This is a genomic window from Marinobacter sp. PE14 (assembly GCF_053566155.1).
The window spans coordinates 230687-287945 of sequence record NZ_JBQXNY010000001.1 but is presented as its reverse complement, the minus strand read 5'-3'; the positions used below and the strand labels follow the sequence as shown (position 1 = coordinate 287945).

50 protein-coding genes (1 of these 50 only partly in view) are annotated in these 57259 nt (G+C 57.8%); 29 read left to right on the top strand and 21 right to left on the bottom strand.

Translation table 11 applies throughout. The annotated features are described in order from the left end of the window. Nucleotides 1-8: 8 nt before the first annotated feature. The 4 genes from ACWJ62_RS01315 to ACWJ62_RS01300 are packed head-to-tail and all read left to right on the top strand — an operon-like array spanning nt 9 to nt 3824. On the top strand, nt 9-788 hold the full coding sequence (locus tag ACWJ62_RS01315) for a (Fe-S)-binding protein (RefSeq protein ID WP_449284570.1): 780 nt from the start codon (nt 9-11) through the stop codon (nt 786-788). Next, a complete protein-coding gene (locus ACWJ62_RS01310) occupies nt 785-2224 on the top strand; it encodes a LutB/LldF family L-lactate oxidation iron-sulfur protein (protein WP_449284569.1) in 1440 nt (479 codons plus the stop codon). The genes ACWJ62_RS01315 and ACWJ62_RS01310 overlap by 4 nt, the downstream gene beginning before the upstream one ends. Continuing rightward, nucleotides 2221-2874, top strand: a complete 654-nt coding sequence (locus ACWJ62_RS01305; RefSeq protein ID WP_449284568.1) for a LutC/YkgG family protein — start codon at nt 2221-2223, stop codon at nt 2872-2874. Before ACWJ62_RS01310 ends, ACWJ62_RS01305 begins: the two co-directional genes overlap by 4 nt. Further along, nucleotides 2871-3824, top strand: coding sequence for a DMT family transporter (locus tag ACWJ62_RS01300; RefSeq protein WP_449284567.1), 954 nt, complete (start codon nt 2871-2873; stop codon nt 3822-3824). The genes ACWJ62_RS01305 and ACWJ62_RS01300 overlap by 4 nt, the downstream gene beginning before the upstream one ends. Before the next feature lie 6 nt (nt 3825-3830). Here ACWJ62_RS01300 and gloA read toward each other — a convergent pair whose 3' ends face one another. Together gloA and ACWJ62_RS01290 are read right to left on the bottom strand one after the other, a co-directional pair. After that, nucleotides 3831-4379, bottom strand: a complete 549-nt coding sequence (gloA, locus tag ACWJ62_RS01295; RefSeq protein ID WP_449284566.1) for a lactoylglutathione lyase — start codon at nt 4377-4379, stop codon at nt 3831-3833. A 331-nt stretch (nt 4380-4710) separates the two neighbouring features. Further along, nucleotides 4711-5847: an alkane 1-monooxygenase gene (locus tag ACWJ62_RS01290; protein ID WP_449284565.1), complete on the bottom strand. Its 1137-nt coding sequence runs from the start codon at nt 5845-5847 to the stop codon at nt 4711-4713. Between the two features lie 251 nt (nt 5848-6098). On the opposite strand from ACWJ62_RS01290, the gene ACWJ62_RS01285 reads away from it, so the two are divergent. From ACWJ62_RS01285 to ACWJ62_RS01265, 5 genes are all read left to right on the top strand, one after another. Continuing rightward, a complete protein-coding gene (locus ACWJ62_RS01285; protein WP_449284564.1) occupies nt 6099-6758 on the top strand; it encodes a GntR family transcriptional regulator in 660 nt (219 codons plus the stop codon). 173 nt (nt 6759-6931) lie between these two features. Continuing rightward, nucleotides 6932-7954 carry a DUF6160 family protein gene (locus ACWJ62_RS01280; RefSeq protein ID WP_449284563.1) on the top strand — a complete coding sequence of 341 codons (1023 nt, stop codon included), beginning with the start codon at nt 6932-6934 and terminating at the stop codon, nt 7952-7954. A 65-nt stretch (nt 7955-8019) separates the two neighbouring features. Beyond that, nucleotides 8020-9078 (top strand): lysylphosphatidylglycerol synthase transmembrane domain-containing protein, encoded by a 1059-nt coding sequence (locus ACWJ62_RS01275; protein ID WP_449284562.1) that lies wholly within the window; start codon nt 8020-8022, stop codon nt 9076-9078. Then, on the top strand, nt 9075-11318 hold the full coding sequence (locus ACWJ62_RS01270; RefSeq protein ID WP_449284561.1) for a glycosyltransferase: 2244 nt from the start codon (nt 9075-9077) through the stop codon (nt 11316-11318). The genes ACWJ62_RS01275 and ACWJ62_RS01270 overlap by 4 nt, the downstream gene beginning before the upstream one ends. Before the next feature lie 103 nt (nt 11319-11421). After that, nucleotides 11422-12369: a YbgA family protein gene (locus ACWJ62_RS01265; RefSeq protein ID WP_449284560.1), complete on the top strand. Its 948-nt coding sequence runs from the start codon at nt 11422-11424 to the stop codon at nt 12367-12369. Nucleotides 12370-12418: 49 nt separating this feature from the next. On the opposite strand, the gene ACWJ62_RS01260 is transcribed toward ACWJ62_RS01265, so the two are convergent. The 3 genes from ACWJ62_RS01260 to ACWJ62_RS01250 all read right to left on the bottom strand — a co-directional run bounded on the left by ACWJ62_RS01260 (nt 12419) and on the right by ACWJ62_RS01250 (nt 15058). Further along, nucleotides 12419-13150: a DUF481 domain-containing protein gene (locus tag ACWJ62_RS01260; RefSeq protein ID WP_449284559.1), complete on the bottom strand. Its 732-nt coding sequence runs from the start codon at nt 13148-13150 to the stop codon at nt 12419-12421. 21 nt (nt 13151-13171) lie between these two features. Next, complete coding sequence (trhO, locus tag ACWJ62_RS01255; RefSeq protein ID WP_449284558.1) at nt 13172-14191, bottom strand: oxygen-dependent tRNA uridine(34) hydroxylase TrhO; 1020 nt, start codon at nt 14189-14191, stop codon at nt 13172-13174. 135 nt (nt 14192-14326) lie between these two features. Continuing rightward, nucleotides 14327-15058 (bottom strand): DsbA family protein, encoded by a 732-nt coding sequence (locus ACWJ62_RS01250; protein ID WP_449284557.1) that lies wholly within the window; start codon nt 15056-15058, stop codon nt 14327-14329. A gap of 126 nt (nt 15059-15184) precedes the next feature. Here ACWJ62_RS01250 and ACWJ62_RS01245 point away from each other — a divergent pair, with 126 nt between their 5' ends. Beyond that, nucleotides 15185-16159 (top strand): NAD(P)H-dependent flavin oxidoreductase, encoded by a 975-nt coding sequence (locus ACWJ62_RS01245; RefSeq protein ID WP_449284556.1) that lies wholly within the window; start codon nt 15185-15187, stop codon nt 16157-16159. Here the strand turns inward: ACWJ62_RS01245 and ACWJ62_RS01240 are convergent. The 5 genes from ACWJ62_RS01240 to ACWJ62_RS01220 all read right to left on the bottom strand — a co-directional run bounded on the left by ACWJ62_RS01240 (nt 16156) and on the right by ACWJ62_RS01220 (nt 22595). Then, nucleotides 16156-18096, bottom strand: coding sequence for a methyl-accepting chemotaxis protein (locus ACWJ62_RS01240; protein ID WP_449284555.1), 1941 nt, complete (start codon nt 18094-18096; stop codon nt 16156-16158). The genes ACWJ62_RS01245 and ACWJ62_RS01240 overlap by 4 nt on opposite strands. Nucleotides 18097-18223: 127 nt before the next feature. Then, the gene (locus tag ACWJ62_RS01235) at nt 18224-19747 is read right to left on the bottom strand and encodes a DUF5666 domain-containing protein (protein WP_449284554.1); all 1524 of its coding nucleotides are present in this window, start codon (nt 19745-19747) and stop codon (nt 18224-18226) included. Between the two features lie 40 nt (nt 19748-19787). Then, nucleotides 19788-20189 (bottom strand): hypothetical protein, encoded by a 402-nt coding sequence (locus ACWJ62_RS01230; protein WP_449284553.1) that lies wholly within the window; start codon nt 20187-20189, stop codon nt 19788-19790. Nucleotides 20190-20194: 5 nt separating this feature from the next. After that, nucleotides 20195-21043, bottom strand: a complete 849-nt coding sequence (locus ACWJ62_RS01225; protein WP_449284552.1) for a DUF6502 family protein — start codon at nt 21041-21043, stop codon at nt 20195-20197. An 82-nt stretch (nt 21044-21125) separates the two neighbouring features. After that, entirely contained in the window at nt 21126-22595 is a 1470-nt protein-coding gene (locus ACWJ62_RS01220; protein WP_449284551.1) for a DUF5666 domain-containing protein, read from the bottom strand. 205 nt (nt 22596-22800) lie between these two features. Between ACWJ62_RS01220 and ACWJ62_RS01215 the strand changes: the two genes are divergently transcribed. Next, entirely contained in the window at nt 22801-22977 is a 177-nt protein-coding gene (locus tag ACWJ62_RS01215) for a DUF6435 family protein (RefSeq protein ID WP_108017796.1), read from the top strand. A gap of 69 nt (nt 22978-23046) precedes the next feature. Further along, on the top strand, nt 23047-23829 hold the full coding sequence (locus tag ACWJ62_RS01210; RefSeq protein WP_449284550.1) for a substrate-binding periplasmic protein: 783 nt from the start codon (nt 23047-23049) through the stop codon (nt 23827-23829). On the opposite strand, the gene ACWJ62_RS01205 is transcribed toward ACWJ62_RS01210, so the two are convergent. The 6 genes from ACWJ62_RS01205 to tkt all read right to left on the bottom strand — a co-directional run bounded on the left by ACWJ62_RS01205 (nt 23814) and on the right by tkt (nt 30739). After that, nucleotides 23814-24170: a chaperone modulator CbpM gene (locus tag ACWJ62_RS01205; protein ID WP_449284549.1), complete on the bottom strand. Its 357-nt coding sequence runs from the start codon at nt 24168-24170 to the stop codon at nt 23814-23816. The two genes, ACWJ62_RS01210 and ACWJ62_RS01205, sit on opposite strands and share 16 nt — an antisense overlap. A gap of 13 nt (nt 24171-24183) precedes the next feature. Then, nucleotides 24184-25155 (bottom strand): DnaJ C-terminal domain-containing protein, encoded by a 972-nt coding sequence (locus tag ACWJ62_RS01200; RefSeq protein ID WP_088556415.1) that lies wholly within the window; start codon nt 25153-25155, stop codon nt 24184-24186. 154 nt (nt 25156-25309) lie between these two features. Next, complete coding sequence (gene fba, locus ACWJ62_RS01195; RefSeq protein ID WP_449284548.1) at nt 25310-26374, bottom strand: class II fructose-bisphosphate aldolase; 1065 nt, start codon at nt 26372-26374, stop codon at nt 25310-25312. Between the two features lie 54 nt (nt 26375-26428). Continuing rightward, complete coding sequence (locus ACWJ62_RS01190; protein WP_449284547.1) at nt 26429-27589, bottom strand: phosphoglycerate kinase; 1161 nt, start codon at nt 27587-27589, stop codon at nt 26429-26431. A gap of 115 nt (nt 27590-27704) precedes the next feature. Then, nucleotides 27705-28739, bottom strand: coding sequence for a type I glyceraldehyde-3-phosphate dehydrogenase (gene gap, locus ACWJ62_RS01185; RefSeq protein WP_449284546.1), 1035 nt, complete (start codon nt 28737-28739; stop codon nt 27705-27707). Beyond that, complete coding sequence (tkt, locus tag ACWJ62_RS01180) at nt 28739-30739, bottom strand: transketolase (protein ID WP_449284545.1); 2001 nt, start codon at nt 30737-30739, stop codon at nt 28739-28741. The genes gap and tkt overlap by 1 nt, the downstream gene beginning before the upstream one ends. A gap of 235 nt (nt 30740-30974) precedes the next feature. On the opposite strand from tkt, the gene ACWJ62_RS01175 reads away from it, so the two are divergent. From ACWJ62_RS01175 to ACWJ62_RS01145, 7 genes are all read left to right on the top strand, one after another. Next, nucleotides 30975-31976: an ArsR/SmtB family transcription factor gene (locus tag ACWJ62_RS01175; RefSeq protein WP_449284544.1), complete on the top strand. Its 1002-nt coding sequence runs from the start codon at nt 30975-30977 to the stop codon at nt 31974-31976. 149 nt (nt 31977-32125) lie between these two features. Continuing rightward, nucleotides 32126-33316, top strand: coding sequence for a methionine adenosyltransferase (gene metK, locus ACWJ62_RS01170; protein WP_349517682.1), 1191 nt, complete (start codon nt 32126-32128; stop codon nt 33314-33316). A 63-nt stretch (nt 33317-33379) separates the two neighbouring features. Next, nucleotides 33380-34774, top strand: coding sequence for an adenosylhomocysteinase (gene ahcY / locus ACWJ62_RS01165; RefSeq protein WP_449284543.1), 1395 nt, complete (start codon nt 33380-33382; stop codon nt 34772-34774). Nucleotides 34775-34786: 12 nt separating this feature from the next. Continuing rightward, the gene (metF, locus tag ACWJ62_RS01160) at nt 34787-35656 is read left to right on the top strand and encodes a methylenetetrahydrofolate reductase [NAD(P)H] (protein WP_449284542.1); all 870 of its coding nucleotides are present in this window, start codon (nt 34787-34789) and stop codon (nt 35654-35656) included. 250 nt (nt 35657-35906) lie between these two features. Next, entirely contained in the window at nt 35907-36665 is a 759-nt protein-coding gene (locus ACWJ62_RS01155) for a transporter substrate-binding domain-containing protein (RefSeq protein WP_008175305.1), read from the top strand. A gap of 91 nt (nt 36666-36756) precedes the next feature. Continuing rightward, nucleotides 36757-37428 (top strand): amino acid ABC transporter permease, encoded by a 672-nt coding sequence (locus tag ACWJ62_RS01150; RefSeq protein ID WP_014578168.1) that lies wholly within the window; start codon nt 36757-36759, stop codon nt 37426-37428. Nucleotides 37429-37441: 13 nt separating this feature from the next. Next, on the top strand, nt 37442-38188 hold the full coding sequence (locus tag ACWJ62_RS01145; protein ID WP_148609100.1) for an amino acid ABC transporter ATP-binding protein: 747 nt from the start codon (nt 37442-37444) through the stop codon (nt 38186-38188). Between the two features lie 39 nt (nt 38189-38227). Here the strand turns inward: ACWJ62_RS01145 and ACWJ62_RS01140 are convergent, their stop codons facing one another. Continuing rightward, a complete protein-coding gene (locus ACWJ62_RS01140) occupies nt 38228-38521 on the bottom strand; it encodes a type VI secretion system PAAR protein (RefSeq protein ID WP_449284541.1) in 294 nt (97 codons plus the stop codon). A 251-nt stretch (nt 38522-38772) separates the two neighbouring features. Between ACWJ62_RS01140 and ACWJ62_RS01135 the strand changes: the two genes are divergently transcribed. The 4 genes from ACWJ62_RS01135 to ACWJ62_RS01120 all read left to right on the top strand — a co-directional run bounded on the left by ACWJ62_RS01135 (nt 38773) and on the right by ACWJ62_RS01120 (nt 43398). After that, a complete protein-coding gene (locus ACWJ62_RS01135) occupies nt 38773-40125 on the top strand; it encodes an adenosylmethionine--8-amino-7-oxononanoate transaminase (protein WP_449284540.1) in 1353 nt (450 codons plus the stop codon). 29 nt (nt 40126-40154) lie between these two features. Further along, nucleotides 40155-40889 (top strand): 16S rRNA (uracil(1498)-N(3))-methyltransferase, encoded by a 735-nt coding sequence (locus ACWJ62_RS01130; RefSeq protein WP_449284539.1) that lies wholly within the window; start codon nt 40155-40157, stop codon nt 40887-40889. A 119-nt stretch (nt 40890-41008) separates the two neighbouring features. Further along, nucleotides 41009-42238: a DUF445 domain-containing protein gene (locus ACWJ62_RS01125; protein ID WP_014578176.1), complete on the top strand. Its 1230-nt coding sequence runs from the start codon at nt 41009-41011 to the stop codon at nt 42236-42238. A gap of 110 nt (nt 42239-42348) precedes the next feature. After that, a complete protein-coding gene (locus tag ACWJ62_RS01120; protein WP_449284538.1) occupies nt 42349-43398 on the top strand; it encodes an HDOD domain-containing protein in 1050 nt (349 codons plus the stop codon). Here the strand turns inward: ACWJ62_RS01120 and ACWJ62_RS01115 are convergent. Further along, nucleotides 43381-44742 (bottom strand): YihY/virulence factor BrkB family protein, encoded by a 1362-nt coding sequence (locus ACWJ62_RS01115; RefSeq protein WP_449284537.1) that lies wholly within the window; start codon nt 44740-44742, stop codon nt 43381-43383. The two genes, ACWJ62_RS01120 and ACWJ62_RS01115, sit on opposite strands and share 18 nt — an antisense overlap. 201 nt (nt 44743-44943) lie before the next feature. On the opposite strand from ACWJ62_RS01115, the gene ACWJ62_RS01110 reads away from it, so the two are divergent. Further along, nucleotides 44944-46197 carry an OmpP1/FadL family transporter gene (locus ACWJ62_RS01110; RefSeq protein WP_449284536.1) on the top strand — a complete coding sequence of 418 codons (1254 nt, stop codon included), beginning with the start codon at nt 44944-44946 and terminating at the stop codon, nt 46195-46197. A 48-nt stretch (nt 46198-46245) separates the two neighbouring features. On the opposite strand, the gene ACWJ62_RS01105 is transcribed toward ACWJ62_RS01110, so the two are convergent. After that, nucleotides 46246-47181 carry a D-2-hydroxyacid dehydrogenase gene (locus ACWJ62_RS01105; protein WP_449284535.1) on the bottom strand — a complete coding sequence of 312 codons (936 nt, stop codon included), beginning with the start codon at nt 47179-47181 and terminating at the stop codon, nt 46246-46248. Nucleotides 47182-47274: 93 nt separating this feature from the next. Here ACWJ62_RS01105 and tmpT point away from each other — a divergent pair, with 93 nt between their 5' ends. From tmpT to ACWJ62_RS01080, 5 genes are all read left to right on the top strand, one after another. Beyond that, complete coding sequence (gene tmpT / locus ACWJ62_RS01100) at nt 47275-47928, top strand: thiopurine S-methyltransferase (protein ID WP_449284534.1); 654 nt, start codon at nt 47275-47277, stop codon at nt 47926-47928. A gap of 405 nt (nt 47929-48333) precedes the next feature. Next, nucleotides 48334-50256 (top strand): PrkA family serine protein kinase, encoded by a 1923-nt coding sequence (locus ACWJ62_RS01095; RefSeq protein WP_449284533.1) that lies wholly within the window; start codon nt 48334-48336, stop codon nt 50254-50256. A 39-nt stretch (nt 50257-50295) separates the two neighbouring features. Further along, on the top strand, nt 50296-51585 hold the full coding sequence (locus ACWJ62_RS01090; protein WP_449285335.1) for a YeaH/YhbH family protein: 1290 nt from the start codon (nt 50296-50298) through the stop codon (nt 51583-51585). Further along, nucleotides 51582-53141, top strand: a complete 1560-nt coding sequence (locus ACWJ62_RS01085; RefSeq protein ID WP_449284532.1) for a SpoVR family protein — start codon at nt 51582-51584, stop codon at nt 53139-53141. The genes ACWJ62_RS01090 and ACWJ62_RS01085 overlap by 4 nt, the downstream gene beginning before the upstream one ends. A 170-nt stretch (nt 53142-53311) precedes the next feature. Continuing rightward, nucleotides 53312-55069 carry an alkaline phosphatase D family protein gene (locus ACWJ62_RS01080; RefSeq protein WP_449284531.1) on the top strand — a complete coding sequence of 586 codons (1758 nt, stop codon included), beginning with the start codon at nt 53312-53314 and terminating at the stop codon, nt 55067-55069. On the opposite strand, the gene ACWJ62_RS01075 is transcribed toward ACWJ62_RS01080, so the two are convergent. Together ACWJ62_RS01075 and ACWJ62_RS01070 are read right to left on the bottom strand one after the other, a co-directional pair. Next, complete coding sequence (locus ACWJ62_RS01075; RefSeq protein ID WP_449284530.1) at nt 55070-56428, bottom strand: TrpB-like pyridoxal phosphate-dependent enzyme; 1359 nt, start codon at nt 56426-56428, stop codon at nt 55070-55072. 38 nt (nt 56429-56466) lie between these two features. After that, nucleotides 56467-57259, bottom strand: the 3' end of a protein-coding gene (locus tag ACWJ62_RS01070) for a TonB-dependent receptor family protein (protein ID WP_449284529.1). The gene runs 1283 nt beyond the window's last position; the window shows 793 of its 2076 coding nt (coding positions 1284-2076); its start codon lies beyond the right edge, outside the window — the gene reads right to left on this strand; its stop codon occupies nt 56467-56469.

Genomic DNA, 57259 nt, shown 5'->3' with positions numbered 1-57259 from the left:
ATCCGCACATGGTTGATCCGATCAAGGTTTATCCTGCAAAACCTGCGAAAGTCTATTTCTACGGCACCTGCCTGGTGGACATGTTCTACCCTGATGCGGGCATTGCCGGCGTGGAACTCCTGGAGCGTGAAGGCATTGAGGTGCTGTTTCCGCAGAACCAGACCTGCTGTGGACAGCCAGCCTACACTTCCGGTTATCACGACCAGGCCCGATCAGTAGCCAGAGCCCAGCTCGACCTGTTTCCCGGCGACTGGCCCATTGTGGTGCCGTCCGGCTCCTGTGGCGGCATGATGCGCAAGCACTACCCGGACCTGTTCAAGGACACCACGGAAGAGGTGAAAGCCGCCGAGGTTGCGGGCCGGATCTGGGAGCTGACGGATTTTCTGCTCAACGTCTGCCACATCAAGCTGGAAGATCTGGGCGAGCCCACCACCGTGGCCATGCACACCTCCTGCTCCGCCCGCCGGGAAATGGGCGTGGCCGAAGTGGGGCCCAAGCTGCTTGGCCAGTTGAAAAACGTGAACCTGGTGGAGCAAGTGCGGCCCGAGGAGTGTTGCGGTTTCGGCGGCACCTTTGCAGTCCGCCACCCGGAGATTTCCGGAGCCATGGTGAGCGAGAAAGTGGACGCCCTGGTGGATACCGGCACCAGGCAGTTTGTGACCACCGATTGCGGCTGCCTGATGAACATTGCCGGCTACGCCGAGAAGAATCAAAAGCCTGTTGAGGGCCAGCATATTCTCAGTTTCCTCTGGGCGCGAACCCAGGGCAAAGGGGGGCAGCAGTCATGAGCGAAACAGCCGAGCACACTGGCCATCACATCGACGTAAAAGAGTTTCACCCGCGCGCTCAGGCGGCCATTCACGACCCCAAGATCCGCAAGAACTTCCGCAGCGCGATGGACGGGCTGATGTCCAAGCGCAAGACGGCGTTCGAGGGCTGGGATCTGGAAACCCTCCGGGATTTGGGCGCCAATGTTCGCCTGCGGGCCCTGGCCAATCTGCCTGACTTGCTGGAGCAGCTTGAGAAAAAGCTGACAGAGAACGGCATCAAGGTGCACTGGGCAGTGGATGGCGATGAGGCCTGCCGGATTGTGCGGGATATCTGCAAGGCGCGGGATGCCAAGACGGTGATCAAGGGCAAGTCCATGGTCTCCGAGGAAATTGAGCTGAACCATTACCTGGAGGAACAGGGGATCGAAGCCCTGGAATCAGACCTAGGCGAGTACATTGTGCAGTTGGCGGATGAAACGCCATCGCACATCATCATGCCGGCGATTCACAAGAACACCGGTGAGATCTCCCAGTTATTGCACGACAAAACCGGCACCGATCTCTCCAACGACGTGGAATACCTCACCGCCAGTGCCCGCCTGCAATTGCGGGAAAAGTTCATGAACGCCGATGTGGGCGTGTCCGGGGTTAACTTTGCGGTGGCGGAGACCGGCACCCTGTGCCTGGTGGAAAACGAAGGCAACGGCCGAATGACCACCACGGTGCCAAAGTGCCACATTGCTGTTACCGGCATAGAAAAGGTGGTGCCGAGCATGGAGGACGTCTCTGCCCTGCTCGCCCTGCTGACCCGCTCTGCCACCGGCCAGCACATCACCACTTACTTCAACATGATTTCCGGCCCCCGCAAGGCGGAGGAGCTGGACGGCCCCGAGGAAGTGCATCTGGTGCTGGTGGACAACGGCCGCTCGTCGATTTACCAGGACGACGAACTGCTGGACACCCTGCGCTGCATCCGCTGCGGCGCCTGTATGAACCACTGCCCGGTGTACACCCGCGTGGGCGGCCATGCCTATGGCACGACCTATCCGGGCCCAATCGGCAAGATCCTGATGCCGCATCTGATTGGCCTGGACGAAGGCCGGCATTTGCCCAGCGCCTCCAGCCTGTGTGGTGCCTGTGGCGAGGTCTGTCCGGTGAAGATTCCCATACCCGATCTGTTGGTGCGCCTGCGCCAGGAATCCGTGGATGGTGACAAACTCCATCCGGCCAAGGTCCGTGGCCACGGCGCCAAACGCAGCTCCATGGAAGCGATGATCTGGAAGGGCTGGGCCTGGATGCATGCCAGCCCAGGCATCTACCGTTTCGGCACCGGTGCCGCCAGCAAATTCAGGGCCTTGCAACCGTCGAAAGCCGGCGCCTGGACTGATTACCGCACGGCGCCCAAACTGGCGGCCAAAACTCTGCACCAGCGGATGAAGGAGCGTGGCCAATGAGTTCCCGGGAAACGATTCTCCAGCGTCTGCGCAACAGAACCGGCGGTGAACTGACGGTGCCGGAGTGCGACTTTTCTGTTCTGGTACGGGATGACTGGTCGACAAAGGAGCGTATTGAGCGGTTCGAGAAGATGATCGAGTCGGTTCACGGTGAAGTGCACCACTGCACCGAAGACATGTGGATGGACCGCCTGGCCGAATTGCTGAACACCCGCGGTGCCAGGAATCTTCTGATTCCAAAGCAGCACGAAATCGGCCAGGCCCTACGCGATGCCGGCCGTGACGATCTGCCGGAACTTCTGATTTACGACGAGCCGATCGAAAGCTGGCAGGCCCACCTCTTCAACGAAGTGGACGCCAGCATTACGTCCACACGTGGCGGTATTGCCGAGACTGGCTCTCTGATCCTGTGGCCAAACAATGATGAGCCAAGGCTCATGAGCCTGGTGCCGCCAGTGCACATTGCCGTTCTCAAGGCCTCGGAACTCTTCACAACCTTCCATGAAGCCATGAACGCCCAGAACTGGGCCGCTGGCATGCCGACCAATGCCCTGCTAATCTCAGGCCCTTCCAAAACCGCCGACATCGAGCAAACCCTTGCCTACGGTGTTCACGGCCCTAAAGAGCTGATTGTGTTGATTATTGAATGATCCAAGGCGCCCTGTTGATCGCCCTGGCAGCCCTGCTATGGGCGACCACGGGTATTGTTGCGAAGTTTCTGTTTACCGGTACCGACCTTCAGGCCATTACGCTGGGTTTTCTGAGGCTGGCGGTGGCCTTGCCGTTTTTCTGGTTGCTGATGCGGCGGGAGCAGGTTCGCCTTGAGCGCGCCAATCCGGGCGCCGAAGTCCCCGGTAGTTCGCTTCGAAGCCTCACCCGAAAGACCCTGATACCGCTGGCAGCGCTTGGCCTGTTTCAGGCGTTTTACCAGGGTAGCTACCTTCTCGCTGTAGACCTTACCGGGGCCGGCATTGCCACCCTGATCGCGCTCTGTCTGCCCCCGGTGCTGGTGGCGATTCTCGCAGCGCCCTTGCTGGGAGAGAAACCTGGCCTGCTCACGGTATTGTCTTTGATCGCCGCCATTGTGGGCACGGCGATGCTGGTCCTGAGCGATATGGACACCAGCGGCACCCTTCGGCTCGCTGGCATCCTGGTGGCGTTACTGGCTGCCTGTGTGTACACCGGCTTCACGCTCACCAGTCGCTACAGTTCCGCCGGCACACCGGTGTTTACCACGGCGTTTATCTGTTTCTTTACGGCGGCGTTGATTCTGTTGCCGGTAGTGGCTTTGAGCGGCGGATTCGAGGGGCTGGAAAGCCTGGAGTTCGGGCACTGGCTGATGGTGGTTTATGTTGGCGTGGTGCCGACCTGCATCGGTTATGTGTGTTTCTTCAGCGGCATGAAGACCACACCGGCGACGCTCTCCAGCATCATCGTAACGCTGGAGCCGCTGTTTGTAGCTCTACTGGCCTGGGTGTTTCTGGAGGAGATTCTGGGGCCGATTGGTATTGCCGGGGCCTTGATACTGACCGCAGCGGTGGTCGTGGCTTCCCGCTACGGTCGTAAACCGGCAGCCGGCCAGGAGGCCGGCGCGGAATAACGCACCTCAGTCGTCTTTGCGGTTCTTCTCAAGCATGTCCGGCTGCAGGATTTCGATCCAGTAGCCGTCCGGGTCCTTGATAAAGGCCAGGCCTTTCATCTTGCCGTCGTCCGGCTTTTTCACGAAATCCACACCAAGCTTTTCAAAGCGGTCGCAGGCGGCGTAGACGTCCGGCACGGCAACACCGATGTGGCCGAAGCCCTGGGGTTCGTCGTTACCGTTGTGGTAGCCGAAGTCGTTGTCGTCTTCGGTGCCCCAGTTGTGGGTCAGCTCAAGCATGGCTTCACGGCCGAATGTAAAGGTGGTGCGGTGGGCGTCGTCCTGCGGCACCAGGCCTGCCTGACGGTCATCGAGGTAACCCAGGAAGTACAGGGTGAACTTCATTTCGGGGAAGTCCAGCTTGCGAACCAGGCGCATGCCCATCACTCGGGTGTAGAAGTCCATGGAGCGCTCGGGTTCCTTGATGCGCATCATGGTCTGGTTGAACACATAACCTTCGGTTTCGGGAACGGATTCTTCGTGGAGGCCAGGGGCCTGTTCGAAATGCTTGGGCATGTTGGTTTTCCCTTTTTTTCGCAGGATTTAACCATTATACCTGTGTGCGTTTCAGGGGGATTTCAAGGGCGTGAAAAAAGACCCCGGGGCCAGAGACGAACCGCCGGGGTCTTGAGGGCCGGTTTTTTAGGCCGGCGTTTCTTCAGAGACGCTCTGAAGTCTGGGGGCCTTTGGAGTTAGGCCGATCTGAACTTTGGGGGCTGGCGGGGGTGTGAGGGGTCTATTTCTTTCGGGAAGCCGAACTCGCTTTGCTCAGACAGTCGTTTCCCTGCAGAAATAGCCCCCTCACACCCCTGCCGACCGGACTTTTGAGTCAGCTTGCCTTTTCGAGCTAGACCAACTGGTGTTCCTCTCCTTGGTAATAGTCTTCCACTCTTGGGTTCATTACCCGCCGCCAGAGTGGGGGGAACATCGCCAGAACGATCATTGCGGAGTAGCCGGCTGGTAGCTGGGGGGCTACGTCGTGGTGGCGGAGGATCTGGTAGCGGCGCTTGGCCCAGGCGTGGTGGTCGCTGTGGCGTTGGAGGTGGAACAGGAAGACGTTGGTGAGGAAGTAGTTGCTGTTCCAGCTGTGTTCCGGACCGGTGCGCTCATAGCGGCCGTTTTCGAGTTTGCGGCGGTGGAGGCCGTAGTGTTCGAGGTAGTTGACGATTTCCAGCAAGGTTAAGGCGATGAAGCTCTGACCCAGGAAGAAGATGGCGCCAAGCCAGCCGAAGGCTATGGTGAAGGCCGTGAGTACCAGGGCGCTGATGCTGTACCACCAGATCAGTTCGTTGCGCCAGTTGAGGGCTTTATGGCCTTTGCGCTGCAGGCGTTCGGCTTCCAGTTTCCAGGCGTTCAGGAAGTTGCGTACGTAGGCCTGGGGCAGGAAGTTGTAGAGGGACTGGTTGTAGCGTGATGAGGAGGCGTCTTCGGGGGTGGAGACGTGAACGTGGTGGCCGCGCAGGTGTTCGACTTTGAAGCCGGCGTAGCAAACCAGTGACAACAGGAAGCCGCCAGCCCGGGTTTCGAGTTTTTCGTCTTTGTGGATGAGTTCGTGGGCGACGTTGATGCCAAGGCCGCCCACGATGCCGATGGAGACGATCCAGCCAATACTCCCCACCAGACTGAATGTGCCGGAAGCCAGTTCCAGCATGCCCCATACCAGCAAGGACGCAAAACCGGCGACCCAGCCAAGCGTGATGGCTTTATAAAAACGCTCGCCGACCATTCGTGGCACGTCGGCTTCTTCGTCCGGGTTCAATGAATCCTTGCCCAGCAACATGTCCAGCACCGGAATGATCCCGAAGACAAAGACCGGGACGCCCCAGGAAAACAGGTTTACCAGATCGGTCGCGTGGCCGGCGGCCAGCAGCAGAGGCGGGAGTACCAGGGGAACCATGGCTATCAGGTAGCTGTACTTCTTCAGAGTCAGCAATATCCGCCGGCGGGTGGCTTCGCGATCTACCGATAACTGCGTTGTGCTCATTGGGCTCTCTCCATCGAATGCGTGTTGGTGAAACTCTGATCACCTGTTGTTTTCTGCATTATTGTCCTACAATACATCAGTCGTCAACCGCTTGAAGGGAGTTTTTTGACCATTGTCAGGAATCCTCGGCGGATCAAGGCGTTGTGACTGTCAGACTCAGAGGCTGTGATAAACTCATGCGCACTCATTCCCAAGCCGGCCGGATTACCGCAGCTGCCGACCGGTTTTTACGACCTGTTCAGAGAGCCTTTATGGATTTTCAGGTGCCTAACACTCTGGCCGAGCAGATTGCCAACTACCTGGCAGAGCGGATCATGACCGGGCAGATTCGCCCGGGTGAGCGGATTCAGGAGGCTACACTGGCCGGCGAACTGAAGGTGAGCCGGGCGTCGGTGAAGGAAGCCCTGTATACCCTGGAGCGCTGGCATCTGGTGGAGATCACGCCCCGAAAAGGCGCCTCTGCAACCCGCCTGGACGCGGCCCATGCTTCCGAGCTTTATGATGTGTATATGCATTTGTTGATGATGATGGCCGCTCGCCTGTGTGAGCGCTGGCAGGAACGCGACAAGCCTCTGGTGCTTGGGGCGGTGAGCAAAGTTGTTGAAAAGATTAACGACGGCTCTGCCGACATCTCCGGGGTGGTTGAGGCGAGTTTTAATGTGATGGATGCCTGCTGTGAGGTTGTGGGTAATCCTTATCTCACGGAGGCGCTTTCGAATTTCAAGCCGGCGGTCAGTCGGGCCTATTACCTGAGCGCTGATCGGTATCGGCGGGGTCTGGCGCAGACCAGTGAGTTTTTTGCCAATCTGCCGCAGGCGGTGCTGGCGAGGGATTCGGTCAAGGCGCAGGCGCTGATCCGGGAGTTTGCGGAGCACCAGAAATCCCTTATCCAGCAAGCGCTGGCTTCATAGCTTTTCGATACCTCGATTGTGACAGAGAGCACGGATCTGGATGCTTTCGCCCTCTATCGTAACAGTCTGTAACAAACCAAAGTTTTTGCTGCATAGGTTGTGCTGTCCCCCTGCGGCCCGGGGAGTGTTTAACGCTCCCCGCTAAAACAATAAACCAGACTTTTGGGGCCACCATGACTCAGTCACTTGCCTGTCGTCGAAACACCACATCTTCCGCTCTCTCGCTCTGGGTGCTCGCCCTCTCGCTCCCATTGCCAGCGATGGCGGAGTTCAGGCCGTTGGATGATGGCACGTTGTCCGGTGTTACCGGTCAGGCGGGGGTAACGATTGAGCTGGAGACCAAGCTCGGCATTGATCGGTTCAGCTGGATTGATGAGGGTTCTTTGAATGTGAACGGGCTGAGGTTATCCGGGCAGAACGATACGGTGCTGGATAACATGAAGCTGACGATCGATATTGCCGGCGATGGGGAGGTGCTGGAGCACGGGTTTTCGGAGATTGCCCGGCGGGCCGATGCGCGGTTGTTGGACCCAACCAATCCGGATGTGGCCGATGCTCTGGCGAAGTATTCCGTCGCGGGCTCTTTTGGCAAGCAGTTCAATAGCGGTGACCTGGTGATGCATCTGGGGGCGACGGATTATGGTGATCCGACCAGCCTGGATGATTATCTGCAAGCGGTGGATTTTGAGCTGGCGGTAGACAGTGTGACCACTTCCGGCAGCGAGGGTTCGGCGACGCTGTTCTCGGATATTTTGCTGCAAGGTCACATCGGGCCGACGGATCTGGTGATTCGTAACGGGGGCAGTTCCACTCGCACTCTGGCGAACGGCAACGAGGTGTCCGGCTCTGAGCTGCAGGTGGACACCCATTTCGAGATCACCAACGGCAGTCTGAACTGGGATGCGGCGGATGTGATTCTACTGTTCAACTTTGCCGCGGTCGGTATTGAAGGACTTCAGATTCATAATCGGCGCGGCGATGACACGCTGGGCCATTTCGGTATGGCCAGTGCCACTGCAAAGCTGTCCAGGGGCACCAGTGCCGCTTCGGGCAACGAAGGGCTTTCGGTGCACGATGTTGAGTTCCGGGCGGATATTGATATGCCGGTCTTCAAGATGGGCGGCACCAGTATCGGCAGTGTTCAGTTCACGGACTTCGCCATTACCAACACCACCATGATGGTGTATGGCCACTAGCCCGACACTGGACACCGACCACACCCTACCCTGTAAACTGCCCGTCTCACTCTGACGGGCAGCCCATGACTGACTCCACTGAAATCAGCTACTCAAAGCGCGCTTCGGGAAAAAGACTGGCGATGTTCAGTCTGTTGTTTCTGGCGCTTACCGCTGCCGGGCTGTATACCGTTTACCATCTGTTCGCCGAACGCACCCTTACCTTCGATGCCAGGCTGATCGCGCCGGGAACCCTGTTATCGGTGGCTGGCCTGTTGCTGGTCTATTTCCTCTCGGATGGCCTTCGGCTCTATTTTACCCTGAGGGCGCTGGGTCACCGGCTACCACTACCGGCGATGTTCAGGCTGGTATTTATCAATCTGTTTTTCTCCAACATCACGCCCATGGCTACGGGAGGCGGTTTCGCTCAGATCTGGTTCCTGAGCCAGCAAGGCGTCCCGGTTGGCAGGGCCACAGCAGCAACAACGATTCGAACGGTACTCGCGGTGCTGTTCATTTTCTCGCTGACGCCGGTGTTCCTGCTCACGCTCAAGCCCCTGGACGGCAATTCGATTGTCGGTGATATCGGTACCGCGCTGGCACTGCTGATTGTGCTTTACCTTGGTTTTTTCCTGGTGCTGCTGTTCCGGACCCGCTGGCTGATCGGCCCGTTGACCCGATTGCTGAGCGCCGCACGCCGGCTTCACCTGATTAGCGAACGCCGCCATCAACGCTGGCAGTTCAAGGCGCGCAGGGAGATGCTGCGGCTTTCCCGGAGTTTTGGCGATTACCTGCGCGGCGCCCCGGTATTCGTGTGGCTGTCGATTCTGTTCACTGCGGTATTTCTGCTCAGTTTGTTCAGCTTCCCGGCGCTGCTGATGCACAGTCTGGACTACAGTGTTGACTATGTGATGTCGGTGGGGCTGCTCGTCGTTACCACCTTCGTTATGTATTTCTCGCCCACCCCAGGTGCTTCCGGTATTTCCGAGGGTGTTTTCGGGAGTTTCTTCCGGGATATCCTCTCGGGTAACCACCTGATACTGGTCATTGTCTGCTGGCGGCTGTTGACCATTTACCTGGGCATGATTATCGGGCTGGTTGTGCTCCAGAGGGAGCTTGTGGCCAATCGCAGGAGAACAGGATGATTTTCCGCAACCCACTCAAGCTTCTGTTCTATCTGTGCTTGTTGGTCGTGCTTCTGCTGGTCGGCTACAAAACCTATTTGAATCTGTTCACTGAGGATTTCGAAGGCGTTCATACCGAGCAGGTAGAACAGCTTCATCGTCAGCTTGAACCCGGCGAGCCGTTCAGCTTTGCGGTGGTGGGTAACATCAACAACTCGGTGGGCATCTTCGAGGACCGCATCATTCCGGAACTGAATCGCTCCGGGCTCGATTTTCTGGTTTCAGCCGGGAATGCGGTCAGCGGCGGCGGAGAAGACAAATATCGGGCGCTGTACGGCACACTGAGCCATCTGGACATTCCCTATCTGCTTACCTTTGGCGCCCACGAGTACGAGGATTTTGGCAGTTTCCGTTTCTACGATCACTTCGGCCCGCACTTCTTCAGTATCGAAGCGGGCAATAGCCGGCTGATCTTCCTGGACAGCACCGGAAAAACGCCCTGGCGCTGGCAGATCCGCTGGCTGAAAGATCTGTTGGCCCAGGACACCTCGAAGGTCCGAATCCTGTTCATTGGCCACCCGCCCCTGCACCCGGACGAGAATGCCCCGTTCGACCAGCAGGATGATTACCTGGCACCGCCCGAGTTCCGGGACGCCCTGCTCCAGGCAATCGAAGAGCATGACGTTGACCGGGTATTTTCCGCCAATCTTTCACTCTATTCAGAAGAGCAGGTAGGAGACACTACCTTTGTCACCACAGGCGGCGCCGGTGGCCTGGTGATGAACAATGACACCAGCTTCTACCACTACGTGCAGGTGAATGTGGATGCCGACGGCAAGGTAAGCCATAACCTTCAGCGCCTGGAGGTAGGACAGCACCCGGTTCTGAAGCGCCTGGAAAGCCTCTGGTTCTTTATCTACTCCCTGTTCTACACCGGTTACCTCAACTTTATTCTGATCGTTGCTGTGTTTGCGGCCATTGCCATCAAACTGTACGGCGCCATTTTCATCGGCAAGGATTATTACCCGGACTACGATCTGGACCCGGCCCCCTGGCTTGAAAAACCGATGCGGGTGGCCATGTTCACCAATAACTACCTGCCCTTTATTGGTGGGGTACCAATTTCGATTGAACGCCTGCGGCTCGGTCTGGAAGCGCTCGGCGACAACTTGCTTGTGGTGGCGCCTCGTTACAAGGGCCAGCCGGAAACTGAACCCCACGTGCTGCGAGTGCCCTCATTGCTGGCCATGGGCGAGAAGCGGGAATTCCGGCTGGCCAACATCTTCCTCGGCCGGATTCGCAAGCGGGTCCGGGCTTTCAAGCCGGATATCATCCATCTGCATCACCCGTTCTGGCTGGGTTCGCTGGGGTTGTTCGTTGCGCGTACCCTCAGGGTACCGGCCATCTACACCTACCATACGCGCCTTGAGCACTACGCCCACTTTGTGCCCCTGCCGGGCATGCTGTTCCGGAACCTGATTTCTCACGCCCTCATCAAGCGCTTTGCCAACAAGTGCGACGGGGTGATCGTGCCCACCTACTCCACCGAGGAATATCTGCGCATAATCGGGGTAAAAACACCGACATTTGTGCAGCCCACGGGGATCGAATACCAGAAGTTCCAGCAGGTCCAGCCAGAAGACATCAAGGAACTACGGGACCAGTTGGAACTGAAGGACGAAAAAGTGTTCGTCAGCGTTTCCCGGCTATCGAACGAGAAAAACATCGACTTCATGATCGAAGCGATTGATGCCCTGAAGCGGGAAACCGATGTGCCGTTCCGGTTCCTGATGATCGGCGATGGCCACCAGAAAGACCGTATGCAGAAGAAGATTGAAGACCTCGGGCTTCAGCAACACTTCACCCTGGTCGGCGCCGTGCCACCGGACGAGATGGCAACCTGGTACCGGCTCGGCGATGCTTTCCTTTTCGCGTCCAAGTCAGAGACCCAGGGCATGGTGATTCTCGAAGCCATGGCCGCCGGTCTGCCGGTCGTAGCGGTTCGCTCCAGTGGCATTGAAGACGTGGTCCGACACGGGTTCAACGGCTTCAAGACGCCGGAAAAACAGGACCAGTGGCGGGCGCAGGTCAAAAAGCTGCTGGAAGACGATGAGCTACGCGAGACACTTTCCGAACAGGCTCTGGAGTTCGCCAAAGACTACTCGGTTGAGCAGTTCGCCACTGACGTTCGCACCATTTACGCCACCACACTCGCCATGGCCGCGAAGAAACGAAAAGGCTCGATAATCCACCCTGAATAGGCAGGATTACAGTTTTCCGAGGCGGCCTGATCGGGCTAGACTGAATTCACGTATTACAAAGACAGTTTTAGCTATCAGACTTGGTTAATTATCGGAGACTAACGTGAGCGGCATCCCCGTCGGAATCAGCACCTGCCTGCTGGGCAAGGAAGTTCGCCATGATGGCGGCCATAAACATTCCCGTCACTGCACGCAGGTGCTCTCGAAACACTTTGATTTCCGCTCCATCTGCCCGGAGCTGGAAGCTGGTCTGGGCGTTCCGCGCCCGGCGATCCACCTGCGCGAATACAGTGATGGCCTGCGCCTGATAGAGACCAGGGGCGCGGCGGATCACACCGACGCCATGCAGGGCTTTATCGAACAGGTGATGCCGACCCTGGCAGACCTTCGTGGTTACATCCTGATGGCCAAGTCCCCCAGCTGCGGCATGGAGCGGATCAAAGTACACAACGAGGATGGCAATGTAACTCGCCGCGATGGCCGGGGCATGTTTGCCGAGGCGCTGCTGAAGGCCTACCCGCTGATGCCAGTGGAGGAGGAAGGCCGACTGAACGACAACATGATTCGGGAGAATTTCGTTGAGAGGGTTTTCGCCTACGACGACTGGATGCAGAACGTGGCCGGAGACAAGCTCTCCGCCAAGGCGCTGATTGAATTCCATACCCGCCACAAATTCCAGCTCCTGGCTCACTCCGAAAAGATCTATCGCCAGCTTGGTCCGATGCTGGGGGATCTGAAGTCAGAACCATTGGAAGACATTGCCGAACGCTATATCAACCTGTTCATGGAGGCCATGAGCAAGAAGGTGAGCCGGGGCTCACACATGAACGCTATGCAGCACCTTATGGGCTATCTCAGGGATTCCATGGGTGATGAAGACCGCAAGGTGTTGATGGAGCAGATGGAGGCTTACCATCGGGGCGAGGTACCACTGGTGGTTCCCATGACGCTGCTGCGCATGGCCCAGCGAAGGGAGCCGGTGGACTACCTGCATGCTCAGCAATACCTCACCCCTTACCCGGATGAGCTGGGACTCAGAAACAACGTCTAAAATCGGGGTCAGATGAAAATCTCATCTGACCCCAAGTTCATGCGTTCAATCAGAAACCGTAGATAAGCGAGAGTGAGGTTTCCGTGTCGGTGTCTTCGGATCCTGCGGGTGGATCCGATAGATGCTTGACCCGAAACGCCGCCTTCATGGAGAGGTTCCCCACCACGTTCGCATGCAGCGACGTTTCCGACTCGGTCACCGTGTTGTTCTCATCCAGGCCGATTTCCGTGCTCAACTTCTGGCGGAACAGGGAATTTTCCGAAAGAGCATAATCAAACTGGCCAGCAAAGCGGGCGATTGCCTCTTCCTCGGTGTCCTCGCCTTCGGCATTCACCATATCCAGCTTGTTATACCGATAACCGACACCGGCTGACAGGTCGAGGAAGGACCGCTCACCAGAGTTCCAGACCCGGTTGCCATAACCCGTGGTTACCGACGATTCAAAATCGTAACCGGAGAAGCGGTCGTCCTCATAGGAGCCCCGGAGAAACCAGTACTGGTTCTCGGCGAACTTGTAGTCGGTCTCCAGGGAGGCCTGATATTTCTCGGCGGTGGTTTGGTCTTCGGTCTCGGAATAATTGGTCCGGAATTCACCGGTGTTGCGCCAGGTTTCGACTTCATGGATCAGACCCAGGCGCCCCTTGATGTTGGTCTCTTCGGTATTGCCCGAGGTGATCAACACACCCAGCTCGGTTTCGCCCTTCCAGTTATCTGCCTCTTGCGCACTGGCAAAGGGCGCGATAACAACTGCGGTAATGGCTACAGCCTGTCGTAAATCCATGAAGTCTCCTTTCTGGGTTGGTCAGGCTCCGTCGGTGCTTCTCGCCCTCTCGCCATCCAGGCTTTTCCGGGCCTGACGTTCTCTTTCAGCCTTTTTCCGGGCCTTGCGCTCGGCAATGATGCGCGCGGCTTCTCCGCCCACATGGGCTTCGCCCCGCTCTTCCGCCAGACGCATCTGGCGTTCCCGCTCGGCAAACCGGGCTTTCTGCTCTTCGGTCAGCGAATCGATGCACTGATGGCAGCTCACACCCTGCTCATACTCGGGGCGCTGTTTGTCTTCTTCGGTAATCGGCCTGCGGCAGGCATGGCACTGGTCGTAATCGCCACGCTCCAGCCGGTGGTTAACCGTTACCCGGTCATCAAAAACAAAGCACTCTCCGTGCCACAGGCTCTGCTCTGCCGGTACCTCTTCCAGGTATTTCAGGATGCCGCCCTTGAGGTGATAGACCTCCTCGAAACCCTGCTCCTTGAGATACGCGGTGGATTTCTCGCAGCGGATACCGCCAGTACAGAACATAGCCACCTTTTTGTGCCTGGAAGGATCCAGGTTCTGCTTCACGTATTCCGGGAATTCCCGGAAGGTATCCGTGGCCGGATTGACAGCATTCCTGAAGGTGCCGATTTCCACTTCGTACTGGTTGCGGGTATCCACCAGCACCACGTCCGGATCGGAAATCAGATCGTTCCACTCTTTGGGATCCACATACGTGCCGACAATACGCTTCGGATCGATACCGTCCACGCCCATGGTGACGATCTCTTTCTTGAGCTTCACTTTGGTGCGTTTGAACGGCTGGATGTCCACAAAGGACTCTTTGTAATCAATGCCGTCGAACCGCTCGTCGCTGGCGATCCAGGCTTTCACGGCATCAATGCCTTCGCGACTGCCGGCAATGGTGCCGTTGATGCCCTCGCGCGCCAGCAGCAAAGTGCCATGCACATCTTTCTCATGCATCAGATCCAGCAGCGGCTGGCGGAGGGATTTGTAATCATTCAGGACTGCGAACTTGTACAGTGCGCAGACAACAACGTTGTTGCTCATCATGTTCTCCTGCGGGCCGGACCGTAAATCCGGAGCATGGTTTCGAGGTTTATCTAAGGCGGGAGCCTGAGAGGGCGCAAATTTTAACCAACTCAGGCTCACGATCAAGTGCGGGGTTACCCGGGGTTCAACAGGTCACTCCGCGCCGTTGGCCAGTTCACGTTCAACCACGGCAGAGAGCTGCCCCCAGCCGGGACGAGTCAGGCGGATGTTATCCACCAGAACCGTCGGTGTGCTGGTTACCCGAAGTTGCATGGCCACCTGGCGGCTCTGCTCGACAGCTTCACGGTGCAACTCGGTAGTCATGCACCGGCGGAAGCGGCGCTCTTCCAGGCCCAGATCACCGGCGTAGCGGGTAAAGGTGGCGACCGGATCGTTCGAGCCGCTCCACTCGGTCTGGGAATCGTAAAGGCGTTCATGCATGGCCCAGTAGCCGTCCTGATCCCCGGCACAGCGGGCGGCCTGAGCGGCTGGCATGGCATTCTGATGCTGCTGCAATGGCAGATCGAAGTAGACGAACCGAACCTTGCCCGATTCTACGTATTCCTGTTTCAGCTGCTTGCTGGCGGAGGAAAAGTTGCCACAGGCGGGGCACTGGTAATCGGCAAATTCACGAACCACCACCGGGGCGTCTTCGGGGCCGACAGACACGCCGTACTGATCCAGCTGGGCTGGGAACTCATCGGCATTGGGCGCTGCCACAGGCAACTCATCCGAGGTAGGCTCAGGTGCGGCGGTCAGGAAAAAAACGCCCAGAAGTACAGCTGCCAGAACCAGCAAAGCGATGCCTGCATAGAGCGGCTTGTTGGATTTTGCTTTTCTGGGAGGCGGTGCGCCGGTTTCCTTGCGACGTTTTGCTTCACCCATGAATGAACTCCTTATTGTGTTTCTGGTTTCCGGAATTAATTAGCTCGCGACCGTTTTCAGATCGGGCGTGGCACGCTAAGATCCTTTATATCCTACAAAAGTTCCAACAAAAATTAAGGAATCCTCATGGCATTGCCTGCGTCCCTGAAAGACTCTCTCTCACTGCCTCTGGTGGCCGCGCCCATGTTTCTGATCTCTGGCCCGGAACTGGCGCTTGCCTGCTGCAAGCAGGGCATCGTTGGCAGCTTCCCGGCCCTGAACCAGCGTACCAGCGAAGGTTTTGAGGAGTGGCTGGTCCAGATGAACGAAGAGCTGGCCGCTTTCCGAAGCACAAATCCGGAAGCAACAACGGCGCCCTATGCCGTGAACCTGATTGTGCACCGGACCAATCCTCGCTGGCAGGCCGACCTTGAGCTATGTGTAAAACACAAGGTGCCCATCATCATCACCTCCCTGGGCGCCGCCAGCCAGGTGGTGGAGGCGGTGCACAGCTACGGCGGCGTGGTGTTCCATGACGTGACCAACCAGAAGCACGCCCGCAAAGCTGCGGAGGCTGGTGTTGACGGCATCATCGCTGTGGCGGCGGGAGCAGGCGGCCATGCGGGCACGATCAATCCGATTGTTCTGGTGCATGAAATCCGGGAAGTCTTTGATGGCACGATTTTGCTGGCTGGTGGTCTGTCCCATGGCGAAGACCTTCTGGCGGCCCAGGCCCTGGGTGCGGACCTGGCCTATCTGGGCACCCGGTTTATCAATACCGTTGAGTCCCAGGCCGATGAGGCCTACCGGAACATGATTATTGAGGCGGTGTCAGGCGATATCATTCATACACCTGCGGTGTCCGGTGTGCCCGCCAGCTTTATGCGCCAAAGCCTGGAGGCAGCCGGCTTCCCCATGGACAAGCTGAACCAGGCCGGCGAAATCAATTACGGGGAAAAACTGAAGCCCATTGATGATGAAGCCAAAGCCTGGAAAACCGTGTGGTCTGCCGGCCAGGGGGTCAGTCAGATCCATGACGTGCTGACCGTCGCGGATCTCGTGAGCCGTCTGACCGACGAGTACAGAAGCGCCCGGGAACGCCTGCTATCCCCGGGGCACTAGACCTGGAACTGTGAGGCTTTATCCTTCAGCGAGGTCAGTGTCCGGGCAATCTGGCCGCTGGCCTCGTCGGAGCGCTCAATGGCTTCCACCGTCTCGCGGGAGGAGCCTGCAATATCGCTCACGCTCACACTGACTTCACTGGCATGCCGGCCCTGCTCTTCCGCCACGGATGAAATGGCCATGGCCCGGTCCTGAAGGCTGCTGAGCAACTGGTTGATCCGGTCGAAATGCTCGTCAGCCCGACGGAACTCCGACGACGACTCCGCAACCTGTCCCGACACCTCGCCAATGGCGCTGACAGCCTGCCGGCTGCCCTGCTGCAGGCGTTCGATGATGGACTGGATTTCGGTGGTGGATTCCTGGGTCCGGCTCGCCAGAGTCCGGACTTCATCGGCCACCACGGCGAAGCCCCGACCGGATTCCCCGGCGCGGGCAGCCTCGATGGCAGCGTTGAGCGCCAGCAGGTTGGTCTGCTCTGCGATAGCACCAATCACCGATAGCACCGATCCGATTTCCTTGCTCTGATGGTCCAGCTGATTGACCGCTTCCACCGCCTGTTCAACATTGCGGACCACCTGATCCAACCGGTTCCGCACTTCCCGGGAAATGCCTGCGGTGGCCTCACTCTCGGAACTGACGTTGCTAACCGAGCCTGCGATATCCTGAATGTTTTCAGCCACCTCGGAAATACTTCGGGACATGGCGTCCATAGTGCCGGACACCTCGGCCACGTCCTGTTCCTGACGGTTCACGGCGGCCACCGCACTGCGGCTGATGTCACCCTGAGCCTGGGCCTGGCCGGCGGCCGATTCGGCGGACTCTTTCACGTCGGAGACCAGCTCCTGGATACGGGCAATGAACCGGTTCACGCCCTGGGCCATCTCCGTAAGCTCATCCTTGCCTTTCATGGACACCCGGCGGGTGAGATTGGCCTCTCCATCGGCGATATCCCATATCGCCGAGCTCAAGCGGAACACTCTGGGCAGCAAGCCTCCGCCCAGCACCAGGGCCACCAACAGGATCAGAACCACCACGGAACCAATTGCCAGCATGCTCAGATTGGCGGACAGGCTGGAAGCTTCGGTATTCAACGCCTCCACAGTATTCTGGATTCTGGAGCGAGTGTCGGAGTCCATACTCGCCAACTGCTGCTGAAGGCGCTGATTCACCTGTTCGGTTTCCGCTTCCAGGGTGTCGCGAAGTGCGTCAATGCTGCCGGTGATGGTGGCACTGAATTCTTCTTCCAGGGCGGCCAGATCCCGGTTAATGCCTTCGAGCGACAACCCGAGTTTCAGCTGGCCAATGGCGGAGCCCTGGGGCGCAATATCAGCGGTGATGATGACAACGTTGGGGTCACGACTTGCCGCATCCAGGACCCGATTTGCCGCACCACGACCTTCCCCCTGCTCCATTAAGGTGCGTACCCGGTCGTCGGTGCGATCCACATACCGGGTCAGTCGATCGCCGTACTGGTCGTAGTAGACGGCGAACAGAACCGATTCACGGGCGTCGGCCAGTTCCACGAGGTCGGTCAGGCGGGGTATATCCCGATCCCAGATCAGCGGGGCTGCAACAGCGGCGAGGACATCGGCCAGACCCTGGGCTTCCGCCATGACAGCGGTGCGAACGTTGCCGGCAACGCGTTCCTGTTGTGCGGTCTGCTGACGGGTGAGCTCGGCGGAGAGTTCCTCGGTAGTCTTCTGCCGCATGGTCTCCAGGCGGGATCGGACATCCTCACGGGTGTCCCCGAAGGAGGCACTGACCTGCTGGCTACTGGCCTCAAGGGCGGACCCTGCGGTGTCGACAAGGCGCTCCACCTGGCTGGAAATGAGCCACTGGCTGACCAGGACCTGAACCAGACCGGCAACGACCAGAACAACAAAAACCGGTCGGAGAAGGCGGCTAGAGATCAGCCGCCGGATAAAACTGAGTGACATACGGACTCCGCTAGCATGTTTGCTTCATGCATCCTGCACAGTCGGCAACAGCGTCCCTGCTTGGCTTGTCCGTATGTATAGCAAAACCCGGGCCTGAATAGCGCGCTTTTATGTACGGGTTTTGTAGTCAATCGTCATCGTTTTCTTCGAGTTCGATTTCTTCGGCGATGAAGTTATTCGTGCTCCCTGAATATTCAACTTCTAGAATCAGCACTTCATCGTCTTCGAACCGCTCAATCATCTCATTCTGAGAAATATCATCATAGCTCCCCGGGGCGGCATCTATGGTGACACCCAGGACCGTTATAGAATCGAACGTAATACTTGAAAGCCTGCCTTCAACTTCATACTGGTCTCGCTCATCTAAATCAGCGATTTCGTCGTCTACCTCTACCTTCAAAGCTTCGATGAAGATGTCTGCGCCCTGCCCGCTTTCGATCCCCTCGACCTCCACTGTGGTACTACCAATGGGCAGAGTCTGAAATGAGATACCGGAGCCGTCTTCAACGGTGAAGGTTGTGGTCGGAGAAACCCGAACTTCAACGCCACCTATGATGAACGTGTTGTCTGCCGCTGACGAAATCACTCCCTTGACCTTCGCATTGCCGTCCCGAAGCTCAATTTCCTCCGCTTCAACCACCGTATCCGAGAGGAACTTCCCTTCCACCTGAATCAGGAGCCCCTCGGCGAGGTCGGAAAGAGTGATGCTGTCATCGAGTTCAGTCGCGTCCGTCACCCGAACTGTCAGACTCCCCATCGTAAACTCACCCGGTCTTGTGCCAGCAGCGCCGGCAGACGTGTAAGGCGAATCGATTGTCGCGGTGAGCTCGATGTCGTCGGCACTGCTGCGACTGAAGCGTCGGGCGTCATCCCGGTCGATCGTAGCTGCAGTCAACACGTTTCCGGCCAAGGTTCCCTCCACTTCCAAAACAGTGCCAATGATGAGGTCCGCCTCCGTCAGTCCCGACCCGAAGCTGATGCTGTTTTCATCATATTGAACGGTGATCGCTCCAATAGTGAGCTCATTGATCGCCGTATCCACTGCCAATACGGTGCCCTCCAATTCAATATCGGTCAGATCCTGATCTATTGTCCGGATGTAGCCAGCCCGATAGGAACCATCCGCCTGACGCCAGGCACTGATGCGGACATGATCTGTGATAGGGGGTCCGCCGAGCAGTGTGGCGTATGTTGTACCGCGTACCACCGTCTGGCGATCTACCCGCACTGACTGCCCCATAACCGTGAGGGTTACGAATTCACCCGCACCGCTTGGATCGGCAATCACCTGGTCGACAGGACCACGCAACGTATCGTCGTAACTGAGTGTCTCAGCCGTCCCTGTGCCATCATCACGCCATTCGCCTTCAACCCTGAGAATCATACCCTCGCTCAGCAGGTTCTCGGCAGTGATGCCATCGTTACTCTCGACTTCCCGATTCGGAATATCATCCGTGCTGAACTCCACCCCATTAACAAACACACTCCCGAATCCGGAAACCGGCCCGACGCTGGAGCCAGTGCCGCGTATACCGCCATCGGCAATATCCAGGCCTCCGCCACCGCCTCCGCCGCCGCAGGCAGAAATCGCTCCGAAGGCCACTGTGCCGGCGGCCAGCCCGATAACACGATTGCGGATGTGCCGTTTCATATTTGATTTCTCCATAACCGGCGTTCCTGGCCGGTGTCTGTTATATAGCATCGTTAAAGCGCCTGCGGGGAATCTCGTCCTCGGCCTCGTGAACCCGGTCTACACGAGATTCGCTCGGTAGCCGAGGCTGCGAGGGCGCATAGATACTTCGTCTCAGCATCAGGTAACCGCTGTCCAGCGGTTCGACCACACCTTTACGAAGTAATTCATTCAGAACCACCGTGGGGGCTAAATCAGGATTGGTCGCTTGCACCAGACTGCGAAAAGAATACGTTGCGTAATTGTCCATCAGGAGCATGACCGGGTCATGATGCTCGTCGAGAAATTCATTTGAGCTGATCCAGGAGCGGATCACCTGCCGGGACGATGAGGAAAGTATGGTGCTTGCAAGCTCCGTTGGCTCCCAGCGACAAATAATGTTCTGCTGCCTCGTGGGACTCATAGCACTCAATCTCCTTTCGGATCTTTTCCGGCAGGCTCTTCGAAGAAGAAGATGCTCACGCCAGTGCGGACCGGATCCCCTGACTCACTGCCAGAATCATGACCCGATATATCGCGGTCATGGGGGCCAAGCCATTTGTCCAGCTGTTCCAGCAGTGCCTGAGACTGGGCGGCTGCGTGCCTGCGCCAGCGCTCCATCACTTCCGGAGGGATGTTGTTGTAGGTCAGGGTTCTCTGGAACAGCGGGGGCTGCCCGGACTCGTCACTGACCAGGTTATGATCAATGGTCGCGATGAGATCGGACACGTCCTCACCGAAAATCTGAAGCATTTCCTCGCTGTCTCCGGTCGGAACATAAGCCCTTTGCTGCAATAGCAGGCGTCCCGATTCGCCATCAACCGAAACCACACCCACCCGAAGCAGTTCATCCAGCACAGCACGTGGCGGCATGTCACCGCTGTAGCGCTTAACCAGTTCGCTGAAACTCCCCGGGCCGTCGAAAGACAGCATGGCTGGCTCTCCGTCTTTGGCCTGGAAGACCGCATCGTGGACCCAACCTGATACCACCCGGGACGCCCGGTTGGTATGAAGTACATCGCGGCTCCCAGTATCTTCCCCCGCCAGGATCTCCCGCTGGCGCTTTACTTCCTTGCGGGTCAGCCCGGTCATGACCGCAGCGCGTGAATCGGTGGGCTTTCGCCGGCCGTCGGCAAAGTCCTCCAGGGCGGCTTCCACGTAGGCACGTTTCACCAGCTCGGAGAACTCCCCGAAGGGAATGCCGTTTCGCAAGAGCAACCTCGCCAGAGGGCGCAGAATGCGAAACAGCGCTTGATGCAGGGGGTTGGACTTTTTCATGTTTGGGATTGTATTCCCATAGCGACTTCGAAAGCCAGGATGCGGGCCGACAACAGTCCGGCCCGCACCGGCGCTTCAATGATTAATCATCATCGTCGTTATCGTTGTCGTCATCACTATCGTCGTCGACCTCGACGTTGTCGGTCAGCTCATACTGACCACCACTGGTCTGGCGATACTCGATTTCCACTTCGTCGCCAACCTGGGCGCCGGACAGGCTGTAGCCATTGCGGAGCACCTCAAGGTTCATGATGGTGATGGAATCGGCTCCGATCGCATTCACCCGTGCTTCGAGCTCGAAATCGTCATCGTCGTCATCATCCTCGCGCTCAATGCTGATGGCCTCGAGGAATCCGCCCTCACTGCTCTGCTGGCGACCTTCAATTTCGAGATAGTCTCCCACCTGCAGGCTCTGGATATCCTGGACGCGACTGCGACGGTCATCTTCGTCATCGTCGTCGTCATCAATCAGGGTATTACCGGTCAGATGGACCCGAACGCCACTGACGACCATGGTTTCATTGGTCAGATCAAGAGACTCGATGCGACCATCCAGCTCGGCATCGGAATCCCGGCCTTCGATTTCTTCAGCGACCAGGACGCCATCGCGGTAATCCCCTTCCACTTTCACAAACAGGCCATCAGCCAGGCTGCTCTCGCGGAGATCGTCGAATTCGGTGCCACCGTTAATCTGGACTCTGACCCCATTTACCGAGAACTGACGGCTGGCCTGGTCGTAGTCGTAGATGCTTCCGGAGATTTCGACATCGTCATCATCGTCGAAGAGGTCGTCCTCATCATCGATCTCCTCCGCCATGATGGTGTTGCCGTTCAGGTAGCCTTCCACTTCCACCACGATTCCGTTTGCCAGATCGTCCAGGGAGAAGCCGTCATCGCCGACAGCGCTGGTGTAATCAACCAGGAAACCGTTGATGGTGAAGGTCTGGGCACTCGTGTCCAGATCGGCAACAACGCCTTCAATTTCTACTTCGTTGTTGTCATCGAATTCCAGGCCAATGGCCCGGGCACCAACGAAGCTTGCCCGGAAGCTGCCATCCTCAAGGCGCCAGGCGCTGACTCGGACCCGGTATCCCTGGGGATTGCCAGCGATAGCCGTTGGTGTCGCGCCACGGAAGACGGTTTTGCCGTCCAATGAGATTGTCTGGCCCAGCATCGTAAGGCTTCCGGAGCGGGTTACATCGTCCCAGCTCATAGCGGAAATTGGTCCGCGCAGGGTATCGTCATAACTGACTTTGTCCGCCCGCCCCTGACCACTGTCATCCCAATCGCCCTCAACTTTGAGGATCATGCCCTTTTCGAGCTGATCTTCGCGTTCCAGGCCATCGTCGCTGCTAACCCTGCCATCGGTTTCAAAGCGAGTACCGTTGACGTAAACACTACCGAAACCGGATACCGCCCCGACACTGGTCCCCGATGAAGCATCACTTGTTGAGGTATCTCCAGAGCCACCGCCTCCGCAAGCGGCAAGTGCGCCAGCAAGAGCCCCGGTCATGGCCAGTTTCACTGCAATTGCTAAAGGTTTGCGATTCATCGTTCTTCTCCAGGCTTGTTGTTGCGTCCCCGGGCGACCACGTCTTAACACCCGATAATAAATTGGGAATTTTTTCCCACAATTGTATTTGGGAATTTAATCCCATTATTTTCAGCTGTCCAGTTTTTGATCATGAAAATTTTGTGAACTTTATGGAGCAAAAAACGTAAATCTTTGAACGTTCAGCCAAAACAGGTTCATTACGATGTTGGGATTTTTGAAAGGCGATCCGAAGAAAAAACTGCAGAAACAATACGAGGCGAAACTTGCCAAAGCACTGGACGCACAGCGCAATGGCGACCTGCGGACCCATGGAACCCTCATGGAGGAGGCAGAGAAAATCTATGCCGAGATACAACAGCTTTCTTCACAGGAAAAATAACACCGGCACAGAAGCCCACCAGGTTCTACAATTTGTCATCAGAAGCGCAACTGACAAATTGGCATAACCATGAAAGGTCTCCCGGGTGTCTTTACAGGGTTGCTGTTAACGTTTTCAGCCCTGATATTTTTCGCAGAATCCGCTTCGGCCGAGGGGCGCGCGCAGCTCAGGTTCTGCGAAGATCCCTGGGCCCCCTACACACTTGGAGAGATTGACTCTGTGCCCGAAGGCGGTATTGCCGTCGAGTTATTCAAGGAACTCGGAGAAAGGCTGGACGTCGACTTCCAGCTGAGGCTGTTACCGTGGAAACGCTGTCTGTTGTGGGCAGAAACCGGCGACTACGACGGCGTCATGCTGCTGACCCGGAACGATGAACGGGCAGCCTACCTGACATTTACCGATTCTGTTCATGAAGACAAAAACCTGGTCTGGCATCAGGCAGACAGGCGTTTCGATCACAGCTTTGAAAGCTTTGCCGACTTCAAGGGTTTCCGTATCGGTGTAACAGCCGGGTTCAACTACGGTGAAAGGTTCAACCAAGCCGTTGATGAATTTGATCTTATGGTTGAAGAGGCCCCGAACATATTGAGCAACCTCCGGCGCCTCGACCTGGGACGTATAGACGTATTCCTGGTTAACAAACCTGCAGCCGAAGTTTCGATGGTTGAATTCCCCGATTTGCGACAGCGGCTTACTTACGCAGATGGCCCTTTCGAAGCCCTGCCGTTTTATATAGGGCTGTCCAAGGCATCACCCGTGATCTTCGAGCTGGAACGTTTCGACCAGGCGATCGCCCACATGCGCGATGCAGGCACCCTCGAAAGGATTTTCAGTGCTCAGCCAGTGCCCTGATCCGAAGACAGCTGGGCCAGCCGCTGTTCCAGACGCGCGACCTTCCTGCGCATGGTTTCAACTTCATCCAGCAATTCCAGCGACATTGCCAGCCCCGGGAGATTCATTTTCAGATCCCTCTGCAGTCTCTGGGCCTTACGCAGGCGGCTGAGGGCCGCTATATCGAACTGCCAATGAACTGTCTCGGGCAAATCTTCCACCGGGGCGATGATGCCGAAATTGACCAGCTTGATAACGAACTCTGCGTGGCACTCGCCACGTTCGCAGATTTCACGCAGGGTGAAGGTGCTGCCACTCTGGTCAAGTACCTCTACCGTCAGCACATGATCTTTCTTGCTCATACCTTACTCCCGCTCACACGTGAAGCTTGCTGCGTGGATTGAATTGCTTCTCAGCCTCGGCCAGTTGCTCGTAGAGCTTTTCGGCCTCAGGGCTGTGTTTCTCGGGCATGGCGATTTGCAGGATGACAATCTGATCGCCCGGGTGCTTGCCCGGGAAACCCTTACCCTTGAGGCGCAGCTTCCGTCCACTGGTGGAGCCCTTCGGCACTTTTACATTCACCTTTGAGCCAACGGTTGGCACGGTCACCGTTGCTCCCAGGGCCGCTTCCCAGGGAGCAATCGGCACCGTGACCAGCACATCCCGGCCCTCCACCGCGAAATGTGGGTGGGGTGCCAGCTCCACTTCAATGAACAGATCGCCTGGTTCTCCGCCGCCAATGCCCGGCGCCCCCTGGCCTTTGAGGCGAATATGCTGGCCCTCGCGCATGCCTGCGGGAATCTTCACTTTCAGGGTCTTTTGCCGCGGTATCACCCGGCCATGCTCATCGGCCTCATGTACCCCGAAAGAAACCTGCTTTTCACAGCCGTGAAACGCTTCTTCCATGAACAGGGCGAGCCTCGCATGCACATCCTCACCGCGCATTCTCATGTTCTGGCGGAAACCGCCACCACCGTGGCCCCCAGAGAAACCGCCCTGCCGGCCACCTCCGAATATCTCCTCGAAGAAGTCGCTGAACTGGCGCGCGTCGGCATCGGTATAACCTCCGCCACCGAAACCGGCACCGCTTTGCCAACCCGGAGGTGGCTCGAAAGAGCCATCCGCCCTGGCGCCGTATTTACGCAGCTGATCGTACTCCGCGCGCTTCTCGGGATCTTTCAGTACTTCGTAGGCTTCACCCACTTCCTTGAATTTGGTGTCGGCGTCCTCTTCCTTACTGACATCCGGATGGTATTTCCGTGCCAGCTTTCGGTAGGCTTTTTTTATCTCCTCGGCGGAGGCAGACTCGCTCACACCGAGTACGGCGTAATAGTCTTTGAAGTCCATCAGGATCCTCACCACTGGTTATTCTGCTTGGCGTATGCCCGCTTACTAACCACTATATTTGATGAGATTGGGGAAATTACAAGGGGAAGGTCGTTCGTACTTGAGGTGGGTCAGGCATTTGGGGCGGAGATCCGCCCCAAATGAATAACAGAACTTACTTAACTTTCGGATCCAGCTCACCGGAAGCGTAGCGCTCAAACATGCGCTCCAGATTCACCGGCTTGATCTTGCTGGCGTTACCGGCACAACCGAAGGCTTCGTAGCGTGCGATGCACACGTCGGTCATGGCCTTCATGGTTTCCTTCAGGAATTTGCGCGGGTCGAACTCGGCCGGGTTTTCAGCCAGGAAGCGACGAACGGCGCCGGTGCTGGCCAGGCGCAGGTCGGTGTCAATGTTGACCTTGCGCACGCCGTGCTTGATGCCCTCTACGATTTCTTCTACCGGTACACCGTAGGTTTCCGGGATCTCGCCACCGTATTCGTTGATGATCTTCAGCCACTCCTGGGGTACGGAGCTGGAGCCGTGCATAACCAGGTGGGTGTCTGGAATGCGCTTGTGGATGGCTTTGATTTGCTCAATGGCCAGGATGTCACCGGTGGGCGGACGGGTGAACTTGTAGGCGCCGTGGCTGGTGCCGATGGCGATTGCCAGGGCATCAACGTGGGTTTTCTTGACGAAGTCGGCCGCTTCTTCCGGGTCGGTCAGCATCTGGCTGTGGTCCAGGGTACCTTCGGCACCGATGCCGTCTTCTTCACCGGCCTGGCCGGTTTCCAGGGAGCCCAGGCAACCCAGTTCGCCTTCTACGGAGACACCACAGGCGTGGGCCATTTCAACGGTGCGGCGGGTGACGTCGACGTTGTATTCGTAGTCGGTGGGGGTTTTACCGTCTTCACCGAGGGAGCCGTCCATCATCACGGAGCTGAAGCCCAGCTGGATGGAGCGCTGGCACACGGAGGGGCTGGTGCCGTGGTCCTGGTGCATGACCACCGGGATGTGCGGGAATTCCTCGATGGCCGCCAGGATCAGATGGCGCAGGAAAGGGGCACCAGCGTATTTACGGGCACCGGCGGAGGCCTGGACAATCACCGGGGAGTCGGTTTTGTCGGCGGCTTCCATGATGGCGCGCATCTGCTCCAGGTTGTTGACGTTAAAGGCTGGTACACCGTAACCATGCTCGGCGGCGTGATCCAGCATTTGCCGCATCGAAATCAGGGCCATGGGTCGTCTCCTTCATTTAGACTTTGGGGATAGTTGGATTCTTTCAGTTAGTCGTTACGCGCCGCGTTCTTCCAATACCGCTACTGCCGGGAGGGTTTTGCCTTCGACGAATTCCAGGAAGGCGCCACCACCGGTGGAGATGTACGAGATTTTGTCAGCAACGCCGTACTTGTCAACGGCGGCGACGGTATCACCACCGCCGGCGAGGGAAAAGGCGTCGCTTTCGGCGATGGCTTCGGCCAGGGCTTTGGTACCGTTGCCAAACTGGTCAAATTCGAAAACGCCCACCGGACCGTTCCAGAGGATGGTTTTGGCGTTCTTCAGTACGTCGGCGAACTTGCCGGCGGTTTCCGGGCCTACGTCGAGGATCATGTCGTCGTCACTGACGTCGGCGATGTTCTTGGTGGTTGCGGTGGCGGTTTCTGCGAATTCACTGGCAACAACCACGTCGACCGGCAGCGGGATTTCAACGCGGCTGGCGATTTCTTTGGCGGTGTCAATCAGATCGTGCTCGCACAGGGATTTGCCGACCGGGTGACCAGCCGCCGCCAGGAAGGTGTTGGCGATGCCGCCGCCTACAATGATGGAGTCGCAAACCTTCTCCAGGGCATTGAGCACGTCCAGTTTGGTAGAGACCTTGGAGCCGCCGACGATGGCAACCACCGGTTTGGCGGGGTTATCCAGAGCTTTACCGAGGGCTTCGAGTTCGGCCGCCAGCAGGGGGCCGGCGCAGGCCTCGGGGGCGAATTTTGCAACACCGTGTGTGGAAGCCTGGGCGCGATGGGCGGTGCCGAAGGCGTCCATTACGTAGACGTCGCACAATGCCGCGTACTTCTTTGCGAGGTCTTCGTTGTCTTTCTTTTCGCCTTTGTTGAAACGTACGTTCTCGAACAGAACCACTTCGCCATCGGCCACTTCAACGCCGTCGAGGTAATCCTTGATCAGGCGAACTTCCTGGCCCAGCACCTTGGTCAGGTGGTCGGCGACCGGCTTCATGGAGGAGGCTTCGTCGTACACGCCTTCTTCCGGGCGGCCCAGGTGGGACATCAGCATCACTTTGGCGCCGGCGTCTCTAGCGGCCTTGATGGTGGGCAGTGACGCGCGGATTCGGGCGTCGCTGGAGACTTTGCCGTCCTTGACCGGCACGTTCAGGTCTTCGCGGATCAGCACTCGCTTACCGGCGAGGTTAAGGTCGGTCATTCTCTTGATGGCCATAACGTTCTTCCCTTGATCAGATCTTGCACACTTGAAATCTGGTCTGGCTGTCGGATTTTCACTAGGTTCAATCCGACCTACGGTAGGTCGGTTCGAGCGCAGCGATAACCGACAATCAGGTTTTTTGTTTCGTCAGCCAACTACGGCTGACATCGAGCATCCGGTTCGCGAACCCCCACTCATTATCGAACCAGCACAGCACTTTGACCATGGTGCCCCCGGTGACCCGGGTCTGGCCGCCATCCACCACGCCGGAATGGGCGTCGTGGTTGAAGTCGGAGCTGGCCAGCAGTTCGTCGGTATAGCCGAGTATGCTCTTCAATGGGCCGTTGGCGGCCTCTTTTAACAGGTTATTCACCGCTGTCACGTCGGTTGCCTTGCCCACGTTGACCACCATGTCGATGGCAGAAACGTTCATGGTCGGTACCCGCATGGCCACCGAGCTGAACTTGCCTTCCATGCTCGGCAACAACCGCTCAATACCTTTCGCAAGGCCGGTTTCCACCGGAACGATGTTGTGCAGGGCGCTGCGGGTTCGTCGCAAATCCTGGTGGTGGTAGGCATCAATAACCGGCTGGTCATTCATGGCCGCGTGAATCGTGGTGGTACTGCCCTGCTGCACGCCAAAGGCGTCGTCCAGCACCCTGATCACAGGCACCAGGCAGTTGGTGGTGCAGGAAGCCGCAGCAACGATCACGTCTTCCGGAGTGAGATCGGCGTGGTTGACCCCGTAGACGACGGTGCGGTCCACATCGGACTCGGCCGGCTGCGAGAACAACAGGCGCGTGGCGCCGGAATCAATGTGTTTCTGGGCCGTAGCACGATCAGAGAAGGCACCGGAGCATTCCAGCACCAGGTCGACATCCAGCAGGCGCCAGGGCAGTTCTGCCGGATCGGCATGACTCAACACCCGGATAGCATCACCATTGACCATCATATCCTGGCCCGATACCGCGATATCACCCTGGAACCGGCCATGGGTGGAATCGTATCGGGTCAGGTGGGCAATGGTGTCGATATCCGACAGCTCGTTAATGGCGACCACCTGCAGATGGTCGCGGAAGCCGTTTTCATAAAGCGCACGCAACACGCACTGGCCGATTCGGCCGTACCCGTTGATGGCGACACGAAAAGGCGCAGAGTCCGTCATCAGGCGTCCAGCAGCTCAGCAGCCACTTCCAGGACGTTGTCGACGGTGAAGCCGAATTCCTTGAACAGCTCGCCGGCCGGGGCGGACTCACCGAAGGTGGTCATGCCGATGATGCGACCGTCCAGGCCAACGTACTTGTACCAGTAATCGGCAATGCCGGCTTCGATGGCGATGCGGTTGGTCACCTCCAGCGGCAGGACCTGCTGCTTGTACTCGGCGCTCTGGGCATCGAACACATCGGTGGACGGCATGGAGACCACGCGCACTTTCTTGCCCTGCTCACGGAGCTTGGCGGCCGCGTCCTGGGCCAGGCCGACTTCGGAGCCGGTGGCAATCAGGATCAGATCCGGCGTGCCTTCGCTGCCTGACAGGATATAGGCGCCCTTGGCAACATCGGCGAGCTGCTGGGCATCGCGCGGCTGGGCCGGCAGCCCCTGGCGGGAGAAGACCATGGCTGTCGGGCCATCGGTGCGCTCGAGGGCTGCTTTCCAGGCCACAGCAGATTCAACGGTATCCGCCGGACGCCACATGCTCATGTTGGGGGTGGTACGCAGGCTGGCCATCTGCTCGATCGGCTGGTGTGTCGGGCCGTCTTCGCCCAGGCCGATGGAGTCGTGGGTGAATACGAAGATGGAACGCTGCTTCATGAGCGCTGCCATACGCACCGCGTTGCGGCAGTATTCCATGAAGATTAGGAAGGTCGCGCCGTAGGGCACGAAACCGCCGTGCAGGGCAATGCCGTTCATGATCGCGGCCATACCGAACTCACGAACGCCGTAGTAGATGTAGTTACCGCTGGCGTCTTCTTTGGTCAGACCCTTGGTGTCGGACCAGATGGTCAGGTTGGAGCCGGCCAGGTCGGCAGAGCCGCCCATCAGTTCCGGCAGCAACGGGCCGTAGGCGTTCAGAGTGTTCTGGGAAGCCTTACGGGAGGCAACGGTCTCGCCTTTGTCCTGGCATTCCTGAATGTAAGCCTGGGCTTTCTCAGCAAAATCCGCAGGCAGGTCGCCAGCCATACGGCGCTTGAATTCAGCCGCCAGTTCCGGCTCGGCCTTCTCGTAAGCGGCGAACTTCTGCTCCCACTCGGATTGTGCTGCGGAACCTTTTTCACGGGCGTTCCAGGCACTGGCAATGTCGGCCGGGATTTCGAACGGGCCATACTGCCATCCCAACTGCTCGCGGGTCAGGGTGATTTCGTCGTCACCCAGGGGGGCACCGTGACAGCTTTCCTTGCCCTGTTTGTTCGGGGAACCAAAGCCGATGATGGTCTTGCAGCAGATCAGCGTGGGCTGCTCGGTGTTGGCGCGGGCGGCTTCGATCGCGGCGCGAATGGCGTCAGCATCATGGCCGTCGACTGCGGGAATCACCTGCCAGCCGTAGGAATCGAAGCGCTGCGGGGTGTTGTCGGTAAACCAACCGTCCACTTCACCATCGATGGAAATGCCATTGTCGTCGTAGAACATAACCAGCTTACCCAAGCCCAGGGTGCCGGCCAGAGACGCCACTTCGTGGGAGATGCCTTCCATGAGGCAGCCGTCGCCCAGAAACGCGTAGGTGTAGTGATCAACAATTTCGTGGCCCGGACGGTTGAACTGCGCTGCCAGGGACTTCTCGGCAATGGCGAAACCAACGGCGTTGGCAATGCCCTGGCCCAGGGGGCCGGTAGTGGTTTCAACACCCGGGGTGTAGCCGTACTCGGGGTGGCCCGGCGTCTTGGAATGCAACTGGCGGAAGTTCTTGATGTCCTCGATGGAAACGTCGTAACCGCTCAGGTGCAGCAAGGAATACTGCAGCATGGAGCCGTGACCGTTGGACAGCACGAAGCGGTCCCGGTTGGCCCACTGAGGGTTGGCCGGGTTGTGGCTCAGGTAATCGTTCCACAGTACCTCGGCGATATCCGCCATACCCATGGGCGCACCCGGGTGGCCGGACTTGGCTTTCTGAACCGCATCCATGCTCAGCGCGCGAATGGCGTTGGCGAGATCTTTACGAGACGGCATTGACGTTTCTCCAGTGTTTTGCAGGAAAAGAATTCGTAGTGATTAAAGGACGATCAAAATGAGGCGCGTATTTTCGCCGATTAGTGTGTGCCGGGGCAAATCGGCATGTGCCTGTTTCACGATTGTTTGCCTGTGGATTTCCGAAAGGTCTGATTTCAAAGAATGATAAATCTATATCAAAATTTTTTGATATGCCTATTGATTGACCACCCGAAGCCCCCTACACTTCCGTCCCATGACATCCATGAACACACACGCCGAGAATCTGTCCTCCGTGGACGCACTGGCCCCGATCTTCAAAGCAGGCGGGGATCCGTTGCGCCTGGAGATTCTGCGTGTGTTGAGAAGGGATACCTTCGGGGTTCTGGAGCTGAGCCAGCTGTTTGATATGCGCCAGTCCGGCATGAGTCACCACCTTAAGGTAATGAACAAGGCTGGCCTGCTTGAGCCCCAGCGTGAAGGCAATGCGATTTTCTACCGCCGCCCGCTGCATCTGGACAGCGACAAGCCAACCGACCAGACCATCCGGCAGATATTTGAAGCGGTAGACCGGGTGCCACTGCCACCACACCTGCAGGAGCGCATTGAGGCCATCCGCACGCAGCGCGCAGACCAGTCCCAGGCTTTTTTCGCCCGGCATGCGGAGCAGTTCCGCGAGCAGCAGGAACTGATCGCCGCCTTTGATCTATACGCAGAGCCGGTCGGGGAAATGATCCGCAAACGGTCCCGCAAACATCAATGGCAGGCCGCACTGGAAATCGGCCCCGGCGAAGGCGCCTTCCTACCGGTGCTGGCCGAGCTTTGCGGGCATGTAGTTGCTCTGGATAACAGCCGGGACATGCTGGCCAAGGCCACCCGAACCTGCATCGATGAACGATTGAACAACATCGACCTGATAGAAGGTGTTACCGATACCCTCCTGGCCAGGGGCGACGCCTTCGACCTGGTCGTTGCGAATATGGTTCTGCATCACGTGCCCAGCCCCGCCGACATCTTCCTCGATGCCGCGGCCCTGATGAACAACGGTGGCTGCTTCGTAATCAGCGACCTGTGCAGTCATGACCAGGACTGGGCAAGAGCAAACTGCGGTGATCTCTGGCTTGGTTTTGAGCCGGAAGAGCTTACCACCTGGGCAGCGGACGCCGGCCTGGTTGCGGGAGAACAGCTGTTTATCGGCTTGCGGAACGGGTTCCAGATCCAGGTTCGGGAATTCTGGAAACACGGCGGTCAGATTTGACGACCTGGATCGCAATATCAACAAATTTTGATATACGGATACGTAGTTTTACGTATCCTCACACAGATCAACAAACCGGATACCGGAAAGCGCTTTAAGAAAACCGCTTACCGGCCTGAATTTGAATCGCTCACAGAGGAGCATGCGTTATGGCTGACTACAACATCTTCACTTCCGAATCGGTCTCTGAAGGCCATCCGGACAAACTGGCAGACCAGATCTCTGATGCCGTGCTGGACGCCATCCTGACCGACGACCCCCATGCACGTGTGGCCTGCGAAACCATGGTAAAAACCGGTGTGGCCATCGTTGGTGGTGAGATCACGACCAGTGCCTGGGTGGATCTGGAAGACCTGGTGCGCGGTGTCATCAAGGACATCGGCTACACCTCCTCGAAAGTGGGCTACGACGGCGACACCTGCGGCATCATCAACATCATTGGCAAGCAGTCCGTCGATATCGCCCAGGGCGTCGACCGCAAGAAGCCGGAAGACCAGGGCGCCGGCGACCAGGGCTTGATGTTCGGCTATGCCAGCAACGAAACCGACGTCCTCATGCCCGCACCGATCACCTTCTCTCATCGTCTGGTTCAGCGCCAGGCCGAGGCCCGCAAGAGCGGCCTGCTGCCGTGGCTGCGCCCGGACGCCAAGAGCCAGGTTACCTGCCGCTACGAAAACGGCCGGGTTGCCGGCATCGACGCCGTGGTTCTGTCCACCCAGCACGATGAAGACGTGACCCAGGAAGACCTGAAAGAAGCCGTGATGGAACTGATCGTCAAGCACGCGCTGCCAGCCGAACTGCTGCACAAGGACACCCAGTTCCACATCAACCCGACTGGCAAGTTCGTCATCGGTGGCCCGGTTGGCGACTGTGGCCTGACCGGCCGCAAGATCATCGTTGACACCTACGGCGGCATGGCACGCCACGGTGGCGGTGCTTTCTCCGGCAAGGACCCCTCCAAGGTGGACCGTTCCGCGGCTTACGCCGGCCGTTACGTAGCCAAGAACATCGTTGCCGCCGGCCTGGCCGACAAGTGCGAGATCCAGGTGTCCTACGCCATCGGCGTGGCCCAACCGACGTCGATCTCCCTGAACACCTTCGGAACCGGCAAGATCAGCGACGACAAGATCATCGAACTGGTGCGCCAGAACTTCGATCTGCGTCCGTATGCGATTACCAACATGCTTGACCTGCTGCATCCGATGTATCGGGCAACGGCCGCCTACGGCCACTTCGGTCGTGACCCCTATGAAATGACGGTGGGCGGCAAGACCTTCACCGCCTTCCCATGGGAGAAGACCGATCGCGCCGCAGCCCTGAAGGATGCTGCTGGTATCTAAACCGATTTCGGGCGTATGTCATCAGGCATACGCCCAAGCCAAACTGACTGACAGGAGAACACCATGAGCACTCCCGCAGAAAAACTGAACAGCTTTGACGACTACAAAGTTCGCGACATTTCCCTGGCCGGCTGGGGCCGCAAGGAAATCAACATCGCTGAAGGCGAAATGCCGGCCCTGATGAAGCTCCGCGAGAAGTACAAAGCCGAGCAGCCGCTGAAAGGCGCCAACGTGATGGGCTGTATCCACATGACCATCCAGACCGCCGTGCTGATTGAGACGCTGATTGAACTCGGTGCGAACGTACGCTGGTCCTCGTGCAACATCTTCTCCACCCAGGACCAGGCCGCGGCCGCCATCGCCGCGCAGGGCATTCCCGTGTTTGCCTGGAAAGGCGAAACCGACGAAGAGTACGACTGGTGCCTGGAGCGCACTGTCGGAGCCGACGTAGACGGCTGGGAACCCAACATGATTCTGGACGACGGCGGCGACCTGACCGCCCTGCTCCATGAGAAGTACCCGGGAATTCTGACCAACTGCCACGGCGTGACCGAAGAGACCACCACCGGTGTGCATCGTCTTCAGGAAATGCTGCGCGAAGGCACGCTGAAGGTGCCGGCCATCAATGTGAACGACGCGGTCACCAAGGCCAAGAACGACAACAAATACGGTTGCCGCCACAGCCTGAACGACGCCATCAAACGCGCTACTGACCACCTGATGGCTGGCAAAAAAGCCCTGGTAATTGGTTACGGCGATGTGGGCAAGGGCTCTGCTGCTTCGCTGCGCCAGGAAGGCATGATTGTAAAAGTGACAGAGGCCGATCCTATCTGTGCGATGCAGGCCTGCATGGACGGTTTCGAAGTTGTGTCTCCGTACCTTGACGGTGTGAACACCGGTACCGAGTCTGCGGTGAACCGCGATCTGCTGCAGAACACCGATCTTCTCGTGACCACCACCGGCAACATGAACGTGTGCGACGCGCACATGTTGAAAGCCATCAAGTCTGGCGCAGTCGTATGCAACATCGGTCACTTCGATAACGAGATCGATACCGCCTACATGCGCAAGAACTGGGAATGGGACGAGGTGAAGCCGCAGGTTCACGTTGTTTACCGCGACAAGGCCACCAATGACCACCTGATTCTTTTGTCCGAAGGCCGCCTGGTGAATCTGGGTAATGCCACTGGTCACCCGTCACGGATCATGGATGGCTCTTTTGCCAACCAGGTTCTGGCCCAGATGTATCTGTTCGAGCGCAAGTTCGCCGACCTGCCGGAAGATGCCCGTGAGAAAGGTGTTTACGTTCAGGTTCTGCCCAAGCACCTGGACGAGGAAGTGGCCCGGGCCATGGTGGAAGGTTTTGGTGGCGTGATCACCAAGATGACCCCGGAACAGGCCAAATACATCGGTGTACCGGTCGAAGGCCCGTACAAGCCAGAAAGCTACAAGTACTGATCGGGTAAACAGATGCAATCCCAGAAACAGTTCAAGCGCCGTTTCAGCTTTGAGTTTTTCCCGCCCAAGACCGACCAGGGCAAGGAAAAGCTGCAGAACGTGCGCAACCAGCTGGCCGAGGTGAACCCGGACTTTTTCTCGGTTACCTTCGGCGCCGGCGGTTCCACCCGGGACCGTACCATCGAGACCGTGCTCAACCTGCACAGCCAGGGGGTTTCCACGGCACCGCATCTTTCCTGCGTCGGGGGCACCCGCCAGGAAATCGGCGAGCTGCTGGATCTGTATAAAGAGCACGGAATCAACCGGATTGTCGCCCTGCGGGGCGACATGCCCTCCGGTATGGGGGCCGCCGGTGAGCTGCGCTACGCCAACGAGCTTGTGGAGTTTATCCGCGAGCACAGCGGCGACACCTTCAACCTGGAAGTGGCGGCGTATCCTGAGTTTCACCCTCAGGCTCGCAATGCCGAAGAAGATCTGAAGAACTTTGCCCGCAAGGTTCAGGCTGGTGCCAACAGTGCCATTACCCAGTACTTCTTCAATGCCGACAGCTACTTCTACTTCATCGACCGGCTGGAGAAAATGGGCGTTACCATTCCGGTGGTACCGGGCATCATGCCCATCGTCAATTTCTCCAACCTGGTTCGCTTCTCGGACATGTGCGGTGCAGAAATTCCGCGCTGGATTCGCAAACAGCTCGAAGCCTACGGCGACGACAGCGATTCCATCCGCAAGTTCGGTGAGGAAGTGGTCACCGAAATGTGCGAAAAGCTCCTCGCCGCAGGCGCTCCGGGTTTGCATTTCTATACCCTGAACCAGGTGGAGCCCAGCATCAGCATCTGGAAAAACCTGGGCATCAGTGAGCGGGAGAAGATTGCGTTTTAAGACATCGCGCCATCCGCTCTCCACGAAATAAAAGGGGCAGATGAACACTTTCATCTGCCCCTTTTCTATTCTCCCTCCGGCGGGACCTCCCCGCCAAGCATTTGATTTCCTGTATACATCTGCGTAATAGTCTAAAGTGTATGTGATGCAGTTCCATCAACGCTCCCCGGAGATCGCCGTCAACAGCAGTGATTGGTCCGGCTTGCCTTACCGGGCAAATGGAGCCTCATAAGAAAGAAAAGGAGAATGTATGAGCACGAAGTGGCTGAAGACCGTAAGCGCCAGCCTGGCACTGACCGTTGCCGCAGGAACCGTGAGCGCAGAAACCCTGCGCGTCGTCACTGACCCGAGTTTCGTTCCGTTTGAAATGATGGACCAGGAAACCGGTGAGATGATCGGTTTCGATATGGAGATCATCCGCGAGGTAGCCGACCGTGCCGGGTTCGAGATTGACCTCAACACCATGGATTTCAACGGCATCATCCCGGCCCTGCAAACCGGTAACGTAGACATCGCCATTGCCGGCATCACTATTACCGAAGAGCGTGAAGAAATCGTCGATTTCTCCGACCCGTACTACGACTCCGGTCTGCGCATCCTCGTTCGTGAGGGTAACGACGACGTAAGCGAATTCGACGACCTCGAAGGCAAGAAAATCGGCACCAAGATTGGTAGCACCAGTTACGACTACCTGGTCAAGAATCTGGACGCCGATGACGGTGTAACCCCCTACCCGGGCAGCTCTGATATGTACATGGCGCTGATGTCCCGTGCCATTGATGCAGTGTTCTACGATGCGCCGAACGTAGGCTACTTTGCCCGCACCAAGGGTGAAGGCAAGGTAACCACCGTCGGCCCGCTGTACGAAGGCCAGCAGTATGGTATTGCCCTCAAGAGTGGCAGTGAGTGGGTTGATGACGTAAACGAAGCCCTTGCCGCAATGAAGGAAGATGGCACTTACAAAACCATCTACGAGAAGTGGTTTGGCCCCATGCCTGAAGGCATGTAAGGGCTCCCGGACCCCAGAGGTCTGATTCCCTGTGCCGGGGCATCCCTGCCCCGGCACTTCGTGACTCCAAAACTCTGCGGAGACTCTCACTGTGGAATTCCAGTTTCAGTTCGACTGGCAGGCTGCCATCGACTCCATCCCTTTTCTGATAAAAGGGATCCCCTACACCCTGCTGATTTCCTTCGGCGGTCTTCTGATCGGTTTTGCTCTGGGCATTTTCTTTGGCCTGCTGAGCATCAACAAGAAGTGGTTCCTGCGGTGGCCGGCAACCGCCTACATCGAAATCTTTCGTGGCACTCCGATTCTGGTTCAGGTCCTGTTCATTTTCTACGGCCTGCCCGACCTGATCGGGGGTCCCATTGATCCTTTGACGGCCGGCATAGCGGCCATCGCTTTAAACTCCGGCGCCTACATATCCGAGGTGGTCCGCGGTGGCGTTCAGTCCATCGATAAGGGCCAGACCGAAGCCGGGCTTTCCCTTGGCCTTTCCCGCACCCAGACGTTCTGGTCTGTGGTCTGGCCGCAGGCGTTCCGCCGCATGATTCCGCCCCTGGGTAACCAGGCCATTGTCAGCATCAAGGACACGTCCCTGTTCTCGGTGATTGGCGTTGGTGAGCTGGTCCGCCAGGGTCAGATCTATATTGCCAACACCTTTACCGCGTTTGAGGTGTACTTCGTGGTCGCAATCCTCTACCTCGCCATCACCCTGTCCCTGTCCATCATTCTCCGCTTCGTCGAGCGGCGCGGACTGGCTTCTGTCTGAAGGAACGTTACCCATGACTCAGATTGTAAAAATGAAGGGCATGAACAAGTACTTCGGCAAACTGCATGTCCTGAAAGATATTGATCTCACGGTCGAGCAAGGCGAAGTGGTGGTTATCATCGGCGCCAGTGGCTCCGGCAAGTCCACCCTGATCCGATGTGTCAACGGCCTTGAGGAATACGAGTCCGGAACACTCGAGGTGGATGGTCAGCATCTCGCTCCGAAAAGCGGCAACCCGAAATCCCTGGCTGAAATCCGCAAGGAAGTCGGGATGGTGTTCCAGCAGTTCAATCTGTTCCCTCACCTCACGGTGAAGAAGAACATTATGCTGGCCCCACAGAAGGTGAAGGATGCTCCGGAAACCGTTGCCAACGCCACTGCCGAGCGGTTGCTCAACCGTGTGGGCATCGGCAACCAGGCTGACAAGTATCCCAGCCAGCTTTCCGGTGGCCAGCAACAACGGGTTGCGATCGCCCGGGCCCTGGCCATGGAACCGCGCCTGATGCTGTTCGACGAGCCTACGTCAGCGCTGGACCCGGAAATGATCGGTGAAGTGCTGGATGTTATGCGGGAGCTGGCCAAGGAAGGCATGACCATGATGGTCGTGACGCACGAAATGGGCTTCGCCCGTGAAGTGGCCGACCGCGTGATCTACATCCACGAAGGTGCGATTGTGGAACAGGGCAAACCCCATGATGTGTTCGACAACCCGCAGAACGAGCGCACCCAGGCGTTTCTTTCGCGGGTCCTGGCTCACTGAGCCAGACCAGCCCCGATAGCCCCCGCTTAAGGGGGCTTTTTAACTGTCGCCAACCACAACAGACCCCGACCCAATAGTCACACCACCACATGAAATCGCACCGCCTGTCACCGCCGCCGGCTTGCCATTGATCAGGACTGTCGACGAACCTGCAGTGATGGTGCGCGGGTGGGGTGGATGCTTGGGTTTGGAATGGGGTGCCAGTGGGTCGCCTACCCGGGCAACGGGCCTGCCATCAATCAGCACATCGGGGGAACCGGCAATCACCGGCGTGGGCGGGAAACCTTCGTGATCGGAACCAAGGTCTCCGAGCAGAACAATCGCTTTACTCATGTCGCGTCCTTTGCGTTTTTGCTGGGCCATCCTGGCCTTTTGGCTGTAAACCGGCAGTTTATACTGAAGCACTCTTCTGGCCAAATGGTTCGGTCCCAGAGTGTGATGGAATCAGGCAGGTGAAAAACGTCAGGCAATAGCGGGCCAGATCGACCTGAAATCCGGGTGGCCGGCATCCGCTGTTAACTGTAATATCCGCACAGGTTAACAGCCGATACTTGAGAACCTGACTGACTTACCGGAGACTCACCATGCGTAATGCCGATCTCGTCACCCGCGGCCTGAAATCCGTGTGGCACCCCTGCACCCAGATGAAAGACCACGAAGGCGCCGTGCCCCTGGTGCCCATCAAACGGGGCGAAGGTGTCTGGCTGGAAGATTTTGAAGGCAATCGCTTTATAGATGCCGTCAGCTCCTGGTGGGTCAATCTGTTCGGCCACGCCAATCCGAGAATCAACGCGGCTATCCAGAAGCAGATTGGCGAGCTCGAGCACGTTATCCTCGCCGGTTTTACCCACGAGCCGGTGGTCAATCTGTCTGAGCGCCTAATTGAAGTCACCCCGCCGGGCCTGAACAAAGTCTTTTACGCCGACAACGGCTCCTCCGCCATCGAAGCTGCCCTGAAAATGAGCTTCCACTACTGGAAGAACCACGGCAAACCGGGCAAGAAAAACTTCGTGAACCTGAGCAACAGCTACCACGGTGAAACCCTGGGCGCCCTCGCCCTCGGCGATGTGTCACTCTACAAGGACACCTATCAGCCGCTACTGATGGAAGTGCTGACAGCCCCCTCACCCGACGCCTTCAACAAGGAGCCGGGTGAGACCGACGAAGCCTACGCGCTGCGCCAGTTTGAAGCCATGGAAAAGCTGCTGGCAGAAAAGCATGAAGAAATCTGCGCTGTGGTGGTGGAACCGCTGATCCAGTGCGCCGGCGGCATGCGCATGCACCACCCGATTTATCACACCAAATTGCGGGAAGCCTGCGACCGCTATGGCGTGCACCTGATTGCGGATGAGATCGCCGTTGGTTTTGGCCGAACCGGTACCCTGTTTGCTTGTGAACAGTCGGGCATCACTCCGGATTTCATGTGCCTGTCCAAGGGGCTCACCGCCGGCTACTTGCCGCTGTCAGTCGTGCTGACTACCGATGATGTCTACAACGCCTTCTACGACGACTACGAGACCCTCAAGGCCTTCCTCCACAGCCACAGCTACACGGGCAACCCCATTGGCTGCGCCGTGGCGCTAGCAACCCTGGACATCTTCCGGGATGACAATGTGATTGAGAGCAACCGCGCGCTTTCTGCTTGCATGGCTGAATCCGTGGCGCACCTGGCAGACCACCCCAATGTCGGGGACATCCGCCAGCATGGCATGACTTTGGCCGTGGAAATGGTGAAAAACAAAGCCTCGAAAACGCCCTTCCCCTGGCAGGAACGCCGTGGCATTCGTGTTTACCAGCACGCATTGACCCGCCAGGCCTTGCTTCGCCCCCTGGGTAATGTGGTTTACTTCATGCCGCCTTACGTGATCACTGAAGAACAGATCCGCCACCTGGCCCAGGTTGCAACGGAAGGCATAGAGATCGCGGTTCGCGACTGACAACCGCCAGGAACCTGAGAGACCAGTTCATGCGCATACCCCGCATCTATACCAATTCTGCCCTGGCCCAGGGCAGTTCTGCCGAGCTTGATGACAACGCCGCACAACATGTGGGCCGGGTATTGCGCATGCAGCCGGGACAGGAGCTGCTGCTCTTCAACGGTGATGGCAACGACTACCCCGCCACTATTTCCAGTGCCAGCAAGAAGAACGTGGAAGTCCAGGTTGGCACCCCGGAAGCCAATACCACCGAATCCCCATTGGAAATCGTTCTCGGCCAGACCCTCTCCAAGGGTGACCGCATGGACTACGCAGTGCAGAAAGCGGTGGAAATGGGTGTTACCCGTATCGTGCCGCTAACCACCGAACGATGTGACGTAAAACTGAAGGGCGACCGGGAAGACAAGCGCCTGCGCCACTGGCAATCCGTCGCCATCAGCGCCGCCGAGCAATGCGGTCGCGCCCGAGTGCCCGAGATCCTGCCGGTGATGACCGTTTCCGAGTGGCTGGAACACAGCCGCGATTGCGAAGTCCGCCTGGTTCTCCACCACCGCACCGAACACGCCCTGAAATCCATCATTCCCCCAGAGCGGGTGGCTCTAATGATCGGCCCGGAAGGCGGCCTCTCTCCCGAGGAAATTGCCCAGGCCGAGAAGGAAGGCTTCCTGCCGGTTGCGCTCGGCCCCCGGGTACTGCGAACGGAAACCGCCCCGGTGGCGGCCATGGCACTTTGCCAATGGCTGTGGGGCGACATCGGCGGCTGACCGGCGCCGACCGTACCGCCGTCTCATGTCGGCACGCAAGTCATTGACATAACGCGGTGCCAACAACATTATCCCTGTCGACTCCGGAAGCAAAAAAACGATCACACGCGAGTAACGGGATGACAAGCCTGCTAAGCACCCAAGAATTCTGGCAATACCTCAGTATCCCGGTCATTGCCGCCCTGATTGGCTGGACCACCAACTGGCTTGCCATCAAGATGACCTTCTACCCCCTGGAGTTCATCGGCAAACCACCGCTGCTTGGCTGGCAAGGCATTATTCCCTCGAAGGCCCGCAAAATGGCGGCCATCAGTGTCGACGCCACGATCTCAAAGATCGGAACCGTTCGGGAGATCTTCCAGCAGATCGATCCGAAGGTTCTCGCCACCCATATCGTTCACTCCGTCGAACCCCGCATCGAGGAATACGTGGACGAAATGATGCTCAAGGAATACCCCACCTTCTGGGAAAACCTGCCGGCTTCAGCCAGGAAGATGGTCTACGATCGCGTCCGCAAATCCACGCCCCAGCTCGTGGACAACCTGGTGGAAGATGTCTCCGACAACATTGAAGACCTGCTGGATATCAAGGGCATGGTCATCGAGCGCCTGGCCAGCGACAAGGAGCTGCTGAACCGGATCTTTATCGAGTGCGGTGAGGTGGAATTCCGGTTCATCATCAACTCGGGGCTCTACTTCGGCTTTCTGTTCGGCCTGATCCAGATGGCAGTCTGGTATGTCTATCCGAGCTGGTGGGTGCTGCCCTTCTTCGGTCTTCTGGTGGGCTGGGCGACCAACTGGATTGCCCTGAATGTGATTTTCCGGCCGCTGCACGCCAAAAAAGTCGGTCCCTTCCGGATTCAGGGTCTGTTCCTGAAACGCCAGCCGGCCGTGGCAGAGTCGTTCTGCCACATCGTGACCCACGAGATTCTCACCGTTGGCAACATCATCAACGCCATTCTCGATGGGCCCAAGGGTGATCGGGCCCGCAACATGGTCAAGAAGCACATCAAACCGCTGGTGGATGAAACCGCCGGCATGGGCAAGGCACTGACCCAGATGGCCTTCGGACCCACCGGCTTTGCAACGCTCAAGAACAAGGTTGGCGAGAAGGCCATCGAGATATCACAGACATCGTTCAACAACCCGGTGTTCGAGAAGGACCGGGCCAGAGCCGTCGAATCGATCATGGTCGAGCGGATGATTGCACTGTCTTCCGAAGAGTTTCAGGACTTGCTCCGGCCCTGTTTCCAGGAGGATGAAATCAAACTGATTCTCGTGGGCGCATTCCTAGGCTTTGGCGCCGGTATCTGCCAGCTGGTATTCGTGTTCGGGGAGTCGTTCCTGTAAATACCTGCCATAATTCACCGGCTTAAAACCTGTGCAAGGATGCGTAGTACATCTATACTCTCGAAAACGGAGGTTCATTACTTCGAACAGGTTCGACCCGGAGGCAACGGATGCCAGGTTTTCTCTCCTGGATTTCAGGATTATTCGCAAGCAAGCAATCTGCACCACCCGCTCCGGAAGCGCGGCTGTTCAATCCATCCCCGGAGAAGCCGGCCACCGACACCCCTGACACCAGCCCGGAGCTTGCCCAACAGCTTGAGGAACATCTGTTCTGCTGGCTGCTGGATGCCGAGCCAGCAGCCCTGCGGGCTGATCTTTCTTCCTACGAGGAAGTGCTGGAGGAGCTCTATCAGCGGCTCACCAGCAACAAAATGGAGGAACTGCCCCGCCAACCCATGAGCCTGCCCATGCTCATGCGGGCCCTGTCCGACGAGTCCACCGACCGCCAGCGGCTGACGGAGATTATTCTTGGTGATCCCTCACTGACCGATCAATTGCTCCAGATTGCCAACAGCCCTTATTTCCGGACCAGCGACCATGCCATTGAATCGGTGGACCAGGCGGTATTTGTACTGGGGGTGGATGGCATCCGGAACGTCATTTCCGCGGCGGTTATGCGCCCCATGATGGCCGCAAGGAACAGCCGGGAAGCGCTGTTTGGGCAGCGCGGCTGGCGCTGGGGCCTGACCTGCGCGCGAGCCGCAGAACTCATTGCCAGAACCCAGGGCGAAGACACCAGTGCACACTTCATGGTGGGCCTGCTGCCCTCACTGGCGTACATCACGATCCGCCGTGAGCTCCAGCGTATCTGCCGGTCGCGCACAGCAACCGGCGAACCGGAGCCGGCGCTTATTCGGCATGCCCTGGCGAGATACCAGTGGGCTACCTGCCAGCTCCTGGCGAACGAATGGAACCTTCCCCCCAAGTACCATGCCTATCTTCTGGCCGCGGAACGGCCAGCACCAAAACAGAAGCACACCCCGCTGACGGACGGCATGGTTATTGGCACCCGGGAAGTGCTCAGGCACGCCCATCAGCGCAACCTCGCAGAGGAGGATCTGCCAAAAGTGGTGCGCCTGACCCCGGATCAGATCAGCAGCATACGCAACGCGCTGCAGAAGATGCTTCGGGAAGGCGGCCGTTCAACTGTCAGAAGTTGAGACAGGCTCCCTCTCCGCCACAGCTCTTGGCTTGTCCTTTGCCTCATCGCCGCGCAACAACTCTGCAAAGGTTCGTGTTTCCTCCACCTTGCGGGCTCCCACCAATTCGGTAGGAATCACCTTCGGGAGCCGATCAACAATTCGGTCCTCGTCGTGGCGAACAACCTGAAGAACGTCGCCAATGGTGATCAGATCCAGCGCCCGTCCGGGCACCAGTCGGTCGCCCTGACTCCCGGCCAGACTCAGTAAACCGGCACGGATCAATTTGTCACTGAGAGCCCGGGTTACCTCACCCGGCACTCTCAGCTCATATTCCAGTAATTCCTGCTGGGGTGCGGGCTTGCCCTCGCTGAAGGGCTTGGCCACCAGCCACATGGTCGCCAGCGCCACATTTTCCTGCAGCTCTGGTGCCAGTTGCACCTCGCGCCGCTTGGCCACGGAGCCGGGATTTTGCAGATAGAACCCGATGCTCGCGCCCAGCAAGAGGATCATCCAGTTCAGATAGATCCAGATCAGCAGAATAATGCCAATGGCGAAACTGGAGTAGATTGCCGCGTACTTCGCAGACCCGGCAACGAATGAGGCGAACAGCATGCCGGCCGCCTGCCAGGATACCCCGGCCACCAGACCGCCGATGGCCGCATAACGAAGCTTGACCCGGGTATTGGGCATGAATACGTAGACGAATGTGAAAGCGCCAACCACCAGGAAAAACGGGGTGAACCGGCTGGCCACAAGAATCATCGAGCCGAACGGCTCGATTTCGATGAGCTTCTGGACGATGGTTGAGGAAAAAATGGTCGCGCTGACGCCAATGGCCGAAACCATCAGAAGCGGTCCTACCATGATCACGCTCAGGTAGTTGCTGAAGCGCTGTGCCATCGAGCGCATGTCTGGCACGCGCCAGATCATGTTGAAGGAACGCTCGATTTTCTGGAGCAGCGACACCACCGTGTAAACCAGAAGCGCCAGGCCCACCGATCCCAGAACGCCGACTTTCATATTATCGACGAAGCCCAGGATCTGTTCGGCAAGATCAATCCCCTGCGGCCCCAGCGGTTCAAAGAACTGGAACAGGAACGGCTCCATCCGCTGATGCACTCCCAGCGCCTTCAATACCGAGAAGCTCAGGGCAAGGAGAGGCACGATACTTAGCAGGGTTGTGTACACAAGACTCATGGCGTGGAGAGTCAATTGTCCACTGAGAACATCCCGAGCCATCGCGTAGGCAGTGCGGCCGACCTTGTACAACCAGGTCCAGGGCCAACTCTGGGGCGGATTGGGATTCGCCAGAATCCAGCGCTCAGCTGCCTGAAGCCGGTCTTTTAATTGGAATGAAGCCACTTTAGGTCCTGTCGTTCCGTGTTTTATTCAGATTATCAGTCAGATATCCGGTGTAACCAGAGTATGGCCGATTAACGGCAGTTTGCGAGGGCTACACATCCAATATAACCATATCAGCATTTATTACTTCCTCTTATAACAGATCTTCTGTAAAAAGGCCGCTATTCATGAAATAGCATTTTTCTGATCGGGTATTTTCTCATGCGAATCAAACTTGCTCTGGGCGTTGCTGCATTTACCGCCTTCTCCCCTGCGACTGCCCTGGCCACCAACGGCTACTTCAGTCACGGCTACGGCACCATCAGTAAAGGCATGGCCGGCGCAGGCACTGCGCTGTCCCAGGACAGCATTGCGGCGGCAACCAACCCGGCCGGTATGGCTTTTGTCGGGAACCGGATTGACGGTGGATTCGAAGTTTTTTCGCCCCGGCGAGAATACACAGTAGAGGGCCCAGTCTCTCCTCCCCCTGCGTTCTCTTTGCAGCCGGGCACTTATAAAAGCAGCCGCAACGGTTTCGTTATCCCCCACCTGGGCTTTAATCGGGAACTGTCCGACACCACAAGTTTCGGCGTTTCGGTGTTTGCCAATGGTGGCATGAACACCGACTACTCTGGTGAAAGCGGCGGGCCTTTCTACGCCGGCCGTACCGGCGTAAACCTCGAACAGCTTTTTATTGCCCCGACCTGGTCCTGGGAGTTCTCCGACAACCAGGCCTTCGGCATTTCACCAGTGATTGCCTATCAGCGCTTTGAAGCTGAAGGCCTGCAAAGCTTCGCGCCATTCTCGTCAGACCCGGGCGCACTTTCCAACAACGGCACCGACGATGCCTGGGGCTACGGTTACCAGATCGGCTGGCAAGGTGAAATCACCGACACCCTCCGCGGCGGCGTGAGCTGGCGCAACATTCTGAAGATGAACGAGTTCGACAAATACCGCGGCCTTTTTGCGGAACAGGGCGACTTCGACATTCCCCAGATGTTCAACGCGGGTATCGCCTGGTCCGGACTTGAAAACCACTGGTTCCTGCTGGATATCCAGCACATCCGTTACAGCGAGATCAACAGCGTGGGCAACCCGCTGCTGCCCAACCTGCAGACCGCACAGCTCGGCGATGATAACGGCGCAGGCTTTGGCTGGGACGACATGACCATCGTCAAGCTGGGTTGGCAGTGGCAGCAAACACCGGCTCATGCCTGGCGGGCCGGCGTCAGCTATGGAGAGAATCCTATTTCCGACGAAGATGTGCTGTTCAACATCCTGGCGCCGGGTGTTCAGGAGTGGCACTTCACTGGCGGATTCACCCACAGCTTCAGTGAAAACCTCGATGTGTCTGGCATGGCCTTTTATTCCCCGGCCAAGACAGTGACCGGTCCCAACCCGCTGGCACCGAACCAGACCATTGATCTGGAAATGTACCAGTTGGGCGCTTCGGTCAGCGTTGGCTGGAAATACTGAGCCCCCAAGGCCGGTCTCCAAAGCCCCGAATCCTCCGGGGCTTCGCTGTTACAGCACAGATTTCAGATTGACAGCGGTGATACCAACAATTCTCTGCCGCGCTTCCCGACTGGCCCAGGCCGAGTGCGGGGTCACAATCAGATTGGGAACATCGTCCGCCAGCAAGGGGTTGCCGTTGCGGGGCGGCTCCTCAGTCAAAACATCGAAACCGGCGCCGCCGATCTCGCCGGCGCGAAGCGCGTCCGCCAGCGCCTGCTCGTTCACCAGGCCTCCGCGGCTGGTGTTGATCAGCAAAGAGTCCGGTTTCATCATTTTCAGTTCGCGGGCACCGATCAGATCCCGGGTCTCATCGGTCAGCAGGCAGTGCAGCGACAGCACGTCTGCCTGGGGCAGCAATTCGTCCAGTGAAATGCGCGAATACCCATCGACCACACCCGGTTCCTGCCCGGGCCGAGCTCCAAGAAGAATCTTCATACCAAACGCTGCGGCCCGCTCAGCCACGCCCTCGCCCAGGTCGCCGTAGCCGACAATACCGAGAGTGCGCCCCTCCAGCTCCATGATCGGATGATCCATCAGACAGAACATGTCACTTTTGCCCCAGCGCCCGGCCTGGACATCGCGGCTGTAATCCAACAGCCGGGTGGCCAGTGCCAGCATTAGTGCCATGGTGTGCTGAGCTACCGTGGAGCGGCCGTAGTTGGTCACGTTCATCACCTTGACGCCGTGATCCTTCGCCGCCGCCTGGTCAATATTGTTCAATCCGGTCGCCACCACGGCGATGGTCTTGAGTTCGGGGCAGGCCTCAAAATGCTCACGGGTGAGCACGACTTTATTGACCAGCACAGTATCGAATCCCCGGATGCGTTCCAGAATCTGATCCGCAGCGGTCCGATCATACTTTTCCAACCCGCCGGTCACCGACTCGATGGGCGAGAGATCCACATCATCGCCAAGGGTTTTGGCATCAAGAAACACCGCTTTCATACTTTTCTCCTGAATCCAGATGGCCACAGATTAGGGTAGACTTGGTTAAACGTCCAAAACTCAACATGTCCAAGCACGAACAGGGTATGAACCATGGAACATGAATTCTGGCACGAACGCTGGGCCAAAAAAGAAATCGGTTTCCACGAGGGCACGGTTAACCAATACCTCCACGACCACTGGCCGGAACTGGCCGGCAAAGGCACCGACGCCGTTTTCGTGCCCCTCTGCGGCAAAGCCCACGACATGTGGTGGCTTCACGACCGCGGCCACCCCATCATCGGCGTGGAACTGAGCGAACTGGCCTGCAAGGACTTCTTCGAAGAAGCCGGCGAAAAAGCCAAAGTCCACCCCGGCGAACCCTTCATCACCTTCAAGCACGACAACCTGCAACTCTGGTGCGGCGACTTCTTCCAACTGGTACCGGAAGACCTCAAACACGTGCGACTGGTCTACGACCGGGCCGCCCTGATCGCCCTGCCCCCACACATGCGCAAGGACTACGTAAACCACCTGACCGCCATCATCCCCGACGGCACCAGAATCCTGCTGATCACCCTGGACTACGACACCGAAATCAAGGGCCCGCCGTTCAACGTCAGCAACGAAGAAGTGCGGGAACTCTACCAGGACGACTACAAGATCGAGCACATCCTGACCAACACCCTGGCCAAGGATCATCCGTTTACAAAGAGAAAAGGTCTGGAAAACGCCTCAGAAAGCGTATTCCGTTTAACCAAACTCTAGCCTGCCTTCAGGCGGTCGCCTCCGTGGCCTGATCGGAGTGTATCGGGTGGCTTTCTGAAAACGAACTTGATGTCTGAGCGAAGCGAGTTGCCAATTCGTTTTCAGAAAGCCACCCGGTGCACTCCAGCCCCCTCACACTGTCCCCCCAGAAACCCGGCAAGCTACAAAACCAACACACCCGCCTAACATAATTTAATGAACCTTAACCACTCACACACTGTCCAACTCCAGAACGGTGAACTAAGCTCAAAGTAAGCAAGCCGACCTCGACACGATCGTGCACAGGCTTGTAAGTATCCATTCCTTCCACCCATAACTAATTAAACCGTCCGGACGGGCGGAACTGACTGCAACGGGGAAATTGCGTGAACTGAAAGCTGAAGATACAGCGAGCGAGGGCGATCTATGAGCATACTGCAGCACTTCAAAGACCGGTATGAGAGTACTCAGGAAGAAGAATACAGCCTTGAGGAATACCTGGAGATCTGCAAAAAGGACCCAACGGCCTACGCCACGGCCGCTGAGAGAATGTTAATTGCCATCGGCGAGCCAGAGTTCGTCGACACCTCGAAAGATCCGAGGCTTTCAAGGATATTTTCCAACAAGGTCATCAAGCGGTACCCCGAGTTTTCCGAGTTCTATGGCATGGAAGACGCCGTAGAAAACATCGTCTCCTTCTTTCGCCATGCCGCCCAGGGCCTGGAAGAAAAGAAACAGATTCTTTACCTGCTTGGCCCCGTGGGCGGTGGCAAATCCTCTCTGGCGGAAAAGCTCAAGTCACTGATGCAGAAAGTGCCCTTCTACGCCATCAAGGGCTCGCCAGTGAATGAATCTCCACTCGGCCTGTTCGACCCGTCCGAAGACGCCCAGATTCTGGAAGAAGAATACGGCATCCCCGCTCGCTACCTTAAAAACATCATGTCGCCCTGGGCCGTCAAACGCCTGCACGAATACGGCGGCGACATCAGCCAGTTCCGGGTTGTAAAAATGTACCCCTCGGTACTCGATCAGGTTGCTGTCTCCAAGACCGAACCCGGTGACGACAATAACCAGGATATTTCTGCCCTCGTCGGCAAGGTAAACATTCGCATGCTGGAGGACTTCTCCCAGGATGATCCCGATGCTTACAGCTTCAGCGGGGGTTTGTGCAAAGCCAACCAGGGCCTGATGGAATTCGTAGAGATGTTCAAGGCACCGATCAAGGTGCTGCATCCTTTGCTGACGGCCACCCAGGAGGGCAACTACAACACCACCGAAGGCATGGGTTCTGTCCCGTTCGACGGTGTGATCCTTGCCCACTCCAACGAATCCGAGTGGCAGACCTTCCGCAACAACAAGCACAACGAGGCGTTCCTTGACCGGGTCTATATCGTCAAGGTGCCCTACTGTGTTCGGGTGACCGAAGAAATCGAGATCTACAAGAAACTGCTGAGCAACAGCTCCCTGGAAGGTGCTCCCTGCGCGCCGGACACCCTGGACATGCTGGCCCAGTTCTCGGTGCTGTCGCGCATCAAGGATCCGGAAAACTCCAGTATCTTCTCGAAGATGCGGGTTTATGACGGCCAGAACATCAAGGATACCGATCCGAAAGCCAAATCGATCCAGGAGTACCGTGACTCCGCCGGCGTGATGGAAGGCATGGATGGACTCTCCACACGTTTCGCCTTCAAGATCCTGTCCAAGGTGTTCAACTTCGACACCACCGAAGTGGCCGCTAACCCGGTGCACCTGCTCTACGTCCTTGAAAAACAGATCGAACAGGAACAGTTCCCTGCTGAAACCCACGAGAAGTATCTCCGATTCATCAAGGAATTCCTGGCACCGCACTATGTGCAGTTTATCGGCAAGGAAATCCAGACCGCATACCTCGAGAGCTACAGCGAATATGGCCAGAACCTGTTCGACCGGTATGTCACCTATGCCGATTTCTGGATTCAGGATCAGGAATACCGGGATCCGGACACCGGCGAAATTCTCGACCGCTCCTCGATCAACGAAGAGCTGGAAAAGATCGAGAAGCCAGCGGGCATCTCCAATCCGAAGGATTTCCGCAACGAAGTGGTCAACTTCGTATTGCGGGCCCGGGCAAACAACGGTGGCAAGAACCCGTCCTGGCTCAGCTATGAAAAACTGCGCGCCGTGATCGAGAAGAAGATGTTCTCGAACACCGAGGACCTGCTGCCAGTGATCTCTTTCAACCCGAAAGCGAGTCAGGAAGATCAGAACAAGCACAAGCAGTTCGTCGAGCGTATGGTCGACCGAGGCTACACAGAGAAGCAAGTGCGGCTGTTGGCTGAATGGTACCTGCGGGTTCGCAAGTCTCACTAAGTCAGTGACCATTCACTGAGCTGGAGTAACGCCATGGGAATGACCCACATAGTCGACCGGCGACTGAACGGTAAGAACAAGAGCGCAGTGAACCGGGAACGGTTCCTGCGCCGCTACCGCCACCACATCAAGCGTGCGGTATCGGATGCTGTTCAGAAACGCTCGATCACCGATATCGAACGGGGCGAGAAAGTCAGTATTCCGTCCCGGGACATTGAAGAACCTATCTTCCACCACGGCCAGGGCGGCAAACGGGAGATGGTGCACCCCGGCAATCAGGAGTTTGTGGCCGGCGACACCATTCCCAAGCCCGAGGGTGGTGGGGGCCAGGGCTCCGGACAGGGACAGGCCAGCCCTGACGGCGAGGGCATGGACGAGTTCGCGTTCCAGATTACCCAGGAAGAATTCCTGGATTTTCTGTTCGACGATCTCGAACTGCCGAACCTGGCCCGCAAGAAACTCAAGGATACAGAAGCCTTCAAGTATGTCCGTTCCGGCTTCAGCACCGATGGGGTGCCGGCCAAACTGGATATTGTGCGCTCATTGCGGGGCGCTCACGCCAGACGATTGGGCCTGGGAGGTGCTCGCAAGAAAAAGATCCGGGATCTTGAGAAACAGCTGGAAGCGCTGAAATCGGCGCCAGAAGATCTGGACCCCGCATTCAGTCACGAGGATCAGATCCAGGTTCTTGAAGAGGAAATCGCGCGACTGAAAGCAAACGTTCGTCGCATTCCCTTCATTGACGAAATCGACCTGCGCTACCGCCAGCACCTGAAAAAGCCGCAGCCGGCCACCAGCGCCGTGATGTTCTGCCTGATGGATGTATCCGGATCCATGACCCAGATGCACAAGGACATCGCCAAGCGGTTTTTCATCCTGCTGTACCTGTTCCTCAAGAAGAACTACAAGAAGATCGAAGTGGTCTTCATCCGGCACCACACCAGCGCCAAGGAAGTGGACGAGGAGGAGTTCTTCTATTCCCGGGAAACCGGAGGCACGATCGTCTCCAGCGCCCTCAAGCTGATGCACAAGATTATCGAATCCCGCTATTCTCCCGCCGAATGGAACATCTACGCGGCCCAGGCATCAGACGGTGATAACTGGAACGACGATTCCCCGGTGTGCGGCAAGATCCTGGCCGACAACATCCTGCCCCTGGTGCAGTATTTTGCCTATGTGGAAATCACACCGCAGGACCATCAGATGCTCTGGTATGAATACGAGAAGATCCAGGAGCAGTTCCCTCACGCCTTTGCCTTGCAACAGATCGCTGACCCCGGCGAAATCTATCCGGTGTTCCGCCAGTTGTTCGAGAGGAAAGCCGCATGACCAACCTCATGGACCGCCCCAACGCGCCGAAAAGTGACCAGCCAAGAGCCCGGGAGCCTATCTCGACCGGTTCTGAATGGACGTTCGAGCTGATCCAGACATACGACGACGAGATTGCCAAGTGCGCCGCCGAGTTCGGACTGGACACCTACCCGAACCAGGTAGAGGTGATCAGTGCCGAACAGATGATGGACGCCTACAGCTCTGTAGGCATGCCGGTTGGCTACCATCACTGGTCTTTTGGTAAACAGTTTCTCAGCACATCCAAGGGCTATCAGCGCGGTCAGATGGGCCTGGCCTACGAGATCGTGATCAACTCCAATCCCTGCATCGCCTACCTGATGGAGGAAAACACCTTGCCGATGCAGGCGCTGGTTATTGCCCATGCCTCTTATGGCCACAACTCCTTCTTCAAGGGTAACTACCTGTTCCGCACATGGACCGACGCCAGCGCGATCATCGATTACCTGGTGTTTGCCCGCCATTACGTGGCGGAGTGCGAGGAACGCTATGGTGTGGATGCCGTGGAGGAAATCCTGGATTCCTGCCACGCTCTGATGAACTACGGGGTGGACCGCTACAAGCGGCCTGCGCCGATATCGGCGTCGGAAGAAATGCGACGCCAGAAGGAAAGAGAAGAATACCAGCAGAGGCGAATCAACGATCTCTGGCGGACAATACCCAGGCTTGACGAGGACGATGACCTCACAAGGCGTCGCAAGCGCTATCCTGAGGAGCCTCAGGAGAACATTCTCTATTTCATCGAGAAGAACGCGCCCCTTCTGGAAACCTGGCAACGGGAGATCATCCGCATCGTGCGGAAGTTGGGCCAGTACTTCTACCCCCAGCGCCAGACACAGGTAATGAATGAGGGCTGGGCAACCTTCTGGCACTACACCCTGCTGCATCGTATGTACGACAAGGGTCTGGTGACCGACGGATTCATGCTCGAGTTTCTCCAGAGCCACTCGGCGGTGGTGTACCAGCCGCCATTTAACAGCCCTTGGTATTCCGGTCTTAACCCCTACACCCTTGGATTCTCCATATTTACCGACCTGCGCCGGATATGCGAAAACCCAACAGACGAAGACCGCGAGTGGTTCCCGGACATCGCCGGCAGCGACTGGCTGGAAACCCTGCATTTTGCGATGAAGAACTTCAAGGACGAGAGCTTTATCCAGCAGTTTCTCTCTCCCAAAGTGATGCGGGACCTTAAACTCTTCGCGATCCAGAACGATGATCAGGAAGACGTCTACCGGGTCACCGCCATCCACGATGACCCCGGCTACCGGGACCTGCGAGAGAAACTGGCGCGCCAGTACAACCTCAGCTATCGAGAACCCAACATCCAGGTATGGAATGTGGATGTGCGCGGCGATCGCTCACTGACCCTGCGCCACATTCCCGTGGATCGCGTCCCCCTGGGTAAGGAAACTGACGAAGTCCTGCGCCATGTACACCGGTTGTGGGGCTTTGATGTGCACCTCGAGAGCGTAGACGATGGCACCGTGGTGGAGGACCACCACTGCCCGCCCAGGGACGTTGAGGAGGACTGAACCTGGAGCCTGGTGGCAAATCCGGCGGGGTACTGGCCGGACCGGTACTTCGTCATTCCGCGCCTGACGCGATAGTTTTATGGCTCGTCACAATGGAGCGGGCCTCCTTCACTGTGCAAATTATCCAAGGCGAAGATCGGCTCCTGGACCGCCCGCTGGAGAATTCAGAGATGACCCGGCTGCGGGTCGGTACCCGAGCCTGGTTGAACCTGCTGACCATTACGCCTGAAACTGCTCTTCCACAGGACACCCGGCTGGAATACGACCTGGGGCTCACCGCCGAAGGCTCAGAGGCTTGCGAATGGATCCGGACCTGGGCTCCACATCTCTGCCCCGAGGGCCGGGAGAGGCCGGGCTTTACCCTGAAATCCAGGCTGGACCGAATACTCCACGGCTCCTGCCGCAGACCCCACCATCCCTCTCCTGACGGGCTGGTTCGAGTGGATGAAGAACTGCAGATGGCACAGAAGCTTGAGGACGTTCCGTCTCTGCTCCTGATGACCGGCGACCAGGTTTACGCCGATGATGTGGCCGGCCCGATGTTGCATGCCATCCAGTGTGTCATTCACCAACTGGGCCTTTACCAGGAGGTACTGGAAGGCGCCTCGCTGTCGCACAGCAAGGAACTGACTTCGGTGGCGAATGCCTATTACCACCGGGATGAACTGCTGCCGGAATCCGAATTCAATGAAGACCTGACCGAGCGCTTCTTCGGTGGCGTCCGCAAACCGGTGTTCACCACCGCCAATGCCGGCAATCACCTGATTTCCTTCGCCGAGGTGATGGCCATGTATCTGCTGGTCTGGTCCCCGGAACCCTGGGCTTTTGTGACCAGTGCTGAGCCGGTCGATGACCCGGACGAGCTGGCACGCTATCGGAAAGAACAGGCCGCCATCGACGAGTTCCGCAAGAGCCTTCCGCAGGCAGCGCGAGCCATGGCCAACGTGCCCGTCTATATGATCTTTGACGATCATGACGTGACGGACGACTGGAATCTCTCCGCGCTCTGGGAAACCACCGCTTACGAACACCCCTTTTCCCGGCGCATCATTGGCAATGCCCTGCTGGGCTATCTTTTGTGTCAGGGCTGGGGCAACCAGCCTGGCAATTTCGGCCAGCTGATCGAACAGTGTCAGAGGCTGTTCGAGTCCAGCAACGGGCAACACGAGCTGGATACGGCCATTCAGGATGATCTGATCGACCAGCTGTTCCACTTTCAACACTGGCACTACAGCCTGCCAACATCACCCAGACTGGTGGTGCTGGACACCCGCACCCATCGCTGGCGCAGTGAAATCCGGCGCAGTCACCCCTCCGGATTGATGGACTGGGAATCACTGACCGATTTTCAGCACGAGATCATGGGCGAGGATGCCGTCGTGGTGGTTTCGCCGGCGCCGATGTTCGGGGTAAAGCTCATCGAGATGATTCAGCGGGTGTTTACCTTCTTCGGCAAGCCGCTGTTGGTGGATGCTGAAAACTGGATGGCACATCGGGGCGCCGCGAGTGTACTGCTGAATATTTTCGGCCACCCCCGAACCCCCAGACACTTCGTGATTCTCTCAGGCGATGTTCACTATTCGTTCGCCTACGACGTCCGGCTACGCAACAAACAGAACGGTCCCCATGTCTGGCAGATCACCAGTAGCGGCATCAAGAACGAATTCCCCAACGCCCTGCTGGAATGGCTGGACCGGCTCAATCGCTGGCTGTTCGCGCCCTGGTCGCCCCTCAACTGGTTCACCAAGAGACGTCGCATGTGGATTTCTCCTAGGCTGCCGGAGGGCCGGGAAGCCGGCGAGCGGCTGTGGAACGGCGCGGGCATCGGAGACGTGCGCCTGGATGACGAGGGCGCACCGACCGCCATCCGACAACTGGATGCCGGCGGCGGGGGCACGATTTTTCAGCAGCGGGCTAAAGACGACTGATCAGGCGTTGACCGAGGGCAGCCCGGACAGGGCCATGGCCAGTTCCTGTTCGTCGTATTCGTGGTCGCTCAGTTCACCGGCGAAGTACGCGGTGTAGGCCGCCATATCGAAATGGCCATGACCGCAGAGGTTGAACAGGATTACCTCTTCCTTGCCTTCACGCTTGCAGCGCAGGGCTTCGTCGATGGCACCCTTGACCGCATGGTTGGCCTCTGGAGCCGGCACAATCCCTTCGTTCCTGGCGAACAGAACACCGGCCTCGAAGCACTCCCGCTGGGTGTAGGACACCGCATCAAAGAGACCCAGCTCCTTGGCGTGGGACACCAGCGGTGCCATACCATGGTAGCGCAGGCCGCCGGCGTGGAATCCGGGCGGCGTGAACCCCGAGCCCAGGGTGTGCATCTTCGTGAGCGGGGTCATATGGGCGGTATCGCCGTAATCGTAGGCGTATTTGCCTCGGGTCAGCGTGGGACAGGCCGAGGGCTCTACCGCCACAATCCGGGATTTCTCACCGCCTCTCAGGGCGTGGCCCATGAACGGGAAAGCAATTCCGGCAAAGTTGGAACCACCGCCAGTACAACCAACAATCACATCGGGCCAGCAGTCCGCCATTTCCATCTGCTGCATGGCTTCCAGGCCAATGATGCTCTGGTGCAGCAACACATGGTTGAGAACCGAGCCCAGGGCATATTTCGTGTTCGGGTCCTTCACGGCAAGTTCCACCGCTTCGGAGATGGCGATGCCCAGACTGCCGGTGTGATCCGGTGTCTCAGCCAGCACCTTGCGGCCAAACTCGGTCAGCTCCGAGGGCGAAGCCACACATTTGGCGCCGTAGGTTTCCATGACCGCCCGACGGTAGGGCTTCTGGTTGTAGGAAACCCGTACCTGAAACACGGTAACGTCGATATCAAACAGGGAGCCAGCGAAGGAAAGCGATGTGCCCCACTGCCCTGCACCGGTTTCGGTGGTGAGGGTGCGAATGCCAGCTTCTCGGTTGTAAAAAGCTTGCGGAATCGCGGTGTTGGGCTTGTGACTGCCCGCCGGGCTGACGCCTTCGTATTTGTAGAAGATTTTTGCCGGCGTACCAAGCGCCTTCTCGAGGCGATGCGCGCGGTAAAGAGGCGCCGGGCGCCACAGGTTGTAGACATCACGCACCGGCTCCGGAATTTCGATTTCCCGCTCGGTGGTTACTTCCTGTTCGATCAGCGCCATCGGAAACAGCGGCTCAAGATCCGATGGTCCAACAGGTTTCTGGGTGCCCGGGTGCAGCACGGCCGGCAACGGCTCAGGCAGGTCCGCCTGCAGGTTGTACCAGTATTTCGGCATCTGGCTTTCTTCGAGAAGGAACTTGGTTTGCATGAATTAAAAATCCCTACGGTTTGTGTTGTTATCGCCCCTCAGAATACCCATTCCAGGCCCGCATAAAAAGTTCTTCCCGGGGCGGGTTCGAAATAGCCCCGGTCTTCCACCGGGCGATTCGCATTGGCGTTTATCCGCACGTTACTGAAGTAGTCCTGATCCAGCAGATTGCGGATCCCGGCATACAGGTTCACGGTCTGATCCGCCATCCGTACTGAATCGCCGGCACGCATACCGACCAGCCAATAGTCACTCACCAGGGTCTGGTTGCTGTTTTCGGCGTAGAACTCGCCCACATACTGCCACTCCAGAGCCGCGAAACGACCGGCTGAACCGCGCCACTCCAGCTCGCTCACCCAGAGCTGCTCCGGCAGACCTGGAATAGCGTTGCCGCTGGCGTCGTTGCCCTGCTCATCAACAAAGTCCCTTAGCTCGTAATCCGCCAGGGTCAGCGCGCTGGTTACCCGCCAGGCGTAGGAAAGGTCCCAGGTCAGGCCCAGTTCAAAGCCATTGCGACGGGTTTCGCCGGCGTTTTCGTAGAAGGTCTGATCGCCCACGTTAAAGGGCAGGATCTCGTCCTCCACCCGGATGGAGAAAAGGGCCATGTCATAGCTGAGGCCACGGCCAAGCATGCCGCGCATACCCAGCTCGCGATTCAATGCCTGCTGCGGCTCCAGCTCGGGATTGAAGCCGCCGCCATTCGGATTGGCAAACTCGGTAAAGGTGGGTGACTCGAACGCCGTACCGAGGGTGGCATATACCTGGTGCGCCGGTGCCAGTTTGTAGCTGATACCGGCAACGCCACTGTATTCCCGGAAAGTCCGGTTGCCC

Bases quoted from the DNA above. Each gene is read 5' to 3' on its own strand.
- ACWJ62_RS01205 (WP_449284549.1), bottom strand. From the start codon at position 24,170: ATGAGCAAGAAAGATCATGTGCTGACGGTAGAGGTACTTGACCAGAGT.
- ahcY (WP_449284543.1), top strand. From the start codon at position 33,380: ATGAGCACTCCCGCAGAAAAACTGAACAGCTTTGACGACTACAAAGTT.
- ACWJ62_RS01280 (WP_449284563.1), top strand. From the start codon at position 6,932: ATGACTCAGTCACTTGCCTGTCGTCGAAACACCACATCTTCCGCTCTC.
- fba (WP_449284548.1), bottom strand. From the start codon at position 26,374: ATGGCCCTGATTTCGATGCGGCAAATGCTGGATCACGCCGCCGAGCAT.
- gloA (WP_449284566.1), bottom strand. From the start codon at position 4,379: ATGCCCAAGCATTTCGAACAGGCCCCTGGCCTCCACGAAGAATCCGTT.
- ACWJ62_RS01225 (WP_449284552.1), bottom strand. From the start codon at position 21,043: ATGAAAAAGTCCAACCCCCTGCATCAAGCGCTGTTTCGCATTCTGCGC.
- ACWJ62_RS01095 (WP_449284533.1), top strand. From the start codon at position 48,334: ATGAGCATACTGCAGCACTTCAAAGACCGGTATGAGAGTACTCAGGAA.
- gap (WP_449284546.1), bottom strand. From the start codon at position 28,739: ATGACGGACTCTGCGCCTTTTCGTGTCGCCATCAACGGGTACGGCCGA.
- ACWJ62_RS01175 (WP_449284544.1), top strand. From the start codon at position 30,975: ATGACATCCATGAACACACACGCCGAGAATCTGTCCTCCGTGGACGCA.
- ACWJ62_RS01305 (WP_449284568.1), top strand. From the start codon at position 2,221: ATGAGTTCCCGGGAAACGATTCTCCAGCGTCTGCGCAACAGAACCGGC.
- ACWJ62_RS01130 (WP_449284539.1), top strand. From the start codon at position 40,155: ATGCGCATACCCCGCATCTATACCAATTCTGCCCTGGCCCAGGGCAGT.
- ACWJ62_RS01315 (WP_449284570.1), top strand. From the start codon at position 9: ATGGTTGATCCGATCAAGGTTTATCCTGCAAAACCTGCGAAAGTCTAT.
- ACWJ62_RS01245 (WP_449284556.1), top strand. From the start codon at position 15,185: ATGGCATTGCCTGCGTCCCTGAAAGACTCTCTCTCACTGCCTCTGGTG.
- ACWJ62_RS01120 (WP_449284538.1), top strand. From the start codon at position 42,349: ATGCCAGGTTTTCTCTCCTGGATTTCAGGATTATTCGCAAGCAAGCAA.
- ACWJ62_RS01310 (WP_449284569.1), top strand. From the start codon at position 785: ATGAGCGAAACAGCCGAGCACACTGGCCATCACATCGACGTAAAAGAG.
- ACWJ62_RS01125 (WP_014578176.1), top strand. From the start codon at position 41,009: ATGACAAGCCTGCTAAGCACCCAAGAATTCTGGCAATACCTCAGTATC.
- metK (WP_349517682.1), top strand. From the start codon at position 32,126: ATGGCTGACTACAACATCTTCACTTCCGAATCGGTCTCTGAAGGCCAT.
- metF (WP_449284542.1), top strand. From the start codon at position 34,787: ATGCAATCCCAGAAACAGTTCAAGCGCCGTTTCAGCTTTGAGTTTTTC.
- ACWJ62_RS01300 (WP_449284567.1), top strand. From the start codon at position 2,871: ATGATCCAAGGCGCCCTGTTGATCGCCCTGGCAGCCCTGCTATGGGCG.
- ACWJ62_RS01240 (WP_449284555.1), bottom strand. From the start codon at position 18,096: ATGTCACTCAGTTTTATCCGGCGGCTGATCTCTAGCCGCCTTCTCCGA.
- ACWJ62_RS01210 (WP_449284550.1), top strand. From the start codon at position 23,047: ATGAAAGGTCTCCCGGGTGTCTTTACAGGGTTGCTGTTAACGTTTTCA.
- ACWJ62_RS01110 (WP_449284536.1), top strand. From the start codon at position 44,944: ATGCGAATCAAACTTGCTCTGGGCGTTGCTGCATTTACCGCCTTCTCC.
- ACWJ62_RS01075 (WP_449284530.1), bottom strand. From the start codon at position 56,428: ATGCAAACCAAGTTCCTTCTCGAAGAAAGCCAGATGCCGAAATACTGG.
- trhO (WP_449284558.1), bottom strand. From the start codon at position 14,191: ATGAGCAACAACGTTGTTGTCTGCGCACTGTACAAGTTCGCAGTCCTG.
- ACWJ62_RS01190 (WP_449284547.1), bottom strand. From the start codon at position 27,589: ATGGCCATCAAGAGAATGACCGACCTTAACCTCGCCGGTAAGCGAGTG.
- tmpT (WP_449284534.1), top strand. From the start codon at position 47,275: ATGGAACATGAATTCTGGCACGAACGCTGGGCCAAAAAAGAAATCGGT.
- ACWJ62_RS01090 (WP_449285335.1), top strand. From the start codon at position 50,296: ATGACCCACATAGTCGACCGGCGACTGAACGGTAAGAACAAGAGCGCA.
- ACWJ62_RS01290 (WP_449284565.1), bottom strand. From the start codon at position 5,847: ATGAGCACAACGCAGTTATCGGTAGATCGCGAAGCCACCCGCCGGCGG.
- ACWJ62_RS01250 (WP_449284557.1), bottom strand. From the start codon at position 15,058: ATGGGTGAAGCAAAACGTCGCAAGGAAACCGGCGCACCGCCTCCCAGA.
- tkt (WP_449284545.1), bottom strand. From the start codon at position 30,739: ATGCCGTCTCGTAAAGATCTCGCCAACGCCATTCGCGCGCTGAGCATG.
- ACWJ62_RS01230 (WP_449284553.1), bottom strand. From the start codon at position 20,189: ATGAGTCCCACGAGGCAGCAGAACATTATTTGTCGCTGGGAGCCAACG.
- ACWJ62_RS01140 (WP_449284541.1), bottom strand. From the start codon at position 38,521: ATGAGTAAAGCGATTGTTCTGCTCGGAGACCTTGGTTCCGATCACGAA.
- ACWJ62_RS01085 (WP_449284532.1), top strand. From the start codon at position 51,582: ATGACCAACCTCATGGACCGCCCCAACGCGCCGAAAAGTGACCAGCCA.
- ACWJ62_RS01270 (WP_449284561.1), top strand. From the start codon at position 9,075: ATGATTTTCCGCAACCCACTCAAGCTTCTGTTCTATCTGTGCTTGTTG.
- ACWJ62_RS01135 (WP_449284540.1), top strand. From the start codon at position 38,773: ATGCGTAATGCCGATCTCGTCACCCGCGGCCTGAAATCCGTGTGGCAC.
- ACWJ62_RS01145 (WP_148609100.1), top strand. From the start codon at position 37,442: ATGACTCAGATTGTAAAAATGAAGGGCATGAACAAGTACTTCGGCAAA.
- ACWJ62_RS01105 (WP_449284535.1), bottom strand. From the start codon at position 47,181: ATGAAAGCGGTGTTTCTTGATGCCAAAACCCTTGGCGATGATGTGGAT.
- ACWJ62_RS01215 (WP_108017796.1), top strand. From the start codon at position 22,801: ATGTTGGGATTTTTGAAAGGCGATCCGAAGAAAAAACTGCAGAAACAA.
- ACWJ62_RS01080 (WP_449284531.1), top strand. From the start codon at position 53,312: ATGACCCGGCTGCGGGTCGGTACCCGAGCCTGGTTGAACCTGCTGACC.
- ACWJ62_RS01235 (WP_449284554.1), bottom strand. From the start codon at position 19,747: ATGAAACGGCACATCCGCAATCGTGTTATCGGGCTGGCCGCCGGCACA.
- ACWJ62_RS01200 (WP_088556415.1), bottom strand. From the start codon at position 25,155: ATGGACTTCAAAGACTATTACGCCGTACTCGGTGTGAGCGAGTCTGCC.
- ACWJ62_RS01285 (WP_449284564.1), top strand. From the start codon at position 6,099: ATGGATTTTCAGGTGCCTAACACTCTGGCCGAGCAGATTGCCAACTAC.
- ACWJ62_RS01220 (WP_449284551.1), bottom strand. From the start codon at position 22,595: ATGAATCGCAAACCTTTAGCAATTGCAGTGAAACTGGCCATGACCGGG.
- ACWJ62_RS01260 (WP_449284559.1), bottom strand. From the start codon at position 13,150: ATGGATTTACGACAGGCTGTAGCCATTACCGCAGTTGTTATCGCGCCC.
- ACWJ62_RS01275 (WP_449284562.1), top strand. From the start codon at position 8,020: ATGACTGACTCCACTGAAATCAGCTACTCAAAGCGCGCTTCGGGAAAA.
- ACWJ62_RS01155 (WP_008175305.1), top strand. From the start codon at position 35,907: ATGAGCACGAAGTGGCTGAAGACCGTAAGCGCCAGCCTGGCACTGACC.